This window comes from Hymenobacter sp. 15J16-1T3B, assembly GCF_020711235.1.
GTDB lineage: Bacteria > Bacteroidota > Bacteroidia > Cytophagales > Hymenobacteraceae > Solirubrum.
Map to the genome: position 1 here is coordinate 169567 of NZ_JAJFAV010000005.1, position 54969 is coordinate 224535.

Below are 54969 nucleotides of genomic sequence, written 5' to 3' on the forward strand. Positions count from 1 at the left end.
ATTATGCTCTGCCCAGCCACGTGTCATTGGCCCGAGGTAAGCTTCCATGTGTTCGTATAGCTTCATAAGGCCACTTGAGTAACCTAAGACTACAAAAGAAAACTGCTCAGCCAAAACTCCCGAGAGAGTTTCAGCTGAGCAGTTTTGCTTAGCGTTGCTGGGCGGTAGCGGACTACCAGCTAGCTTTCGTTACGCCGGGGATTTTACCGGCCGAAGCCATTTCCCGGAACGTTACGCGGCTGATGCCAAACTTGCGCATGTAGCCACGCGGACGGCCGGTCAGTTTGCAGCGGTTGTGCAGACGTACGGGCGAAGCGTTGCGGGGCAGCTTGTCCAGACCTTCGAAGTCGCCAGCCTCTTTCAGAGCCTTGCGCTTCTCAGCGTAACGGGCAACCATCGCCACACGCTTCCGCTCTCTTGCTTTGATTGATTCCTTAGCCATGATTAGCTGTTTTTCTTAGCGTTGGCAAACGGCATCCCGAAGGCGCGCAGCAGCTCGTAGCTCTGCTCGTCGTTTTCAGCCGTCGTCACGAAGGTGATATCCATCCCGCCAATCTCCTTGATCTTGTCAATGGAAATTTCCGGGAAGATGATTTGCTCCTTGATGCCGAGCGTGTAGTTGCCACGGCCGTCGAAGCCCTTGTCGCTGATGCCTTTGAAGTCGCGTACGCGGGGCAGCGCCACGGTCAGCAGGCGGTCAAGGAATTCGTACATCTGGTTGCCACGCAGCGTCACGCGGGCGCCAATCGGCATGCCCTCGCGCAGCTTGAAGTTCGAAACCGAACGCTTGGCAATGGTCGGAACAGCTTTCTGACCGGTGATGGTCGTCAGCTCATCCACGCCGTTGTCAACGAGCTTCTTGTCGGCTACGGCCTTACCAATACCGCGGTTGATGCAGATCTTGGTAATGCGCGGCACCTGCATGGTGCTCTTGAACTGGAACTTCTCCTGCAGCTGCTGGCGAATCTCCTTGTCGTAAATTTCTTTCAGTCGAGCCATTGTCGGATACTTGATTAGGCGTTAGCCGAGCTAACAAGCTTGACATTGCTGGCGTGGATCGGGGCCTCGATCTTCGAAATGCCGCCCTGGGGGCTCTTGGCGCTCGGCTTCGAGTGCTTCGTTACCAGGTTCAGGCCTTCGATGATGACGCGCTGCGTCTGGCGGTTCACCGATTTGATGACGCCAGTCTTGCCGCGCTCGTCACCGGCGATTACCTGGACGGTATCACCGGTTTTCACGTGCAGCTTCGCGGGCTTTGCTTCTTTGGTTTTCAGTGCCATTGCGGTTAGAGAACTTCAGGAGCCAGCGAAACGATCTTCATGAACTGCTTCTCGCGCAGTTCGCGGGCCACCGGGCCGAAGATACGCGTGCCGCGAGGCTCGTCGTTGTTGTTGAGCAGCACGGCGGCGTTGTCGTCGAAGCGGATGTACGAGCCGTCTTTGCGGCGTACTTCCTTTTTCGTGCGAACCACCACGGCTTTCGAAACGGCACCCTTCTTGGCGTTGCCCGAGGGGATGGCCGATTTGATTGCCACGACGATCTTGTCGCCTACCGTAGCGTACTTCTTGCCCGTGCCACCGAGGACGCGGATGCAGAGTACTTCTTTGGCGCCGCTGTTGTCGGCTACCGTCAGACGGGATTCTTGCTGGATCATCTTACTTGGCGCGTTCTACGATTTCTACCAAACGCCACCGCTTGCGCTTGCTCAGCGGGCGGGTCTCCATGATGCGCACCGTGTCGCCCTCGCCGCACTCGTTGTTCTCATCGTGAGCAACGAACTTGGTGGACTTGGTTACGAACTTGCCGTAAATCGGGTGCTTCATTTTGCTCTCGACCACGACAGTGATGGTTTTATCCATCTTGCTGCTCGTTACGCGGCCGATACGCTCTTTGCGCAGGTTACGCTCTACCGTAGCGGTGCCCTGCTGTTCTGCGTTGTTTTCCATTACTAGCGCGGGGACTACGATTGTTGCTCCTGCTCGCGACGCTTCAGCTCGGTGAGCAGGCGGGCGATGTTACGACGGCCGTGCTTGATGCGGGCCGGGTTTTCGAGCGGGGAAATAGCGTGAGCGAAACGCAAGGTTTGCGCGCCCGACTGTTCCTTGTTGATTTGCTCTTTCAGATCCTCGATCGAAAGGGCACGGATTTCAGCGTTTTTCATATTGCTTATGCCTCAACGAAGTCACGACGAACGACAAACTTGGTGCGCACCGGCAACTTCTGAGCCGCCAAACGCAGCGACTCTTGTGCGAGTTCCAGCGAAACCCCGTCCGATTCGAACAGGATGGTGCCGGGCTTCACGATGGCTACCCAGTACTCGGGCGAGCCTTTGCCCTTACCCATACGTACTTCAGCAGGCTTCTTGGTGATGGGCTTGTCCGGGAAGATGCGGATCCACACCTGACCTTCACGCTTCATAGCGCGGGTCATGGCGATACGGGCTGCTTCGATTTGACGCGCGGTGATCCAAGCGGCCTCCAGCGACTTAATGCCAAACGAACCGAAGTCCAGCGAGCTGCCGCGATAGGCCAGGCCGTGTACGCGGCCCTTCTGCATCTTCCGATACTTGGTTCTTTTCGGTTGTAACATGATCTAGTTCTCGAAAAAGAAGTGGAAGGAAGAAGGACTAGCGACGGGGGCCACGGCTTGCGCCGCCGCCTTGACCACCACGGTTACCGCCGCCGCCTTGGCCGCCACGGTTGCCGCCCTGGCCACCGCCAAAGCCGCCACGGTTGTCACCGCCGCCACGCGGGCCACGGTCGTTGCCACCACGGCCACCACGGTCGCCGCCACGGCCACCACGGTCACCACGCTCGCCACGCTCACCGCGGGGACCACGGTCGTTGCGGTCGTTGCCACCCTGGCCTTGTTGCTGGCTCAGCAGTTGGTTGGGCGACAGGTCGGGCTTGCCGAATACTTCACCGCGCATGATCCATACCTTGATGCCGATTTTGCCATACACCGTCTGGGCTTCAGACAGAGCGTAGTCGATATCAGCGCGGAGGGTGTGCAGCGGGGTGCGGCCTTCCTTGTATTGTTCCGAACGGGCAATTTCAGCACCGCCGAGGCGGCCGCCGCACTGCACCTTGATGCCTTCAGCGCCCACGCGGAGTGCGCCCTGAATGGCTTGCTTCATCGCGCGACGGAAGGAGATACGAGCCTGCAGCTGCTGGGCGATGCTTTCGCCTACCAGCTTGGCGTCGAGTTCCGGACGCTTGATTTCGAAGATGTTGATCTGAACGTCCTTGCTCGTGAGCTTTTTCAGTTCGTCCTTGATCTTATCAACTTCCTGACCACCCTTACCGATAACCACGCCCGGACGAGCGGTGTTGATGGTGATGGTGATGCGCTTGAGGGTACGCTCGATAATGATTTTCGAGATACCACCCTTCGGGATGCGCGCCAGGATGTACTTGCGGATTTTCTCGTCCTCTACCAGTTTGTCGGCAAAGTCTTTGCCGCCGTACCAGTTAGAGTCCCAGCCTTTAACGATACCCAGACGGAGGCCAACCGGATTAACTTTCTGTCCCATGGTACTTATTCGGTGGCGTCAGCCGCGGTTTGGGTGTCAGCTTTCTTGGTAGAACGACGGGCCGGCTTCTTGGCAGGAGCCTCTTCAGCAGCCGGAGCGGCGGCGGGAGCGGTTTCCAGTTTAGCGGCGGCGTCTTTCAGACCCTGGCGGCTGCCGATGGCTTCCACCTTCGAGTCGATAATAATCGTGACGTGGTTGCTGCGCTTGCGGATGCGGTGGCCACGGCCCTGGGGGGCGGGGCGCAGGCGCTTTAGCTGGCGGCCTTCGTCAACGAAGATTTCTTTGATGTACAGGTTGGCGTCTTCGATACGCTCGTCCTCGTTCTTCTGCTGCCAGTTGGCCAGGGCCGACAGGAGCAGTTTCTCGATTTTCTCAGCGCCCGAGTTGGCCTCGAACTTCAACAAGCCCAAGGCACGGGTAACGCTTTTGCCGCGTACTAGGCCGGCCACGAGGCGCATCTTGCGCGGCGAGGTCGGTACGTTACGGAGTTTGGCTACTGCTTCCATGTCTTAGCGCTTGCCTTTATCTTTCTTGGCTACGTGGCCGCGGAAGTTGCGCGTCGGCGCAAATTCCCCAAGCTTGTGACCAACCATGTTTTCGGTCACGTACACCGGGATGAACTTATTGCCGTTGTGCACGGCGAAGGTGTGCCCTACGAAGTCCGGCGAAATCATCGAGCGGCGCGACCAGGTCTTTACCACCGATTTCTTGTTGGACTCCTCCATCACCTGCACCTTCCGCTCCAGGCGGAAGTCGATGTACGGGCCTTTTTTAAGCGAACGTGCCATTACTTCTTGCCTTTACGCGAAACGATGAGTTGCTCAGAGTACTTGTTCTTGTTGCGGGTCTTGTAACCCTTCGCGAGCAGGCCTTTGCGGCTGCGCGGGTGACCACCGCTCGAGCGGCCTTCACCACCACCCATCGGGTGGTCAACGGGGTTCATTGCCACACCACGAACGCGCGGACGGTAGCCCAACCAACGGTGACGACCGGCTTTGCCGAGACGCACGTTCATGTGCTCACCGTTCGAAACGGTGCCAACCGTAGCCATGCAGGTTACCAGGACCATGCGCATCTCGCCGGAGGGCAGTTTCAGCGTCGCGTACTTTTCTTCGCGAGCCACCAGCTGGGCGTAGGTACCGGCCGAGCGGGCCAGCACTGCGCCGGCACCCGGCATCAGCTCGATGTTGTGAACAATTGTACCGAGCGGCATTTCGCGCAGCGGCAGGGCGTTGCCCAGTTCCGGTGCGGCGCCGGGGCCTGCTACCACGGTAGCGCCTACCTGCAGGCCATTCGGGGCGATGATGTAGGCCTTCTCGCCGTCAGCGTAGCTGATCAGGGCGATGCGGGCCGTACGGTTCGGATCGTATTCGATGGACTTCACGGTAGCCGGCACCGAGTGCTTGCTGCGCTTGAAGTCGATGATACGATACTGTTGCTTGTGACCACCACCGATGTAACGGTTGGTCATTTTCCCGGAATCATTCCGGCCACCGGATTTTTTCTTGGGTGCCAACAGCGACTTCTCCGGCGTCGACGTGGTAATCTCGTCGAAACCCGGGGCGATACGGAAGCGCTGACCCGGTGATGTTGGTCTTAGTTTTTTGAGTGCCATTTTATAGCGAAAATGCTCTAGCGAGGGGCCTCGGTCAGAAATTCAGCCGGCTTAGATGCCGCTGTAGAAGTCGATTACTTCGCCTTCCTTCACGGTTACGATGGCCTTCTTGCTCGAAGCACGACGGCCGGTAACTGCACCGGTCTTGGTGAAGCGCGACTTGAGTTTGCCCTGGCTGCGGATGGTGCTGATGCCCACCACGGTCACGCCGTAGAGCTTCTCAATTTCTTTTTTGATTTCAACCTTGTTAGCGGTGCGCTCCACTTCAAAGGCGTACTGGCCTTTCTCGTTCAGCGACGTTGCCTTCTCGGTCACGATGGGCTTCTTGATGATGCTCATTACTCAGCGGCCGTGTAAAGTTGGGTGAGCGTCTCCAGGCCAGCCTCCGACAGCAGCAGCGTGTCGGTGTTCAGCAGGTCGTGGGTGTTGAGAGCCGTGGGAACAGCCACCTTCACCTTTTGGATGTTGCGGGCCGACAGTACCACATTCTTGTCAACCGAACCGGTTACCAGCAGGGTCTTCTTGCCGGTGTTCAGGTTCAGGCCGCTCAGGATGTTCAGGAAATCCTTCGTCTTAGGGCCTTCCAGGGAGAAGTTCTCCACCAGGGCCAGACGGTTTTCGCGAGCAAGTACCGACAGGGCCGACAGGCGGGCCAGCTGCTTGGTCTTCTTGTTCACTTTGAAGCCGTAGTCACGGGGCTTGGGACCGAACACGCGGCCACCACCGATAAACACCGGCGACTTCATCGAACCAGCGCGGGCACCGCCGGTGCCTTTCTGCTTCTTCAGTTTCTTGGTCGTGCGGGCGATTTCAGCGCGCTCCTTCGACTTGTGCGTGCCCTGGCGCTGGTTGGCCAGGTACAGCTTCACGTCGAGGTACATGGCGTGCTCGTTCGGCTCCAGCCCGAAGATTGCGTCGGACAGCGTCACCTTACGGCCGGTGTCCTCGCCTTTGATCGTCAATACAGAGAGTTCCATCGCGCCTATTTCTCCAGAATCACGTAACCGTTTTTAGCACCGGGTACCGAGCCGCTCACCAGGATGAGGTTCTGCTCGTTCATCACGCGCAGCACTTTCAGGTTCTGGATCTTCACTCGGTCACCGCCCATGCGGCCAGCCATGCGCATGCCCTTGAACACGCGGGAGGGCCAGGAGCAAGCACCGATCGAACCGGGGTGACGGCCGCGGTTGTGCTGACCGTGGGTTTGGCCACCTACACCAGCAAAGTTGTGACGCTTTACAACGCCCTGGAAACCTTTGCCTTTGGAGGTACCAACCACGTCTACGAAGTCACCTTCGGCGAAGTAGTCAGCGCTGATTTCAGCACCCAGCGAGTAGGATGCTACGTCGTCGGTGCGGAACTCGACGAGTTTTTTGCGGGGGGTAACTCCCGCCTTAGCGAAGTGGCCAGCCAACGGTTTGTTGGTGTTCTTGGCCTTCTTGTCGCCGTAACCGAGCTGAACGGCCGTGTAGCCGTCAACTTCGAGCGTCTTCACCTGCGTCACTACGCACGGGCCGGCTTGGATGAGCGTGCAGGGCACGTTCCGACCATCGGCAGTGAAGAGGCTTGTCATACCGATTTTTTTACCGATAATGCCAGGCATTCGAATGGGGTTTTAGAAAAGACACAGTGAAAACGCCCGAATGACGTTTTCGGAAAGGGAGTGCAAAGCTAGGGAATTGTTAAGACAAAAGCATAACGCCATCTGAAAATATTTCAGATATGCCTATCCTTCCTTGCGGCTATCAATCAACCAGTTTGCTCCCCTCTTAAGCGGTCGACGTCCCCTCTCCCCTACCTATTTTGCGAAACTGGTCGGCAATTTGCTAAGCGCGGCGAAATCCTATTCGGCTACTTTATTCTTACGTTAGGCCGGACGCCACTGCCGCCCTTTGCGTACGCCGCGCTCGTGTCGGCACCCTGCCACGCTGCTCAACGGTAACAGCAAAAAGAACAGGGTAAACGTAAGCCCGGTTTGCCCTTCCATCGTGGGCTCGACCATAAAGGAGAGCGTGACGATGATGTACTGCGCCACGAGCATAGGTGCGTGCCGACGGCGGGCCCACCACAGCGGGTAATAGAACGCCGCTAGGAAAAAAGCCAGTCCCAAGGTGCCGAAAGCCACCAGGTAGAACAAGAACTGATTATGCGGCTGAATCTGGTGTTCCTCGTCGATCTGCGGGTAAAACTCCCGGTACCGCGCCGACATTTCATCCCGCAGATCAGCTTTCCCTACACCAAATAGCGGGTGGTCTTTCCATACCTGGAACGCCGTCTGGTACGAGTACACCCGGCCCACCAAGGAGTAGTTATTAGCCGAGTGCGTCTGCTCTACCCGGCTGGCGTCGTCCTTGGTGTTGTGGTACTTGTTGTAAAATGTTGGCAGGGTGAAGTAGCTGACCACTGGCAATACCACCATCATGGCTGCCACGGTGCCCGCTTTGCGCCATTCCCGTTTCTTGAGCAAGTAGCCAATTGCAACTACAGCTAGCACGTACAGGGCGACCAAACCGCTACGTACGGCCAGCAGGTGCAAAAAGCCCGCAAGGAATATCGTAGCGCTCAGGACGGCTACCCGGCGCCAACCGGTCAGAACCTTGCGGTTAAGCATTACAGCGCCGACCGCAATCGACAGCACGATGAGCAAACTAAACCGGATATGGTCCGGTACCGTGGGCATTATCTTGGAATGGGTGTACAACTCGTTGATGTACTCCGCATTCAGCAAGTAATAGATGGTGCTGCCGATAGCAGAAAACGTAGTCACCCCCAACAACAGCTTATAGAGTCGCTTTAAGTCGCTGATCGGAAGCGGAGGCAGGATCCAGAAAGCCAGCGGCAGCAGCAGAAAAGGCAATTGCAGTATCACGTCGCGCCAGAACTCCTTGACATTGGCCGTGCTGGTATTGAAGCCTGCAACCAAGTGCATCAGGAAGATTAGGGCGAAGCCCAAGTATACCGGCCACTTATTGCGTTGGGCCACCTCGCGAAACTGCACTAAGTACGCTAGCGCGCTTAACAGCAGGCAGCCCTGGCCAATGCTCGACAGCACGCGGAAGAACGGGAAGGTAAACAACCCGGTAATCACCATGCCGCAGCTGATGGTGGCGGCCGTCTGGATGCGGCCGACCGTTAGCCAGGAAGAAGTACTTGAAGCGGCAGAAATACTCACAGACGTTGAACGCATACCCACAGCTGCACGCGTGGGCGAAACGCAAGTTACCGATTTCGTGCCAGCCTTTCCAGCGGCACGGCGTTGCCCACCTTTTACGCAGAGCTGGGCATTAAGGAAATGGTTGCAAACAAAAAGCCCCACCGGCCGAGGCCAGCGGGGCTTTTTATTGCTAAGCGGTTAGGCTCAGACTTTGATTTCTACGTCCACGCCGCTCGGCAGTTCGAGCTTCATCAGGGCGTCTACCGTCTTCGACGAGGTCGAGAAGATGTCCACCAGGCGCTTGTAGGTGCAGAGCTGGAATTGCTCACGCGACTTCTTGTTCACGTGGGGCGAACGGAGTACGGTGAACTTTTCTTTTTCGGTCGGCAGCGGAATCGGGCCGCTCACGATGGCACCCGTTGCTTTCACTGCCTTTACGATCTTCTCCGACGACTTGTCGACGAGGTTATGATCGTAAGACTTCAGTTTGATACGAATTTTCTGGTTCATGAGGTCAGCTTGTGAAAGCAATGATTATTTACCGCCCTTTACTTTGGCGATGATGCCTTCGGCGAGGTTCTGCGGCACCTGCTCGTAGTGCGAGAAGGTCAGCGAAGCCGAAGCGCGGCCCGAGGAGATGGTGCGCAGGTCGGTTACGTAGCCGAACAGCTCAGACAGCGGAACGTCAGCCTTGATAACCTGGGCACCAGCCTTCGTGTCCATGCCTTTCATGATGCCACGACGACGGTTCAGGTCACCCGTTACCGGGCCCGTGTACTCGTCCGGCGACACCACTTCCACGGCCATGATGGGCTCGAGCAGCTTCGGAGCGCAGCGCGGAGCCGCTTCCTTGTAGCCGAGGCGAGCTGCCATTTCGAACGACAGGGCGTCCGAGTCAACGTCGTGGTACGAACCGTGGTAGATACGCACGCGCATCGAGTCCATCGGGAAGCCGGCGAGTACGCCGTTCTTCATAGCTTCTTCGAAGCCCTTTTGGATCGGAGCGATGAATTCCTTCGGGATAACGCCACCGGTGATGCCGTTGACGAACTCCAGACCGGGTTTCTCCGGATCGGTTTCTTTCGGACCGATTTCGAATTCGATGTGAGCGAATTTACCACGACCACCCGTCTGCTTCTTGTAGACTTCGCGGTGCTCGATTTTCTTGGTAATCATCTCCTTGTAGGCTACCTGCGGAGCACCCTGGTTGATTTCAACCTTGAACTCGCGACGCATCCGGTCGATGATGATTTCCAGGTGAAGCTCACCCATGCCGCGCAGTACCGTCTGGCCAGTTTCCTGGTCGGTGAATACCGTGAGGGTGGGGTCTTCCTCCACGAGCTTGGCAATAGCCATACCCATCTTGTCGACGTCAGCCTGAGTCTTGGGCTCGATGGCGTAGCCGATTACGGGCTCGGGGAACGACATGGACTCGAGAACCAGACGGTCTTTCTCTTCCGTCAGGGTGTCACCGGTCTTGATGTCTTTGAAACCCACGCCGGCGGCAATGTCACCAGCCTGGATTTTGTCGATGGGGTTCTGCTTGTTGGAGTGCATCTGCATCAGACGCGAGATGCGCTCTTTCTTGCCAGTACGGTTGTTGAACACGTACGAACCGGCGTCGAGCTGACCCGAGTAGCAGCGGAAGAAGCACAGACGGCCCACGAAGGGGTCGGTGGCAATCTTGAACGCCAGGGCGGTGAAAGGCTCGGAGTTGTCCGGGTGACGCTCTACTTCCTCGCCGGTGTCGGGGTTGGTACCGATGATGGCGGGCATGTCGAGCGGCGAGGGCAGGTAGGCCATCACGGCGTCAAGCATAGCCTGAACACCTTTGTTTTTGAACGCCGAGCCGCACATTACCGGCGAGAACTTCATGTCGATAACCGCTTTGCGGATCACGTCCATCATCTCCTCGCGGGTGATGCTGTCCGGATCTTCAAAGAATTTCTCCATGAGCGTGTCGTCGTATTCGGCAACGCTTTCCACGAGCTTCTCACGCCACTCGGCTACGGTGTCCACGAGGTCTTCGGGAACCGGTACTTCCTTGTAGGTTTTGCCCTGGGTGGCGTCGTCCCATACGATGGCCTTGCCGGTCAGCAGGTCCACTACGCCTTTGAAGGTGTCTTCAGCGCCGATCGGAATCTGCAGGGGCACGGGGTTAGCACCGAGCTTGTCTTTAATTTCGGTTACAGCTTTGAAGAAGTCAGCACCGGCGCGGTCCATCTTGTTGACGAAGCAGATGCGCGGCACTTTGTATTTATCAGCCTGACGCCATACGGTTTCCGACTGCGGCTCTACGCCCGATACGGCGCAGAACAGAGCAACGGCACCGTCGAGCACGCGCAGCGAACGTTCTACTTCAACGGTGAAGTCAACGTGGCCGGGGGTGTCAATCAGGTTGATTTTGTACTGCTTGGTGTCAGGCGTCGATTCGCCCTGCACCGTGGGGTAGTTCCAGAACGTGGTGGTAGCGGCCGAAGTGATGGTGATACCACGCTCCTGCTCCTGCTCCATCCAGTCCATCGTGGCCGCACCTTCGTGCACTTCCCCGATTTTGTGGGTTTTACCCGTGTAGTAAAGAATGCGCTCCGACGTCGTGGTCTTACCGGCGTCGATGTGCGCCATAATCCCAATGTTGCGGAGGTACTTCAGGTTTTCGTTGACGGCCATGTCAGTATGGGGTCTTAGGAACTTGGGGACTTAGTGGATTAGAACTGCAGCTGAACAGCAATTCTCGTCCAAAAGTCCCCAAGCACCCAAATTCCTTAATTAGAAGCGGAAGTGCGAGAAGGCCTTGTTGGCTTCAGCCATCCGGTGGGTGTCGTCCTTCTTCTTGACGGCGGCACCTTCACCCTTGGCGGCAGCGATAATCTCGCCGGCCAGCTTGTCTTTCATCGTCTTCTCACCGCGACGACGCGAGTACTGAATCAGCCACTTCGAGCCAACGGCGATACGACGGTCGGGGCGAACTTCGGTGGGCACCTGGAAGGTAGCACCGCCTACGCGACGGCTCTTTACTTCCACGGTCGGCATCACGTTGTTCAGGGCTTTGCGCCACTGCTCGAGGCCGTTTTCCTTGGTGCGAGCTTCTACCTGCTCCAGGGCATCGTAGAAGATGCCGTACGCCAGGCTCTTCTTGCCGTCGTACATCAGGTAGTTAACGAAACGGGTTACCAGCGTCTCGCCGAACTTGGGGTCCGGCAGGAGGATACGCTTCTTCGGTTTTGCTTTTCTCATGGTATATGAGGAGTCGTGGGGACTGGGGTAGTTCGTCGACCTAGCTTCACGCGCTCAGGGCGCATTACTCAGACCCGTGGTCAACGTTCAGGCCCCAACTACCTGATTACTATTTCTTCTTGCCTGCGGGTTTGCCACCTTTGCCGGCTGCTGCGGCAGCTTGGCCGGGCTTCGGACGCTTGGCACCGTACTTCGAACGACGCTGCAGACGGCCGTTTACGCCGGCGGTGTCCAGAGCACCACGGATGATGTGGTAACGCACGCCGGGAAGGTCTTTCACGCGGCCACCGCGGATCAGCACGATGCTGTGCTCCTGCAGGTTGTGGCCTTCGCCCGGGATGTAGGCGTTAACTTCTTTGCCGTTGGTCAGACGCACGCGAGCTACTTTACGCATGGCCGAGTTCGGCTTCTTGGGCGTGGTGGTGTACACGCGGGTGCACACACCACGGCGCTGCGGGCACGAATCGAGGGCGGGCGACTTGGATTTCGTCGTCAGCTTCTCGCGGCCTTTGCGCACTAATTGGTTGATGGTTGGCATCTATTGAGCGTTTTGTCCGGGAGGGTCTTCTCCCAAAAAATTAGGCTTGCAAAGGTAGAGAGTCTGATTTACAATAGCAAACGGGGATTGTAACTTAACACGGAAGGGGCCGGGTGCTCAGTATCAAGGGCTTTGCGGACCATGTAGTTGAACACGCCCAAGAATGACAAAAAGCCCGCACGAGCTCGTGCGGGCTTTTCCATATCTGTCCGAGTCGAAAAGCGAGCTAATCGGCGGCCTGCAGCGTCACCGGCCCGAGGTCGGCGCAACGGCTGAGCACGTAGCCCAGCACCTCCAAGCTGGTACGGCTGCGGCTGTAGTCGCAATAGTAAAGGCCGTATTCGGCGCGCTGCAATACGGCATCGGGCAAGCTGGCGAGGCTGCTAGGGCTGCGGTACTCGTGCAGGCCTAGTTCGTCGCAGTGGTCGAAGCTGGGCGCTTTGGCAAGGATACTATTGGCCTGTTCAATGGTCAAGGTGCAGATGATACGGTACTCAAAGCCGGTTTCTACCAAACACATTGACTATCCTGTAATACAGTTTACCAATTAAAAAACTTTGTAGGCAGGTTTACTACTTGCTGATTTTGCCAGCCCGTAGGAATATTGGAAAGCACACTTCCCGCTTCTCTTCCCCCCACAGCTCACGTAACGGTTGCTCAATCAGCCGCAACGGCTCCTCTCCCACTTCCTGCTGGTAGCGCTGCACGCTGCTCCAGGTTTGCAAATAACGCAGAAACCGTTCAGCATCCCAGTGTTGCCGCTCCTCGAAGCGGCGGTGTTCTACCTGGGCGAAAAGAAACGGAATACGGGCAAACTCATCGTCGATGTGCCGGCGGTTCTCGTCCCAGTAAGGCCCGACCACATTCGTATAGAAGTGCTGGATCAGTGGATCAATCTGCTCATTGACTTTGACCAAGCCATACCCCCACTCGGCTATGGTAGCACCTTGTCTGGCTACCCGCGTGGCTTCTTGGTGAAAAGCAGCGGCATCAAACCAATGCAGGGCCTGTGCCACGGCCACGAAGTCGAACGTGCTATTAGCAAACGGCGTTTGTTCGGCCCCACTGACCGTATAGCGGATATTCGGCCGCGGCGCAGCCTGCTCCAATTGCTTCTGGCTGATGTCAGTGGCTTCCACCCTTCCGAAATAGGGTGCTAGATCAGCTGCTACTTGTCCATTACCGGTGCCGCAGTCCCAGGCGGCTTCGCGGCCGGGTGTCACTGACAGCAAAAACTCATACAAAGCCGCGGGGTAGGTGATGCGAAACTGCGCGTACTGCGCGGCGTGGTTGGAAAAACGGTCGAGTGCCATTGGCTGAAAATAACAAGAGCTGCGTACAGCGCCGCAGCTCTCATAGAATGTACTCGAAAGCGACTTACGCCTCCCCCATCGTCCCGCTGAAGTTCATCGGGAAGCTGGTCATTTCGGTTTGCGTCTTTACCGGGCCGAAGCTGCGCTCGTAGCGGTCCAGGTTATCCTGCAGCGCCGACAGCAGCCGCTTGGCGTGCTCGGGAGTAATGACCACGCGAGCCTTCACCTTGGCCTTGGGCAGACCGGGCATCAGGCGGATAAAGTCAATAACAAATTCGCTGCTGGAGTGCGCAATCATCGCCAGGTTAGCGTATTCGCCCTCGGCTATTTCCTCCGACAGCTCAATGTTGATTTGTTGTTCCTCGGGTGCGGGAGCAGATGGTTGTTGGGCCATGTAGCAAGTATTCAATCGTGAGAAGTCAGTTCCTGCCAGTCACGCCAGCAGGAAACAAGGCCGGCGTAAGATGCCGGCCCGAAGATGGCCAGTATTACCAGGCTGAAAGGCCAAGTTGGGCCGCCCCGGAGTAGCCACAGCAAACCCCAGCCTGCGCAGACCATGACGGCCAAGGTCATCAGCAAGCGCACGGCAAGTTCGGCAACCGCTAGAACTTTCATACCCCAAGCTACAAAAGAAAAGCCCGCCGGAATTGCTTCCGGCGGGCTTCCTTAATCAATCAACCGATTACTCGGCCGATACTTCGCGCTTGCTGCGGCTGGCACGGGCCGGACGGGCGTCCGTGGCGGCCGGAGCGGCGGGTGCCGGTTCCGGATCCTCCGTCGAGCCGACCTGAATGCGCGTGTACTCGCGCAGACCGGTACCGGCCGGGATGAGGTGACCCACGATAACGTTTTCCTTCAGGCCGAGCAGTTCGTCGGCTTTGCCACGGATGGCAGCCTCCGACAGCACCTTCGTCGTCTCCTGGAACGAGGCAGCCGAGATAAACGACTGCGTGCCCAGCGAGGCCTGCGTGATGCCCTGCAGCGTCGGACGGGATACGGCCGGCGAAGCGTCGCGCACTTCCACCAGCTTCAGGTCGCGGCGGCGCAGCGAGGAATTCTCGTCGCGCAGCTTGCGGGCCGTCACGATCTGACCGCGCTTGAGCACCGTCGAATCGCCTTCGTCCGTTACCACCTTCATGTCGATGATTGAGTCGTTCTCTTCCATGAACGTCACCTTGTCGACCGACTGGTGCTCCAGGAACGAGGTGTCGCCCGGATCCATGATAATCACCTTCTGCATCATCTGGCGGACGACCACCTCGATGTGCTTGTCGTTGATTTTCACACCCTGCAAGCGGTACACTTCCTGAATCTCGTTCACGAGGTACTCCTGCACGGCACCGGGGCCCTGAATGTTCAGGATGTCGGTCGGCGTGATGGCACCATCCGAGAGCGGCGCACCGGCGCGGATGAAGTCGTTGTCCTGCACCAGGATGTGCTTGGACAGCGGCACCATGTACTTCTTCTTCACGCCGTCTTTCGACTCGACGAAGATTTCACGGTTACCACGCTTCACGGTGCCGTAGGTTACCACACCGTCGATTTCCGATACCACCGCCGGGTTCGACGGGTTACGGGCTTCAAACAGTTCGGTAACGCGGGGCAGACCACCGGTGATGTCGCGGGTTTTGCCCACGGCACGCGGAATCTTAGCCAGGATGTGACCGGCCTTGATTTTCTCGCCGTTCTCCACGTTGATGTGCGAGCCTACGGGGATGTTGTAAGCCTTCTGGCTTTCATCACCGCCCGAGCGGCCGGCTTTCACCACGATGGCCGGAGCCAGGGTTTTGTCCTTGGATTCGATAACCACCTTCTCACGGTAGCCGGTCTGTTCGTCCGACTCCTCGCGGTAGGTGACACCTTCCTTGATACCCTCGTACACGATGGTACCGTCGAATTCGGCCAGAATAACGGCGTTGTAGGGGTCCCAGTTGTTGAGCTCCTGGCCCTTCTCTACCTCCTGACCTTCTTCCACGAGCAGGAACGAGCCGTACGGTACGTGGTTCGAGATAAACACCTTGCCGGTGCCTTTCTCCACGATACGTACTTCGCCCGAACGACCCATCACCACTTTCACCGGCTCGCCTTCCGCATTCACCGAATCCACGGTGCGCACGTCTTCGAACTCGATGACACCGGCAAACTTGGCGCGGATGCTGGCTTCAACGGCGATGTTCGAGGCCGTACCACCCACGTGGAAGGTACGCAGCGTAAGCTGGGTGCCGGGTTCACCGATCGACTGAGCAGCAATAACGCCCACCGCTTCACCTTTCTGGACCATGCGGCCCGACGACAGGTTACGGCCGTAGCACTTGCCGCAGATACCACGCTTCGATTCGCAGGTCAGTACCGAGCGGATTTCCACCGATTCGATGCTGGTGTTGTCGATGCGACGCGTGATTTCCTCGGTGATTTCCTCACCGGCGGGGAGGATAACCTCGTCCGTCAGCGGGTCCACGATGTCGTGCACGGCTACGCGGCCCAGGATACGCTCAGCCAGCGGCTCCACGATGTCCTCGTTGTCCTTCAGAGCGAAGGTCTCGATGCCACGCAGCGTACCGCAGTCCACATCGTTCACGATGACGTCCTGCGACACGTCCACCAGACGGCGGGTCAGGTAGCCGGCGTCAGCCGTTTTCAGTGCGGTGTCGGCCAGACCCTTACGGGCACCGTGGGTCGAAATGAAGTACTCGATAACGTCCAGGCCTTCTTTGAAGTTGGACAGGATCGGGTTTTCGATAATCTCGCCTACCGAACCCTGCAGCGACTTCTGGGGCTTGGCCATCAGACCACGCATACCGCCGAGCTGACGGATCTGTTCGCGCGAACCACGGGCACCGGAGTGCATCATCATGTAGATGGAGTTGAAGCCTTGCTTCTCCTTCTCCAAACGGGACATGAGAGTCTCGGTAATCTGGTTGTTGATGCGCGTCCAGATGTCGATAACCTGGTTGTAACGCTCGTTGTCGGTAATCAGACCCATCTGGTAGTTCTGGGTTACCGCCTTCACGTCGTTTTGCGCCTGCAGAATCAGCTCATCCTTCTCTTTCGGGATGTTGATGTCGCCCAGACCCATCGACAGACCACCTTTGTAAGCCGACTGGAAGCCCAGCGTCTTGATGTCGTCGAGGAACTGCGCCGTGCGGGCCATGCCCGTACGCTTGAACACCAGCGAAATGATCTGCTGCAGCTTCTTCTTGGTCAACAGCTCGTCCACGAAGCCGACTTCTTCCGGCACGTGCAGGTTGAAGAGCACGCGGCCAGCCACGGTCTCAATCACCTTCGTTACCAAGTTGTCTTCCTCGTCGCGGACTTTCGTGCGCACCTTGATATAGGCGTGCTTCGACAGTTGACCTTCGTTGAGGGCAATAACTACCTCTTCCGCTGAGTAGAACACACGGCCTTCGCCCTGTACTACTTCCTCTTCGGTGGTGCGCTTGCCCTTGGTCACGTAGTACAAGCCCAGAACCATGTCCTGCGACGGTACCGCAATCGGAGCGCCGTTGGCCGGGTTCAGGATGTTGTGCGAGGCCAGCATGAGCATCGAGGCTTCCAGCACGGCGGCCGGCCCGAGGGGCACGTGCACAGCCATCTGGTCACCGTCAAAGTCAGCGTTGAAGGCGGTACACACCAGCGGGTGCAGCTGGATAGCTTTGCCCTCGATGAGGCGGGGCTGGAACGCCTGGATACCAAGACGGTGCAGCGTAGGAGCACGGTTCAGCAGTACGGGGTGGCCCTTGAGCACGTTCTCGAGGATGTCCCATACCACAGCGTCCTTACGGTCCACGATTTTCTTGGCCGACTTCACTGTCTTCACGATGCCGCGCTCGATGAGCTTGCGGATAATGAACGGCTTGAACAGCTCGGCCGCCATGTTCTTGGGCAGACCGCACTCGTGCAGCTTCAGCTCCGGACCTACCACGATAACCGAACGGCCCGAGTAGTCGACGCGCTTACCGAGCAGGTTCTGACGGAAGCGGCCCTGCTTGCCTTTCAGCATATCGGACAGCGACTTCAGCGCGCGGTTGCCTTCGGCGCGCACGGCATTCACCTTACGCGAGTTGTCGAACAGCGAGTCGACGGCTTCCTGCAGCATGCGCTTCTCGTTGCGCAGAATCACCTCCGGAGCCTTGATTTCGATCAGGCGCTTGAGGCGGTTGTTGCGGATGATAACGCGACGGTACAGGTCGTTCAAGTCGGAGGTAGCAAAACGGCCACCGTCCAGGGGCACGAGGGGGCGCAGTTCCGGCGGAATCACCGGCACCATGCGAATCACCATCCACTCGGGACGGTTCTCGATGCGGCCGTTGGCTTCGCGGAAAGCTTCCACCACGCGCAGACGCTTCAAGGCCTCAGCCTTACGCTGCTGCGAAGTCTCGTGGGCGGCGGAGTCGCGCAGGGAGTAGCTCAGCTCGTCCAGGTTCAGGCGCTCCAGCAGCATTTGCAGCGCTTCGGCACCCATCTTGGCGATGAACTTCTGCGGGTCCTCGTTGGGCAGCATCTGGTTCTCGCGGGGGAGCTTGTCGATGATGTCCAGGTATTCGTCTTCCGTCAGGAAGTCGTACTGCTGCACGCCATCAGCCTCCAGCAAGCCCGGCTGCACTACCACGTAACGCTCGTAGTAGATGATCTGGTCGAGCTTCTTGGTGGGCAGGCCCAGCAGGTAACCAATCTTGTTGGGCAGCGACTTGAAGTACCAGATGTGCGCAACGGGTACCACCAGTTCGATGTGGCCCATCCGCTCGCGGCGCACCTTCTTCTCGGTCACCTCCACGCCGCAACGGTCGCAGATGATGCCCTTGTAGCGAATGCGTTTGTATTTGCCGCAGTGGCACTCCCAGTCTTTTACCGGTCCGAAGATCCGCTCGCAGAACAAGCCGCCCATTTCGGGCTTGTACGTGCGGTAGTTGATCGTCTCGGGCTTCACCACTTCCCCGTTCGAGCGCTCCAGAATGGCTTCCGGAGAGGCGAGCGAGATGGTGACTTTCGAGAAGTCTTGAACCAGCTTTTTCGTTTTTGCAAACGCCATGTTGCTTGTGTTTAAGCTTTAGCTTGTTGCTTGTTTCACCGTTCGGTTTCTTCGGGCAGTGCCCAAACACTCAGAACAGCTCGACTCACGGAAAAGTGCTCTGCGGGTCGGATAGGTACGCCACGCAGTAGGTTTTCCGGGTCTGGGCGAAGCCTCGTCGGCTCCACTCGACCAGCTTGTTGATGACTTCTTGGCCTTGTAGTGTTGTCCTGACCATATCTCGGAACAACGGCCGAAAAGCATGTCGCAAAGCCGCTCGTACAATTGTTCTATTCTGCTCGGCCCCCCTCCTACTCGCCGACGAGTCAGCCTAGGGCAGGATGCGCAAAATGGTTGCCGGCACCGAGGCACCGACAACCATTCTGTTAGCAGCTTTTAAACTAGTCCAGCGTGATTTCCAGGGCCAGACCGCGCAGCTCGTGAATGAGCACGTTGAACGACTCCGGGATATTCGGCTTGGGCAGCACGTCGCCCTTCACGATGGCTTCGTAGGCTTTGGCCCGGCCAATCACGTCGTCGGACTTCACCGTCAGGATTTCCTGCAGGATGTTCGACGCGCCGAAGGCCTCCAGCGCCCACACTTCCATCTCGCCGAAACGCTGACCACCGAACTGCGCCTTACCACCCAGCGGCTGCTGCGTGATGAGCGAGTACGGCCCGATCGAACGGGCGTGCATCTTGTCGTCGACAAGGTGACCCAGCTTCAGCATGTAAATCACACCTACCGTCACGGGCTGGTCGAAACGGTCACCCGTCAGACCATCGTGCAGGTACGCGCGGCCCCAATCCGGCAGGCCGGCTTCGGTCAGCTCCTTGGCCACCTCCTCTTCGGTACCACCGTCGAAGATGGGGGTCGAGTACTTGCGGCCCAGCTTGAGGCCGGCCCAGCCCAGTACCGTTTCGTAGATCTGACCGATGTTCATGCGGCTCGGTACACCCAGCGGGTTGAGCACGATGTCCATTGGGGTGCCGTCGGGCAGGAAGGGCATGTCCTCATCGCGCACGATGCGGGCTACCACCCCCTTGTTACCGTGACGACCGGCCATCTTGTCACCCACCTTCAGCTTGCGCTTCTTGGCGATGTACACTTTGGCCAGCTGCACGATACCAGCCGGGAGTTCGTCGCCTACCTCCAGGGTAAACCGGTCACGCTTGAAGCGGGCCGTCACGATGTTGCGACGCTTGGTGTAGTTCTTCACCAGCTCCGCCACCATCGCGTTGGTCTTCTCGTCGGCAGTCCAGTTCTCCAGGATGAGGTCCTTGAACAGGTTCACCTCTTCCGGCACGGCGTAGTTGCTCTCGTCCTTGTAGGGGTTCTTCTCGGGGAAGAGGGCATCGGTGATGTTCTTCTTGCCGAATTTGGCCCCTTTGGTCAGCAGCTCGTCGCCAAACTTGTGCTTGATGCCTTGCGAGGTCTTGCCCTCCAGCAGCTGCACCAGCTTGTCGACCATCACTGCCTTCACCCCACGCAGCTCAGCAGCGTAGCGGTCCTTGAGCTCTTCTACTTCGCGCTTGGATTTGGCGCGCAGGTTCTTGTCCTTCTTCGGGCGCGAGAACAGCTTGGTCTCGATAACCACGCCGTTCAGGGAGGGCGGCGCCTTGAGGGAGGCATCCTTCACGTCGCCGGCCTTGTCGCCGAAGATGGCGCGCAGCAGCTTCTCTTCCGGGGTCGGGTCCGTCTCGCCCTTGGGCGTAATCTTACCGATCAGAATGTCGCCTTCGCGCACTTCCGCACCGATGCGGATGATGCCGTTTTCGTCGAGGTTGCGGACGGCTTCTTCGCTCACGTTCGGAATTTCCGAGGTCAGCTCTTCTTCGCCGCGCTTGGTCTCGCGTACTTCCAACTCAAACTCTTCGATGTGAATCGAGGTGAAGATGTCGTCGCGGACTACCTTCTCCGAAATGACGATGGCGTCCTCGAAGTTGTAGCCCTGCCACGGCATGAACGCTACCTGCATGTTGCGGCCCAGGGCCAGCTCACCGGCTTCGGTAGCGTAGCCTTCGCAGAGCGGCTGACCTTTGCTTACCCGCTCGCCCTTCTTCACGATGGGCGTCAGGTTCAAGCAGGTGTCCTGGTTGGTGCGGCGGAACTTGATCAGCTCGTAGGTTACGCGCTCGGCGTCGAAGCTCACAAGGATGTCTTCGGCGGTGAGGTCGTACTTAACGATGATCTTGTTAGCGTCCACGTAGTCGATGACACCGTCGCCTTCGGCTACCACCAGGGCGCGCGAGTCGATGGCCACGCGGCCTTCGAGGCCGGTACCCACGATGGGCGCCTGGGGCTTCAACAGCGGCACCGCCTGGCGCTGCATGTTCGAGCCCATCAGCGCACGGTTGGCGTCGTCGTGCTCCAGGAACGGAATCATCGAAGCAGCCACCGATACAATCTGGTTCGGCGCTACGTCCATGTAAGTGTATTCCGTCGGACCAACCACCGGGAAGTCACCTTCAAAACGACCCTTCACGAGTTCGTTGATGAAGTTACCCGAGTCATCGATGCGGGCGTTGGCCTGAGCGATGTGATGGGTGTCTTCCTCCTCGGCGGTCAGGTACTTCACGGTGTGCGTCACGTCCACCTTGCCGTTTTCCACGGTGCGGTAGGGCGTCTCGATGAAGCCCATCGAGTTAACGCGGGCGTGCACGCACAGCGACGAAATCAGACCGATGTTCGGACCTTCCGGCGTTTCGATGGTGCAGAGGCGGCCGTAGTGCGTGTAGTGAACGTCACGTACTTCGAAACCAGCCCGCTCGCGCGACAGACCACCCGGCCCGAGTGCCGATACGCGACGCTTGTGCGTCACCTCGGCCAGCGGGTTGGTTTGGTCCATGAACTGCGACAACTGGTTCGTGCCGAAGAACGAGTTGATAACCGACGACAGCGTACGGGCGTTGATCAGGTCAACGGGCTTGAAGTCCTCGTTGTCGCGCACGTTCATGCGCTCCTTGATGGTACGCGCCATACGGGCCAGGCCGACGCCGAACTGGGCGTACAGCTGCTCACCCACGGTGCGCACGCGACGGTTCGACAAGTGGTCGATGTCGTCGACGATGGCCTTCGAGTTGATCAGGCCGATCAGGTACTTCACGATGAGCACGATGTCCTCGTTCGTGAGTACGCGGGCGTCCCAACCCGTGTCGATGCCCAGCTTCTTGTTGATGCGGTAGCGGCCTACGTCACCGAGGTCGTAACGCTTATCCGAGAAGAACAGCTTCTGAATAATGTCACGGGCGGTTTCTTCGTCCGGCGCTTCCGTGTTACGGAGCTGGCGGTAAATCTGCTCTACAGCTTCCTTCTCCGAGTTGGAGTTGTCCTTCTGGAGGGTGTTGTAGATGATGGCGAAATCGGCGATGTTGACGTTTTCGCGGTGCAGGATAATGGACTTCACGCCCGAATCCACGATGGTGTCGATGTCCTCGTCCTCAACGGTCGAGTCACGCTCCAGCAGCACCTCGTTGCGGTCAATCGAAACCACCTCACCGGTGTCTTCGTCCACGAAGTCTTCCGTCCAGGTGCGCAGCACCCGAGCGGCCAGCTTGCGGCCAACTACCTTTTTGAGGGTTTTCTTATCGGCCTTCACCTCTTCCGACAGCCCGAACAGGTCCAGGATGTCTTTGTCGGTACCGTAGCCGATGGCGCGAAGCAGCGTCGTCACCGGGAATTTCTTCTTCCGGTCGATGTACGCGTACATCACGTTGTTCACGTCCGTGGCAAATTCAATCCACGAGCCTTTGAACGGGATGATACGGGCCGAGTACAGCTTCGTGCCGTTGGTGTGCTTGCTCTGGGCAAAGAACACGCCGGGCGAACGGTGCAGCTGCGATACGATAACGCGCTCAGCACCGTTGATTACGAAGGAACCCTTCTCCGTCATGTAAGGAATGTTCCCCAGGAACACCTCTTGCTCGATGGTTTCGAAGTCCTCGTTGTCCTCGTCGTTGCAGAGCAGGCGCAGCTTGGCTTTCAGCGGAACCGAGTACGTCAGGCCGCGGTCGATGCACTCGTCCACGGAGTACTTCGGCGGATCAACGTGGTAGTCGATAAACTCCAGGACGAAGTTCTCGCGCGAGTCGGAGATGGGAAAGTTCTCGGCAAACACCTTGAACAGACCCTCGTTCGAGCGGTTTTCGGCCGCCGTCTCCAACTGGAAGAAATCCCGGAACGACTGCAGCTGCACGTCCAGGAAGTCCGGGTACTCGATTACCTTCTTAATCTTGGCGAAATTGATCCGCTCCAGGGCCGTAGCCTTTGCTTTGGGTGTAGCCAATGTGTTAAGAATTAAAATGACACTGGGAGGGTGGAATCTTCAAACCATGCCAGTAGCGCGAGCCAACCACTCACGCATCGAAGAACAACCCCAGGGGCAAGAAAAACGTTCTTTGATGCAGTTAAGCCGTGGTAGGTTCGCGCTACTGTTTCGCCGCAAAAACGCTCCCAGAGCGTAGAAACAGCTTTTAGCAAAGTTTGCAGGCTACAAACAGGAAAAGACCTGACTTAGTTGCCAGGTCTAATCCATGCTTTGTCGGACTGGAAAAACAGGTGCGGCAAATGGAATCGACCGTTTCTGTTTTGGATTGGTCAGTCCGGTTAAAGCAGGTAGTGGAGAGAGGTAATTACTTAACCTCTACTTCAGCACCAGCTTCTTCCAGCTGCTTCTTCAGGCCTTCAGCCTCGTCCTTAGCAACACCTTCTTTCAGGGGCTTCGGAGCGCCGTCAACCAGTTCTTTGGCTTCCTTCAGGCCCAGGCCGGTCAGGTCTTTCACCAGCTTCACTACAGCCAGTTTCTGAGCGCCGGCCGACTTCAGGATTACGTCGAACGAAGTCTTCTCTTCGGGAGCCTCAGCAGCAGCGCCAGCGCCACCACCAGCCATCATTACCGGAGCAGCAGCTGCCGGCTCGATGCCGTACTCGTCCTTCAGAATCGTGGCCAGTTCGTTAACTTCTTTAACGGTCAGGCTAACAAGCTGCTCTGCAAATGCTTTCAGATCTGCCATTTTGCAAAAAATTTGGGGTGTTGTTGAAAACGATGAATTGAGAGAGAAAGAGAGCAGCGGTTAGCCTGCGGCCTCTTCTTTTTCCGAAAGGGTTTTGAGGATGCCAGCCAGCTTGTTGCCGCCGCTCTGCAGAGCGCCGATAACGTTTTTGGCGGGCGACTGGAGCAGACCGATGATTTCACCGATGAGTTCCTGCTTGCCTTTGATGGTGGCCAGCGTTTCGAGCTGGTTGGCACCAACAAAGATGTCGCTGTCGAGGTAAGCGCCTTTCAGGACCGGCTTGGGCTCAACGCCGCGGCCGTAGTTCTGCGACTTGTAGAAGTCTTTCAGCAGCTTAGCCGGAGCCGAACCGGACTCCTGCGAGAACAGGATGCCCGACTGGCCTTTCAGGGCGGCGTCCATTGCCGAGGTGTCACTCGACAAACGGTCCAGCGCCTTACGAATCAGCGAGTTTTTGTAGACCTTGTATTCCATGCCCCGGTTGAAGCAGAGGCGACGGAATTCGTTGATCTTAGCCACGGTCATGCCCGAAGCATCCGTGAGGTAGAAGAAGCTGTATTCGCCGAATTTGCCGGCCAGCTCATCTACGAGGGCGTATTTTTCTTCCTTCGTCATGATCAGGCGTGTAATTACTTGGCGGAATTCACAGCGGTGTCAACCGGTACGCCGGGGCTCATCGTGCTCGAGAGCGTGATGCTCTTGATGTACGTACCCTTAGCCGACGAAGGCTTCAGACGCTGCAGGGTCTGGATCAGCTCCAGTGCGTTTTCGGCCAGCTTCTGCTCGTCGAACGACACTTTGCCAACCGAGGTGTGAATGATACCGGTCTTGTCAACTTTGAAGTCGATTTTACCAGCCTTCACTTCCTGCACAGCCTTGGCAACGTCCGTGGTTACGGTGCCCGACTTGGGGTTCGGCATCAGGCCACGCGGACCCAGTACGCGGCCCAGACGGCCAACCTTGGCCATTACAGCCGGCATCGTGATGATAACGTCTACATCCGTCCAACCCTTCTCGATTTTCGAGATGTAGTCGTCCAGACCTACGAAGTCAGCACCAGCAGCGGTAGCTTCGGCTTCTTTGTCCGGGGTTACCAAAGCCAGCACACGTACGGTTTTACCCGTGCCGTGGGGCAGCGTTGCCACGCCGCGAACCATCTGGTCAGCTTTGCGCGGGTCAACACCCAGGCGTACGTCGATGTCTACCGAAGCGTCAAACTTGGTGAAGGTGATTTCCTTTACCACTTTGGCGGCGTCCTGCAGCGACCGTACTTCCGTCAGATCGAATTTGGCAAGGGCTTCCTTGCGCTTTTTGCTCACTTTAGCCATGGTCCTAGCCGATTACTTGGTGAGGGGGCTTTCGCCCGTAATGGTGAGGCCCATGCTGCGGGCGGTGCCAGCAACGAGTTTCATGGCCGACTCGATCTTGAAGGCGTTCAAGTCGGGCATCTTCGTTTCGGCAATTTGGCGGACTTGGTCCCAGGTCACCGAGCCAACCTTGTTACGGTTCGGCTCTTTCGACCCGCTCTGAATCTTCGCTGCTTCCATGAGCAGGATCGGCGCAGGCGGCGTCTTAATGACAAAGTCAAACGACTTGTCAGTGTACATGGTGATGAGAACAGGTAACACTTGGCCGGCTTTATCCTGGGTGCGAGCATTGAACTGCTTGCAGAACTCCATGATGTTCAAGCCTTTCGAACCAAGCGCAGGTCCAATCGGCGGGGCAGGGTTTGCCGCGCCTCCCTTTACCTGAAGCTTCAGGTAACCTCTGATTTCCTTGGCCATTTGGTTGATTACTTCGGCTGTGGGTGGCTCCCACCGCCGTTGTGAAAAATGCTCCTATGGAAGCGGCTACCAGTCCGGAGCGGACGACCAGTAGCCCAACTGTAACAGTTCTTAGACTTCTTTTTCGACCTGCGTGTAGCTCAGCTCCATTGGAGTGCTACGGCCGAAAATTTTCACGATTACGTTCAGCTTCTTGCGTTCCTCGAATACCTCAGATACGGTACCCGACATGCCCGCAAAGCCACCGTCGATAATCTTTACCAACTCGCCGGCTACAAAAGGCACTTCCAGCGCGGCCGGTTGCTCCTCCGTTTCATCAACGATGCCGAGGATGCGGTTCACTTCGCTCATGCGTAGCGGAATGGGCTTGGCGTTAGACGTCTTACCCTCTTTGTCGCTGAGGAAGCCCAACACGCCCGGCGTGGTGGTGATAATGTGGTCCACCTCCCCGTGCGTCAGATCGGCGTGGATGAGGATGTACCCGGGGAAGAAGCTACGCTCGCGCACTCGCTTCTTGCCATTACGCATCTCGTACACCTTTTCAGCCGGAATCAGCACCTGCGGCACCAACTCATCGAGCCCGTGGCGGTGGATTTCCGTTTCAAGGTATTGCTTGGCTTTCTTCTCTTGGCCGCTGACCGAGCGCACCACGTACCACTTCAGTTCTCCCATTTTCCTAGCTGGTTAGTGGTAAAGCTTAGCGGAACGAATTGTAAAACGCCTTCAGCAGCGACTCAAAGGTCACGTCCATCAGACCCACCACGATGGCAAACACCAGCGAACCGATGAGTACCAGGCCGGCACTCTTCTGCAGTTCCTCGAAAGAAGGCCACGTCACTTTGTAGCGCATCTCTTCGACGGTATCGCGGAAGTACTTCGACAGCTTATCCATGGTTGAAGGACCGATTGGCGGTAAGGCAAAAGCGGCCGCTTCAGCAGCGGCCGTCTTTAGGTTTAATCTGCACGGGCGGAGAGATTCGAACTCCCATCAAAGGTTTTGGAGACCTCTATTCTACCCTTGAACTACGCCCGTGTATGTTCCGCTTGAGGCAGGGATGCTTCAATTCGGAGTGCAAATGTACCGAAGGTTATGGATAAAACAAATTTGCCCGCAAAAATTTCACCCACGGATTTAGTTGACGCACCGATAATTACAGCTGGATTGAAGCCAAAGCCTGCCGTTTACGTGAGCATCCGCATTGATTAGGCACTGAGTATTTTTTAAATCTGTCTTCAACAGCGGTCCGTTCGTAGTCTGTTATCTACTGGGTGGAGAGTAACGTGAACTGCTTTACAGATGCTTAATCCCGGGTATTTGCCTCTTCGTATCCAATGATAATTAGTCAATGCAGCATGCTTCAGCAACTGCTAGAAAACACTACGGCCTCTACTGGTTTCCCAATAGAGGCCGTGTGCCTAATAAGACCTTGAGGTCGTAATTAGTCGAGGATTTCGGTTACCTGACCGGCACCTACCGTGCGGCCACCTTCGCGGATAGCGAAGCGCAGGCCTTTCTCCATAGCTACAGCGTTGATCAGCTCAACCGAGATGGTCACGTTGTCGCCAGGCATTACCATTTCTACGCCTTCAGCCAGCGAGATGATACCGGTAACGTCGGTGGTGCGGAAGTAGAACTGCGGACGGTAGTTGTTGAAGAACGGCGTGTGACGGCCACCTTCTTCCTTCGACAGAACGTAAACTTCAGCCTTGAACTTTTTGTGGGGGGTTACCGAGCCGGGCTTGCAGATAACCATGCCGCGACGGATGGCTTCTTTTTCAATACCACGGAGCAGCAGACCTACGTTGTCACCAGCTTCGCCACGGTCCAGGATTTTGCGGAACATCTCAACGCCCGTTACGGTCGACTTGAGGTTTTCAGCACCCATACCGAGGATTTCAACCGGCTCACCCGAGTTGATTACGCCGCGCTCGATACGACCAGTAGCTACGGTGCCACGGCCAGTAATCGAGAACACGTCTTCTACCGGCATCAGGAACGGCTGGTCCGTCAGACGCGGGGGAATCGGAATCCAGTTGTCAACCGAGTCCATCAGTTGCTCGATGGTGCCAACCCATTTAGCGTCGCCGTTCAGACCACCCAGGGCCGAACCTTGGACTACCGGGATGTTGTCACCGTCGAAGTCGTAGAACGACAGCAGCTCGCGGATTTCCATCTCAACGAGTTCGAGCAGTTCGGGGTCGTCGACCATGTCGACTTTGTTCATGAACACCACCAGCTGCGGTACACCTACCTGGCGAGCCAGCAGGATGTGCTCACGGGTTTGGGGCATCGGGCCGTCGGTAGCAGCTACCACGAGGATAGCGCCGTCCATCTGAGCAGCACCAGTTACCATGTTCTTCACGTAGTCAGCGTGACCGGGGCAGTCAACGTGAGCGTAGTGACGGTTGGCGGTGGAGTACTCTACGTGAGCGGTGTTGATGGTGATACCGCGCTCTTTTTCCTCCGGAGCGTTGTCGATCGAGGAGAAGTCACGCTTAGCGGCCAGACCTTTGTTAGCCAGCACGGTGGTGATGGCGGCGGTCAGAGTCGTTTTGCCGTGGTCCACGTGACCGATCGTGCCGATGTTTACGTGCGGCTTGGACCGGTCAAAAGTTTCTTTAGCCATTGTAAAGAGATTGGGAAGAAATTTTGAGGGAAAAGAGGGTGCTTACGCGCTGCTTGTATACTGCAAGAAAGCGATACGCAGACTTCTCCCTAGGAAAAAACTGCACGTCGCTTGCTGCAGGCCAGACGGCGGCAGGCGCGCTGCCCCGTTAGGTTCACTCTGGAGCCGTTGCGGGGATTTGAACCCCGGACCTCTTCCTTACCAAGGAAGTGCTCTACCCCTGAGCTACAACGGCTTGTATCTTGATTAATCAGGCTCGGTCGGCGGAAAAAGAGCGGGAGACGAGGTTCGAACCCGCGACCTGCAGCTTGGAAGGCTGCCGCTCTACCAACTGAGCTACTCCCGCGTGTGAGCTGATTAGCAAGAAGAAAATGAAGTGGGGGGAGAAGGATTCGAACCTTCGAAGTCGTAAGACAACGGATTTACAGTCCGTCCCATTTGGCCGCTCTGGAATCCCCCCGTGTCAGATCTTCGGCCGGATACCGAAGCGCTTTTTGTTTCAGTTCAGAACCCGCTGCGGTGAGTAGGTCGCTGAATTGGATTGCAAAATTAGGGGCTTTCTGATGCAAGTCAAGCACCCGCGCAAAAACCTGAACTATTTTTTTTCGTTGTTTTTCGCTAAAAAGGCCTAAACCGCGCTATTGCAGCAGGTTATAGATGCCGATCAGCCGCTCATCTTTTTCCTTGCTGCGGATATCAGCCAGGGTAGTTTTGAGTGCTGGCATGTTCGAAGACAAGGTTCGTAGGCCGTGGTAGGCACCAAGGCGTACTTCATAATGCGGGTTGGTACGAGCCATCTGCTCCATTTTCTTCAGGGCCTTATCACGTTCCACCGCCGGGATGCGTAACATATAGGTACCAAAGTCCTGCAGCAGCTGGTACAGCGTGGCCGCATCGGCGTCGTCGAGCTGGGCGAGGTACCACTGATACTGGTCGAGGTTACCGTTCAGGGTGAAGTACGTGGAGAGGGCTCCGACGATGACCGGGTTCTTTTCACCGCGAAGACCTTCGATGCGGGGCTGGGCGGCTACGGTTGGAGCCTTGGTCAGGGCGGTAATAGCGGCCCCCATCACCAAGTAGGAGCTATCGTTCAGCGCCTGGGTATAAACCCGGCCGTAGTCCTCGTTCTGGAAAGCCGAGAGGGTAGCAATGGTGGCGGCTCGCACGCGGCTGTCCTTATCAGTAGTAGCCACGCGTTCCAAATCCTTGCGCACAGCTCCTCCTTCGGGGCCACGGTACCGGCGCAATCCTTCGGCCGCCGCGACGCGCACCCCCCAGAACGAGTCATTAAGGGCATTGCGCATCATGCTGCTCACGCCTAGGTCGCCTACTTTGGGCTTCAGCTCGGCAATGGCCTGCGTTTTCGACTGAAAGTTGCGGGCGTGGTAGAACTGGTACACCAGCTCCTCCTGGCTTTTTTCTTCGGTCAGCTCGGCCAGTAGGGTCTTGTCCGAATCAAACTGCACGAGGGCCGGCTTCTGGCTCGCGGGCAGTTGGAACGTCTGGTTGGCCTTGGTGACCACGATGCGGTGGTCGGTAGGCTTGTCGTTGACCCAAGTGGTTACCGTAACGGGCAACCGGTACACTGGCTGGTAGAGCGTATCCTGCTTTTGTACCACGCGCAGCGTCACTTTGCCATCGGCGTAAGAGTGCGCCACCGCCACGGTGGGGTGGCCGCGTTGCAAAAACCATTGGTCGAAAAACCACATCAGGTCCTCGCCGGTCACCTCTTCAAAGGTCATCCGCAGTTCGGCTAGCTCCACTGCGGAGAACTTGTGCTCGGTCAGGTAGCGGTTCAGGGCCGTGAAGAAGGCGTCGTCGCCGACATAGCTGCGCAGCATGTGGAGCACTTGCCCGCCTTTCTGGTAGGAATGACGGTCAAACATATCCTCCTTGTCGGCGTAGCGGTAACGCACGAGCGGTTCGCGCTTGCTCTGGGCTTCTTCGAAGTAGAGCGCCGCCTGCTTCTGGCTCCAGAGGTCGGCGGCGTCGCGGCCGTACTTGAACTCGTTCCAGAGGTACTCGCCGTAGTTAGCAAAAGCCTCGTTAAGCGGCAGGTTGCTCCACGACTCGGCCGTGACTAAGTCGCCGAACCACTGGTGAATCAGCTCGTGGGCAATGACGTCGTCGCTGTTGCCGTCGAGCAGCTGCCGGCGCGTCTTCATCGTCATCTCGGTGCCGTGTACCGTGGCCGTGGTGTTTTCCATGGCCCCCGAGATGTAGTCGCGCACGACGACTTGGCTGTATTTCTCCCACGGAAACTCCATGCCCAGCTTCTTGCTGAAAAACTCCAGCATCTGCGGGGTGCGGCCGAACAGAGGTCGGGCGTCGGCGGCGTTCTGCGGCTCCACGTAGTAATCGACGGCCTTGCCGTGCCAGGAGTCGTTGACGACGGCAAAGTCGCCGACGGCCATCATGGCCAAGTAGGGCGCGTGGGCCAGGCTCTGCTTCCAGGTATCGGTGCGGGTGCCGTCGTTGTTTTTCTTCGACCCCACCAGCAAGCCGTTGGACAGCGTTTTAAACTGCTGCTCCACCGTCAGGCTGATTTCCTGCGTCATGCGCTGGTTGGGCCGGTCGATGGTCGGAAACCAGCAGGAGCTGCCCTCCGTCTCGCCCTGGGTCCAGAGCTGGCGGGGTTTGTTTTTCTCGGTGCCGAGCGGATTGATGAAGTACAGACCTTTGGAAGCCCGAATGGCCGCGCTGCCCCCGGTAGGCAGTTCGTTGGGCTTGGCCACGTACTGAATCCGCACTTGGTACGGCTCGGTGCGGGCGTAAGCGCGGTCCAGCGTTATGGCCAAGCGACGCTTGTCGTACTGAAAGTTCAGGGTCTTTTCCTTGCCGCCCATTACCAGCTTCACACTCTTTACATCAAAGCCCTTGGCGTCGAGCACCAGTTGGGTTTGGGGGTAAAAGTGCGGACGCACGGTGACGGTGGCCGTACCCAGCAGCCACTGCTTGGCCCAATCAAAGCGCACGTCGAGCTTAGTATCGACCAAGTCGTGCAGCAGGGTGGCGGCGGGCTGAATAGGATTGACCGGCGGCAGCCAGTTCGGCACAATCATGATGGACTGGGAAGCCGGCTGCTTGCTGTCAGTCGGCTCGGTGGCCGCGGCCTTGTGGGGAGTGGTCTTCTTGGCCGAACCCGGCTTCGAAGGCTGCCCCAGCAAGGTAAAAGGCAATGCAATAGCCAGCGTAAAAGCCCCGAGTGCCGGATATTTCATGAGGAGCTAGTTGGGGTAATCTGAGGGTTGAAGTTCCGAAATAATTTCAGATTCCCTCTATCTTTAAGCCCTTTTCCGCCGCATTCTCCCCCATCTTACCCCACCCGCATGCTACAGGTCAGCGCTGGCCCCGGACACTCGTGGAGTGTCGACATCAACGCCCACGGTATCACCGTCGATGAGCAACCGTTTGACTGGGACCTGATTGACTTGGGCGAGGGCCGCTACCACCTGCTGTACCAAGGGCGCTCATATGCCGCCGAACTCCTGGAAATCGACGCTGCAACGAAGACCGTGCAGCTCAAGCTCGACGGGCAGCGGTTTGAACTGCAGGCCAAGGACCGGTTCGACCTCTTGCTGGACAAGCTGGGCATGAGTCAAGCGGCCAGTAACAAGATCAACGAGGTGAAAGCGCCCATGCCGGGCCTCATCGTCGCCATCAGGGTGGAGCCGGGCCAGGCCGTGCAGAAGGGCGACCCGCTGCTGGTGCTGGAAGCCATGAAAATGGAGAACATCCTCAAGTCGCCCGGCGACGGGGTGGTGGGCGCCGTAAAAGTGGGCATGCGCGACAACGTTCAGAAAGGCCAGGTGCTGATTCAGTTTGCTTAAGCTGTTTCGGCTCCCCTCTCCTAGTACGGCGTCGCGTCCGTAGCGAAGTCATCAACCTAACTCCAGACCGTTGAAATACAACCGAATCCTGCTGAAGCTGAGCGGCGAAGCCCTAATGGGCAAGCAGCAGTACGGCATCGACGCCGACCGTCTGATGCAGTACGCCGAAGAAGTACGCGCCGTGGCCGAAGCGGGCGTGCAAGTAGCCGTGGTTATCGGCGGGGGCAACATTTTCCGCGGCGTGCAGGCCGAAGCATTCGGGCTCGACCGCGTGCAGGGCGACTACATGGGCATGCTGGCCACGGTAATTAATTCGATGGCCCTGCAGAGCGCCCTCGAAAAGCTGGGTACGCCCACCCGCCTGCTCTCAGGCCTGACCATTCAGCGCGTGTGTGAGCCGTACATCCGCCGCCGGGCCATGCGCCACCTCGAAAAAGGCCGCGTGGTCATCTTCGGCGCCGGCATCGGCTCGCCGTACTTCACTACCGACTCGGCCGCTTCGCTGCGCGCCATCGAAGTGGAGGCCGACGTGGTGCTGAAGGGCACCCGCGTCGACGGCATCTACACGGCCGACCCCGAGAAGGACCCCACGGCCACGCGCTACCCCCAGATTACCTTCGACGAGGTAATGGAAAAGAACCTGAACGTGATGGACATGACGGCTTTTACGCTCTGCAAGGAGAATAACCTGCCCATCATCGTGTTCGACATGAACAAGGAAGGCAACCTGCGCCGCCTCATCAACGGCGAGGAAGTGGGGACGCTCGTTACCATGAACGGCGCCCAGCACAACCTCGACCCCAAGCACGGGGGCCTGCAGCCCGACGTACACCACTCCTCGACGGCCTCGGCCGACCAACAGGCTTAATTCAATTAAAAACCAAAAATGAAGAGTTAGAAAGCCTCCGCGGCACTGCAATCGGGCCTGACCTTCGTTTCTGCTTTTTAATTCTCAATTTTTAATTCACCCCCTACACATGGACGAAGAAATTCAGCTGTACCTGAGCGACGCCGAAGAATCGATGGCGAAGGCTCTGCAGCACACCAACACGGAGCTGAGCCGCATCCGGGCCGGCAAAGCCACGCCTGCCATGCTGGACTCTTTGCGCGTCGATTACTACGGCACGCCCACGCCGGTCGGCCAAGTTGCCAACGTGTCGGCCCCCGATGCCCGCTCGCTGGTTATCCGCCCCTGGGAAAAGAACATGCTGGGCGAAATCTCCAAGGCCATCAAAAACAGCGACCTGGGCCTGAACCCGGTGATGGACGCTGATTCTGTACGTCTGAACCTGCCCCCCATGACCGAGGAGCGCCGCCGCGACTTGGTGAAGCAGGTGAAAAACGAAGCCGAGAGCGGCAAGGTCCGCATCCGCGGCATCCGCAAGGACGTGAACGAGTCGCTGCGCAAGCTGCAGAAGGAAGGCGCGTCGGAAGATGCTATCAAAGATGCCGAAGCCAAGGTGCAGAAGTACACCGACAGCTACATCGTCAAGATTGACGACGCGATGAGCAAGAAGGAAGCGGAGATTATGACTATCTAAGCTTTCAGCTCTTTGCTGAAACCAGAAGCGCCCCGGCTGACGTGTCAGCCGGGGCGCTTCTGGTTTGTGCTACTCGCAAATTAATCCTGCCAATACCGCTGCGCTTTAATTTCACGCTCCACCGATTCCGGCACGAGGTAGCGAATGGACTGTCCGGCGCGAATACTGCTGCGGATGAACGTGGCCGAAATATCTAGTAACGGTGCTTCCACCACGCGCACCTGCGCCGGCAGGGGCTCGGGTAGCGCGTAACCCGGTCGTGGGTACACGTACACCTTGAACTCCGTCAGCAGGCGGTCGGCGGACTTCCAACGGGGCAGGCCCGGCAGGTTGTCACCCCCCATAAGCAATATGAACTCGGTGCCCGGGTATTGCCGACTCAGCTCATCGAGGGTGTCGATGGTGTAACTGGGCTTAGGCAGGCCGAATTCCACGTCGAGCACGCGCAGCCGCTCGTTGCCGGCAATGGCCAACTGCACTAGGTGCAGGCGAGCCTGCTCGGCGAGCAGCTCCTCCCCTACCTTGAACGGGCTCTGCGGCGACACCACCAACCACACCGCATCCAGGTCGGTGCGGGTGGCGAGGTGGTTGGCCAGAATCAGGTGCCCGACGTGAATGGGGTTGAACGAGCCGAACAAGAGGCCCACGCGTTGCGGGCTGCTCATCAGACGATGGCCGGCTCGGCGGTTATAAAGTCGCGCACGAGCTTTTCGGCCTGGGCGGTGGCTTGATCGAGGTCATCGTTGACGATGACCGCGTCAAACCGGTCCTCAAAGGTCAACTCAAAGTTGGCCTTGTAGAGGCGGGCCGAGATGCTCGAAGCAGAATCGGTGGCGCGGGCGCGCAAGCGCTGCTCCAGCACTTCCAAAGACGGCGGCTTCACAAAAATGCAAAGGGCACGCTCTTTGTAAAAGTCTTTGATGCTGAGGCCGCCTTTCACGTCGATGTCGAGAATGGCGTGTTTGCCGCCTTCCCAGATGCGCTCGACTTCGGATTTCAGGGTGCCGTAGTAGGAGCCTTCGTAGACTTCCTCCCACTCCACGAACTCATCGTGGCGGATTTTCTCCTGAAACTCCTGAACCGTAATGAAATAGTAGTCCTTGCCGTTCTGCTCGGCCCGGCCGCGCCGGTCGCGCGTGCAGGCCGAGATAGAAAAGCTCAGCTCCGGAATGCGTTCCATGAGCCGGTGGACGATGGTGGTTTTGCCTGCCCCGGAAGGCGCCGAAAACGCGATGATTTTGCCCTGCATGGGGCAAAATTAGGCCTTTTCAGCCTGCACGCGTGCCATAATGTTGGCAGAAAGACCAGCGGGCACGCCTTTGCGGCCTACGTACTGGTTCACGAAATCAACGAAAACGCGCTGCTTATCAATGCTATCGAAGCAGGGCGAGCAGTCTTCCGCATGATTGACGAAGTACTCTTCGTCCTCCATAGTAGGGTCTTGGCCTACGATGATTTGGTCGAGGATGGTGTTCACACGCTCACAGTCGGCGCCGGCGGCGGGGGTAGCGGCCGGACCTTGTTGGTTTGGTGTAGACTTCAGGGCCATAGCGGAGGAGGTAAGTCGGTGGAGGAGTGTTAAATGTACTTAGTCTTCGTCTTCGTCGTACGCTGGGGCAACATCACCTTCCTCAGAATCGTTGCCGTAACCCATTTTTTTTGCGTAGCGCTCCAGTTTGTCTTTCAAGAAATTACGGGCGCGGTGCAGCCGGGAACGGACCGTTCCGATGGGGATATCCAGCACCTTGGCCATTTCCTCGTAGGTAAACCCTTCCAGGTCGCAGAGGATAATCACGGTGCGGAAATCGACCGGCAGCGAGTTCAGCGCGCTGGCTACTTCGTCACCGATCAGGTCGCGGGTGGCTTGCTGACGCAGGTCGGGTGAGGAGGCACCCGTGTCGGCGTCGGCATCTACGTCCTCGGTGTTGTAGTAGCCCTCAATTTCGCTGTAGTCAACTTTGGCGGGCTGCTTGCTCTTTTTCCGAAAATCGTTGATGAACGAATTTTTCAGGATGCGAAACAGCCAGGCTTTGGCGTTGGTTCCGGGCTCGAAGTATTCGAAGAAGCGGTAAGCCTTCAGGTAGGTTTCCTGGACGAGGTCGTTGGCGTCGTCTTCGTCGAGGGTTAGGCGGAAGGCAAAGTTGTAGAGGGAATCCAGCACGGGCAGCAGCTCGGCTTGGAAACGACGGTCTTTTTCCTCCTTGCTCAGTTTCGGAACCCGTTCGGGAGTGTCGCTCATAGAGGTGGGTGGTTCAGGCAGGTGAGTATTGCCTCGGCTAAATGTAACGAAAGGTTGCCTTCAACGGGTTACACGCTGGGTTGTCGGTGCCGGTCGGCTGCGACGACCAGAAAGCCATAGAGGAAGACGAACAGGTTGAAGCCGATCTGCATTTCCAGCAGCGAATCGGCCAGGGCCGCCGCCGCGAAAATGAGCAGGTAGGCTCTCACGTACGGATTTTGGCGCAAGCCGGGTTGCACTAGGGGCGTAATCAGTACCCAAAGCCACAGCAGCAGCCCCGCTACGCCGGCCCCGACGAGGTAGTGGACGTACTGATTATGAATCATCACGCGGTTTTCCTGCGTCAGGCCGTAGGTCTGCCAGGAAAATTGCTCGTCCATGGCTTGGCGTACGTCGGCGGGCGCCACACCCAGCCAGGGGTGCTCGGCCACCAACACCTGCGCGTTGTGCAGGGCCGCCAGCCGCCGGCTGATGGAAAGCTGGTTGATGTCACGGCCCGCGTTGTACTCGTTGATGTCGTAGAGCGTGGCGCCGATGCGTTTCTGCACCGACGGCAGGCTCACGTAAGCCGTGGTGGCCAAGGCAATGCCCACTGCCAGCAACGCCAGCGCCAGCACCGGCCGCCGAAACAGCAGCAGCAGGCCCGACACAAACAACGCGGCGTAGAAGGCCAGCAACCCGGTGCGGTACACCAATACGTGCAGGCTCAAGGTGGCCGCGGCGGCGGCGCCCAACAGCAACCATCGGCTTAACCGGCCCGCCCGCGCCTCACGGCTGAGCGACACGGCCCAAAAAGCCGACAGGGCCAGCATGATGCCAAAGTAAATGTGGAAAATGCCGGTGACGGAAGGCACGTTCTGCCCCGTACCAATCAGCTCCTGCGCCCAAGCCGGGTCGGCGAGGTAACGGCCCAAGGTGGCCAGTCCCAGCAGCGCCGTACTGCCCACAAACCCTACCCCGAGGCCAAACCGCTGCCGCCCGGAAAGCGGCACGGCCACGGCAAACGCCAGCGGCACGCCGATTAGCGGCAGCTGGCGGTACACCTCGTGGCGCCACACCGACCAGTCGGAGGTGTACCACCACGTGAGCGGGATGAGCAGGTAGAGTGCGGCCGCCCGCTGGGCGGCACCATTGCGTAGCCATTGCGTGGCGGTTTGGCGCAGCTGGGGGTTAAGCAAGGCCGCCGCCACGCCTGCCACCGGCGCCAGCGCCACCAGCGCCCGGGCCGTGGTCAGCAGCCCGATGGCGCCGGCCACGCACGCGATGAGTAGTAGGTATTGCGACAGGTAGCCACGCCGGTACCACGCCGCAAATGCACTAGGGGAAGCTTCCACACGAAAACAATAAAAGCCGCTAAAGCTACGACGCGGCCAGCGGCTGCCAAACCGCTATGCGGCTCAGCAACTCGGCCGCCGCAATGGCCTTGATGCAGGTGCACGCCGCGGGTGCTTGGCGGCAATCGGCACAATCCGGCTTGTCGAACACCACGAACTCGGCGTGCGGGCCCAGCGGAGCCCAGCGGCCCGGGTGAATGGGGCGCATCGGCGGAAACACCCCCAGCGCGTGCCGGCCGAGCGCAGCCGCCAAGTGCAACGGCCCGGTACCGGAAGCCACTAGGCCATCGGCGGCGGCAATGAAAGCCAGGAATTGTGGCAGGGACAGTTGCCCGGTCAGGTCGGTGAGCACGGCAGCGTGTTCGCGCAGCCACTCGCGCATGGAGTCGCCCTCGGCTTGCGTACCGCTGACGAAGACGCGGTGGCCCTGCTGGTGCAGTGCCCGGGCCAGCGCCCCGTAGTGCTCCAGTCCCCACTCGCGGCCGTGGCCACGGGAGCGGGGGTGCAGGATGAGGTTCAGCTGCTGGGGGCGTTGCCGCGCCAGCTGCGCGGCGTGGAGCGGCGCCAGCGGTTCGGTGGCCCGCAGCCGGCCCAGCGGTACCAGTTCGGCCAGCGTGGGTAGGTCAGTTAGCCCCAGGGGCCGCAGCAACTCCAGGTTAAGCTGGGCCTCGTGCAGGGGCGAGTTGCGCCGGCTTAGGGCCACCAGTCGGTTGCAGGTCAACCAGTGAAACCAGCGGTTGCGCGTGCCGATACGCAGCGGAATGCGGGCCTGTCGGCACAGCCCGGCCAGGCGGCGGTTCGGGAATACGTGCAGTACGGCGTCGGCCCCAATGGCGCGCAGCGCGGCTACCTGCTCGGCGGCAGGCAGCTTTTGCAGGTCGTCGTCGCTGATGAAGGCATCAATAGCGGGACAGGCAGCGGCTACGGCGCGGGTGTAGTCGCGCCCGAGCAGGACCACGCGGCAAGCGGGGTAGCGCTGCTTCAGCCAGCCGCAGACGGGCAACGTCAGCACCAAGTCCCCAATAGCGTCGGTGCGGCTTACGAGAAAGGTCTTCATGCGGCAGCCGGCTTACGGGTGAGCACGCGCAGCTTCGCATACTTCAAAAACACGCCCCAGGCCGACAGCGCGGCAATGCTCAGGCCGGCAAACCCATCGAGCCAGCCGCCGCGCAGCAAGTACAAGTGCCAGAACTTCCACGTGGGTTTTAGCCACAGGTGCAGCACGCCGGCGCGCCGGCCCCGCTCCGCCAGCTCCTCGGCGCCGATAGTCGTGAACTTGTTGAGCTGCTGCACGTGGCTTTCGATGGTGGGGTAAGAGTAATGCAGCAGATCGGCCGTGAGCTGCCCAACGGTCTGGCCCGGTTGTACTTCGTACCGTTCGTGCAGCAGCTGGCCCTGCCAGCTGCCCAGGCGTCGGTCGTACAGGCGCAGCTTCCGGTCGGGGTACCAGCCGCCGTGGCGTACCCAATGGCCGCAGTAGTTGGTGAGGCGTGGCAGGGCGTAGCCGGCGTGCTGCCAGTCGGCCAGCACGCGCCGAATTTCCGCGCGCAAAGCGTCGGTCAGCACTTCGTCGGCGTCGAGCTGCAGCACGTGGTCGTGGCGGGCTTGCGCAGTGGCAACGTTTTTCTGCGCAACGTACCCGGCAAACGGGTGCGTGACCACGCGGGCGCCGTGCTCCTGGCAGATGGCCACGGTGCGGTCGGTGGAACCGGAGTCAACTACCACTACGTCGTCGGCCATGCCGGCCAGGGCGGCAAGGCAGCGGCCGATGTTGGCTTCTTCGTTGAACGTGATGATGACGACCGAAAGCGGATGCGTGGGCATAACGGCAAATATCGGCAGCCGCAGCCGTTGCTGGCGAGGCCGCGGTTCTGCGTCGCCAAGTTTGGGCCGGTCCTACCCTACTGGGCACGCGCAACAGCGCGCTGATTAGGACATGGCAATAGGCAGCAGCCCCGTGCGTTAGCTATGCGTTCATCATTATCCTTCATACCACATGACACAGTTCTCCTTACCGGCCTGGGCGGTGGCAACGGCCGTGCTGCTGGCCGGCTGCACCAACGACAGTCCGGCCCCGCCGCAGCCCGACTCCTTCCCTTCTTATCTGCCGCTACAAACGGGCAACTACTGGGTGTACCAGCGCTACGCTATCGACGGCGCTACCGGCCAAGCCACAGCTACTGCCGTGTTCGACAGCTGCTTCATCAGCAAAGACACGCTTATTCACGGCCAGAAGTACTACAAATTCGTGCGCCCTACCTTGTACGGCGTCGTAAAGGGCACCCGGTACGTACGCGACTCAGCCCATTACGTGGTCGACCATCATGGGCAGCGGCTGTTCAGCTCGCAGGACGTAAACATTCTCACTACGCACTATATCACGACGGGCGCGTTCAACGGACGAGTTGATACAGTTGGCCGCATCGTCGCGCAGATGCTGCCCCAAGACACCCTCGTTAGTACTGCAGCGGGCAGCTTCAGGGCGAAGAAATACCGGGAGAAGCACGAATTCTACCCCAACCTGTTTCCTGGTTACCAGCCCCGCCTGCTGTACACCCGCTACGCCGAGCAAGTGGGTATCGTCACGGAAATGCTCCCCTTCTTCGCCTCCGATCCAAACTACACCGAGCGTCGCCTGCTGCGGTACCGGGTGCACTAGCGGCTCAATGACATAAAAAAAGCCCCGCCGGAATGGTCCGGCGGGGCTTTTTTGGCATTAGGTAGATCCTAGTAGCGGTACAGATCCGACTTGAACGGGCCTTCCACCGGCACTTTGATGTAGTCAGCCTGCTTGGGCGTCAGCTCGTCCAGCTCCACGCCGATTTTCTCGAGGTGCAGGCGGGCTACCATCTCGTCGAGGTGCTTGGGCAGGGTGTACACCTTGTTTTCGTAGTTGTCGTGGTTCTGCCACAGCTCCAACTGGGCCAGCGTCTGGTTGGTGAACGAGTTGGACATCACGAACGAGGGGTGGCCGGTGGCGCAGCCCAGGTTCACCAGGCGGCCTTCAGCGAGGATAATCACCTCTTTGCCGTCGATGGTGTAGAGGTCGACCTGGGGCTTGATGGTGTCCTTGGTGTGGCCGTAGTTCTTGTTCAGCCAGGCCATGTCGATTTCATCGTCGAAGTGGCCAATGTTGCAGACGATGGCCTTGTCCTTCAGCGCGCGGAAGTGCTCCTCACGCACGATGTCGCAGTTGCCAGTGGTGGTGATGACGATGTCGGCCTCCTTGATGGCGTTTTCCATCTTCTTAACCGCGTAGCCGTCCATGGCCGCTTGCAGGGCGCAGATCGGGTCGATTTCCGTCACGATGACGCGGGCGCCGGCGCCGCGCAGCGAAGCGGCGGTGCCTTTTCCTACGTCGCCGTAACCGGCTACTACGGCAATCTTGCCGGCCATCATCACGTCGGTAGCGCGGCGGATGGCGTCCACGGCCGACTCTTTGCAGCCGTACTTGTTGTCGAACTTCGACTTGGTTACCGAGTCGTTGATGTTGATGGCGGGCAGGGGCAGCTTGCCGGCTTTCATACGCTCCACGAGGCGCAGTACGCCGGTGGTCGTTTCTTCGGAGATGCCGCGGATGCCGGCTACCAGCTCGGGGAACTGGTCCAGCACCATGTTGGTCAGGTCGCCGCCGTCGTCCAGAATCATGTTCAGCGGCTGGCGCTCCTCGCCGAAGAACAGCGTCTGCTCGATGCACCAGTTGAACTCCTCCTCGTTCATGCCCTTCCAGGCGTACACGGCGGTACCAGCGGCGGCAATGGCGGCCGCGGCGTGGTCCTGGGTCGAGAAGATGTTGCACGACGACCAGGTCACCTCGGCGCCCAGGGCCTGCAGCGTCTCGATGAGCACGGCCGTTTGGATGGTCATGTGCAGGCAGCCGGCGATGCGGGCGCCCTGCAGGGGCTTGCTCGCCCCGTACTGCGCGCGCAGAGCCATCAGACCGGGCATTTCAGCTTCGGCCAGGCGGATTTCCTTGCGGCCCCACTCGGCCAGCGAAATGTCTTTTACCTTGTACGGTACGTAGGTCTTGGTCTCAATCATGGTCGTTCTCGGAATTGTCGCAATACAAGTACAAAGGTACCCAAATTGTTCGGCGTAAGCCAATATAGAAAAAGCCCGAGCGAGTGCCCGGGCTTTTGAACTTATCGACGGTAAACGTAACCGCTTTAGTTGTGCGTGACGAGGTCCAGCTCAAAGCGTTCCGTCGTGGAAAGCGGCGTAGCAGACCCACGCAGGTACAGCGTGTAGATCTTGCCAGCCGCGAAATTGGTGGTCAGTTTATCGGAACCAGCCAAGGGCACCACGGGCAAGTTCGTGGTGGTGTTGACCAAGTAGTAGGTGGCAGTACCCGGCGCAATTTCCACGAAGGAAGAGGCCGCCCCCAGAGCAGTACCGGGAATCACGGCGGTGGTGGTAGTGCTGTTTTCCGTGCGCATCAGCCCAACCGGAGACGGCGTGCCCTGCCCAACGTTGACCAACCGAATCTTGGCTTTGCCGCTGCTCGGCGCGGTCAGATCATCTTCAACCCATAGCCCGGTAGCCGTATTGCTGGCTTGCCCGGTGGCGGTGTAGGCAAACAAGGAGTAAGATTTGTCCTTGCTTACGGTTTGCGTGCTGCTCAGCAGCGTGGCCCCACCGGTAGCTGCTACGGCTATTTTAAAGGTGTGCGACCCGGCATTGACTTCTTGGTAGCCGCTTTGCTCTTTGTAAGCCAGCTGCTTCAATTCGGTGTCGTCCGACAAAAACTTCACGGCTACCGAGGGGCTGGTGACGGCGTGAACAGCCATTACTTTGCCTTTGTCGACCACTGGCACTGGGTCCGGATCATCGTCGCCGCCGCAGCTGGTGAAGATGGCAGCCGGCACGGCGGCTAGTAGCAGCAGGTGCCCAAAACGTTTCAGAGGGTGATTCATGAAGGAAGGAATTAAGTGAACACCACATGCGTTGGGCCTGAGAACGTAACGTTCGTCGGTTTTGTTGGGCTGTTCATCGAAACTTGCACGTTTCGGAGTCCCTGAATATTAAATTTGTAGCATGACGTCTACCGCCCTGCTGAAACCCCTGCGCAACAGCGCTGCTGCTTTTTTCTTGCTGTTTGGCGCTGCGGCACCGGCCATGGCTCAGCAGACTCCGGTTAATCCTGGCACCAGCATCCGCCTGAGCCCCGAAGACCAAGACCGCGGCCTGAACGGCGTGCAGAAAAACTTCTGGTTTACCACTGGCAGCGGCGAGCAGTACAAAAACGCGGGCTTCTTCGGCCAACGCTTGCGCCCTTACCTCACCGACGAGCAGGCCGTGGCTAGCCTCGACCGGTACCGCCGGCAGCGCTGGCTGCATTTGGCCGAGCGCGCCGTATTCGTTGGCTCGGCCGGGCTGTACGCCCAGCAGGCGTTCAGCGCCGATAAGCCCCAGTACTTCAATACCACGCAGAAGGCCGCCATTGGCGTGGCCGTGGTCAGCCTGATTTCCAACGCGTTTATTACGCGTAACACCAATCAGCATTTTCTTCGCGCGGTGGAAGCCCAAAATGCGACTTCGCCGGCCGCGCGCCGTATGGGAATGGAGCGAGCCATGCCTGACCTGCTCGGTGTGACGGCCCCCACGGGCCGGCCGCAACTGCTGGTGGGCTGGACGCTGCGCTAGTCCCACCCTACCTTTGCGCCTTTTAGGCGCTACCTTACCGTTGTGATGGACGTTTCTTTGTCGGCAGAGGCGCGGCAATATGTAGCCGAGCACCTGCACGACGACCCCGCCAAGCTGGCCCTGCAGGCCCGCCGCTATCCTCATCTGCCCGTGCCCGAGTTGGTGCGTCAGATTCAGGCCCGTCAGAAGGCCAAAACCAAACTGCCCACCTGGGCGGCCAACCCCGACCTGATTTTTCCGCCCGCGCTGTCGGTGGAGCAGGCGTCGTCGGCGCGCACGGCGGCGTTTAAGGCTGCGTTGGTTGGCGGCACCCGCTTGGCCGACCTCACCGGCGGTTTCGGCGTCGATAGCAGCCATTTCGCCCGCAGCGTGCAGGAAGTGCACTACGTGGAGCGCAACGCGCAGCTGGTGCAAGTGGTGCGCCATAACCTTGAGGTGCTCGGCGTGACTAACGTGCACCTGCACGTGGGCGACGCCGCCGCGTGGCTGCGCGAGCAGCCCGATGGGCATTTTGACTGGCTCTACCTCGACCCGGCCCGCCGCGACTCGGCCGATAAGAAAATCTACCGGCTGGCCGACTGCGAACCGGACGTGGTGCGCCTGCTGCCTTTGCTGCTACGCAAGGCCGAGCGCGTGCTGCTGAAGACCTCGCCCATGCTCGACGTGGAGCAGGCCATTCAGGAGCTGGGCCACGTGCGCCGCCTCTGGGTGGTGGCCGTCGACAACGAGTGCAAGGAAGTGCTCTACGAACTGGGCAAAGAAGCTGCCGTGGATCCGGAGCGCCTGACGGTGAACCTATTGCGCGACGGGCGCGAACAAGCCTTCCGCTCGAACCGCACCCGGGAGACGAAAGCGGTGCCGCGCTACGCCGAACCGCAGGATTACGTCTACGAACCAAACGTGGCCGTGCTCAAAGCCGGCAGCTTCAAGAGCGTGGGCACCAGCTTTGGCTTGCTGAAACTGCACCAGCACAGCCACCTCTACACCTCGAATCAGCTGCGCGAAGACTTTCCTGGCCGCATCTTCCGCTGCCGGGCCGTGTGCCGCTACGACAAGAAAGAGCTGCTGAGCCACCTCGGCCCCGAGCAACGCGCCCACGTCACCACCCGCAACTTCCCCGATTCGGTAGCTGATTTCCGCCACCGCACCGGTATTCGCGAGGGCGGCACCACCTACCTCATGGCCACCACCGACCTGACCGGCCGCCTCATTGTGCTGGTGTGCGACCGGCTGGCGCCTTGAGGCCGGGAGGACTTGGTGAGGCGAAGTAATGCTGCCCGCTAAAAATCGACGGCCCGAATAGCAGAAACTATTCGGGCCGTCGATTTTTAGCGGGCAGCATCCAGGGCAGTACGCCAAGGCCTATCACACCCAAATTCAAAACTTCGCCTTTCACAAGTCCCCTTGTCTATTTCGCCGGACTTGTCCAGGGGCTGCCTTGCAGGCGGAAACGCCAGGGCAGGGCGGCATCGGTGCCGGCGTAATCGATGCCGACGCGGGGGCTGGCAACGATATCAGCGGCGGCTATGGGTTCCTGCTGGTCTTCGAGCCAGATGAGGTTGCCGGTGAGGTCGGTGCCGTAGTGCTGCACCCCGATGCCGAGGGCTTGGGTGAGCAGGCCGGGACCGGCGGTGAGGTTGCGCGCCGGCCGGGCGAGGCCGCGGCGCAGCTGCATTTCGGCCAGTCCTTCGGTGGGCTCCAGGCCGCGGATGAGCACGGCATCGGCCTTGCCGGCCACGTTGGTGATGATGTTGAACAAGGCGTAGCGGCCGTAAATCAGGTACACGTAGGCCACGCCACCGGCTTCGTACATCACGCGGGTGCGCTTGGTGAAACGGCCCAGATGGGAGTGGCAGGCCTGGTCGTCGATGTGGGCGTAGGCTTCGGTTTCGACGATGCGGCCGCCGGTCAGCACCCCGTCGATGCGGCTGAAGAGGTATTTGCCCACCAAGTCGCGGGCCAGGGCTACCACGTCGGGCTGCTGGTAATAAGCAAGCGGAAGTTTCATGGGCCTTGTACGGCCCCTGCCGCGCATTCAGGTTCGATTTCGACCTCGGCTAATCCGAAACGCTGCCCCGCCAAAACAAGCCGGTGCGGCAATTCCGCGAAATCCGTGCTTATCTTTGCGGCACGCATGGGTGGCCAGACCCCAATCGGGGGGCGCGGCTGAAAAGGGAATGCCGTGAAATTCGGCAGCTGTCCCCGCAACTGTAAGCTTCCATCATGCGCCGGGCCCACCTCGCCACTGTTCCGCTGATGCCGGTCGACCTGACCGGCGGAGGAATGGGAAGGCTGCCCGGCGCGAAGCAAGTCAGGAGACCTGCCCGTGCGCATCTTAGTGTTCGGCGCCTGCGGAGGACGGGCGGAGAATGAATCATTATTGGGCAACGTCGCTGGTTGGCGGCGGGCCCGGCTTCCCTGATTCTGCCTCAGCCCGGCAACCGGCCCCTACCGGCCGCGCGCTTGGTTCTGAACCGAATTTTTCGGCTTCGAAAACTTTGGTTCGGTTGTACGCTCGTTTCTTCTGCTCCGCGCGCCGCCGCGGCGGGCTGGTGCTGCTGCTCAGCGGCGGCCTCGCACCGGCGTGGGCGCAGTCGGGCCCGCCGGCCCCGGCCGATACGGCGCGGCACGTGCTGGCCACGGTGCAAGTGCAGGCCCTGCGCCCCGCGCGCTACGCCGCCGGCAGCCGCTTCACCTCCCTCGACTCGGCCGCGCTGGCGCCCTACCAGGGCGGCACGGTGGCCGATGCGCTGTCGGGGCGTACGCCGCTGTACGTGCGCACCTACGGGCCGGGGCAGCTGGCGTCGCTGTCGATTCGGGGCACCTCGGCGCGGCACACGGCGGTGCTCTGGCACGGCTTCAACCTAAACTTCCCCACGCTGGGCGAGGCCGATTTTTCGCTGCTGCCGGTGGCTGGCCTGGGCCGCGTGGACGTGCAGCACGGCCCCGCCGCGGCGCAGTACGGCACCGGGGCCATGGGCGGGGCCGTGGTGCTCGGCGCCGCCGGGGCGCCAGTGGGCACGCAGGTCAGCACCGCGGCCGAGGCCGGCAGCTTCGGAACCCGGGCCCTGAGCTTCAGCGGCAGCCAGCGCGACGCGCGCGTGGCGGTGCGCACCAGCTTTCTGGTACGGCAGGCCGACAACGACTTTTGCTACTACGGCCGGGAGTTGCAGGGCGAAGTGCGCCGCCGCCAGGAAAACGCCGCCCTCACCCAGAGCAGCCTGCAGCAGGACGTGACGGTGCAAGCCGGCCGGCGCGGCGAAGTCACGGCCGCGCTCTGGCTCACCGACGCCAACCGGCAGATTCAGCCGGCCATCGGCTCGAGCAATACCCACGCCCGCGAACGGGACCAGAGCGCCCGCGCGGTGCTGGGCTACCGCCTGCGCACCGAAAGCAGCGAAACCAGCGTGCGCGCGGCCTGGTTCGGCGACCTAATTGAGTACCAAAACGACCAGCTCAGCACCAGCCACTCGCGCAGCAGCGTGCGGCAGGCGCAGCTGGAGCACACCCGGCAGTGGCGCCCCAACCTGAGCTTGCGCCTGGGAGCCGAAGCCCAGCACTTCGTGGCCCACGTGGACGGCTACGGCCGCCCGGTGCAGGAGCAGCGCTACGCCGGCTTCGCCCTGCTGCGCTACGACCCCTCGGCCCGGCTGCGCCTCACGCTGAATGCCCGGCAAGCCGTGCTGCCCGGCCGCCGGCCGCCGCTGGCGCCCACGGCCGGCGTGGAGTGGCAGGCCTGGCGCGCGGCCCGGCAGCAGCTGTGGCTAAAGGCCAGCGCCGCCCGCAGCTACCGCGCCCCCACCCTCAACGAACGGTACTGGCGCCCCGGCGGCAACCCCGACCTGCTGCCCGAAACCAGCCGCGGCGGCGAAGCCGGGCTGCACTACGAAGCGCTGGCCGGTAATCAGCTCAGCCTGCAGGCCGACCTGACCGCCTACCGTCTGCTGGTGGACAACTGGGTGCAGTGGCTGCCCGACGCGGGCGGCACCTGGACGCCGCAAAACCTGCGGCAGGTGCGCAGCCAAGGCGTGGAAGCCAGCACCCAGGCCCAGTGGCGCCGGGAAGCTTACCAGCTGCGCGCCACGGCGGGCTACGCTTTCACCCAAAGCCAGAAGCGCCGCGGCTACGCCCAAGACACCGACCCGGTGGGCGTGCAGCTCGCCTACGTGCCGCAGCACAGCGCCTCGTTGAGCACCGACCACGACTGGCGCGGCTGGCTGCTGACCACGGCCGCCACCTTCACCGACCGGCGCTACACCACGGCCTCGGGCTCCGACTTCCTGCCGGCGTACGGCCTGCTGCACGGCAGCGTGGGCCGGCGTTTTCGCTGCGGCCGCTGGCAGCTGACGGCCCTCGTGCAAGGCCACAACCTCAGCAACGCCCGCTACCAGAACTACGCCTTCCGGGCCATGCCGCCGCGGGCGGGCACGCTGAGCCTGCGCGCTGCTTGGCACTAACTGACACTCACTTTTCCATCATACTCCATGCACTTCTCTCCCCTCGCTTCCCGGCTCCGGCCCCTGTTGACGCTGCCCCTGGCGGCGGCGCTGCTCAGCAGCTGCGGCAAAGACGAAACCGAAAAAAAGACCCTCGACGCCAACGTGTACGTGCTGAACCAAGGGCAATACGGCACGCCGAACGGCTCGGTGAGCGGCTACCGCCGCGACACCAAGGAATCGGAAAAAGACCAGTTTGAGCGCGCCAACGGCCGCACCGTGGGCGACGTGGTGCAGTCGATGACGGTGGTGGGCGACAAGGGCTACGTGGTGGTCAACAACAGCAGCAAGGTGGAAGTGGTGGCGCTGCCCAAGTTCAACGCCGTGGCCACCATTAGCGGCCGTTCGCAGCCGCGCTACCTCGCCGTCAACGGCAGCACGGGCTACCTCACCGAGTGGCAGGGGCCGTTCACGGGCTACCTTCCCGGCCGCGTGTCGGTTATCGACTTGGCCACCAACACCGTGGCGAGCACCGTGACCGTGGGGCGTAACCCGGAAAAAGCCCTGGTGGCCGGCACCAAGCTGTTCGTGCCGAACTCCGACGAAAACACCGTCAGCGTGGTTGACTTGGCGACCAAGCAAGTAGAAGCTACCCTGACGGTGGCGGCGGGCCCCAACTCCCTGGTGCAAGACGCCAGCGGCAACGTGTGGCTGGCCTGCGGCGGCATTACCCGCTACAGCGGCGGCGTAGTCAGCTCGCGGGAGCCTGGGGCGCTGATTCGCTTCTCGGCCACGACGCCGTACACCAGCCAAGCCACCTGGGCTTTTGCCTCCGGCGGGCCGTCTAATCTGCAGGCTTCGTCGGACCGGACGGCGCTTTACTACAGCTATGGCGGGGCCGTCTACCGCATGGCTACCACGGCCACGGCCCTGCCCACGGCGCCGGTGCTGCGCCGCAGCTTCAACGGGTTCGGCATCGACCCGACCAACAACGAGCTGTACATAGCCACCGGCTCGTTCTCGGCCGATGGCCGCGCCGTGCGCTACAGCAGCACCTTCGCCCCCGTCGATTCCTTTGCGGTCGGCATCGGGGCCAGCGCCTTCTCGTTCCGCTAAGCGCCGCGAGCTAGCCGATTCTCCGACACAAAAAACCGGCCCCGTCAGCTGTTTGCTGGCGGGGCCGGTGGCGTTACACGGCGGCGCGACTGTTAGTCGGCTTTGCCGTCGTTGTCGTGGTCTTTTCGGTCGCGGGCGTTGTCGTAGAGGCGTTCCTGGGCGCTGACGGCGGTGTCGCGCTGCACGCGGGCGCTGTCGATGCCGCCGGTGGGGTGCTCCGCGCCGGGGTCGAGGGCTTTTTTCTCGGTGCCGCGTTCCACGTTGGTGTCGCCCGAGTCGGTGCCGGTGCTGCAGGCGCTGAGGCCAGCAGCCAGCAGCAAAGCCGCGCCCAGGGTGCGCAGCGGGTGGAGGAAGGTGTTCATGGAAGTTGAGGGAGTAAGTATGGTCGGCAGGCAATATACACAGCCGCCGCAGCCGGCGGAAGCCTTGCCTGCTAGCACAAACGCGGCCGCCGGGGTTTGGTTATGTCGCTGACCGTCCGCACTTACAGGCGCAAACTTCGCCGTACCCGGCCCCGCTTTCCGCTGCGCGGAGGCGGTTTGCCGCGCGCTTGCCGCCGCCGGGCGGTGGGCGCGGCAGCCGGCGCACGGAGCGTTGCTGCGGCCTATCTTTGCGCCATGGCTGCTCCCCGTCGTCGCGCTTCTTCCTCCCGAACTTCCCCGTGGCTGGCTCATCCGCTGGTGCGGCGGGCCGGCATCCTGCTGGCCGTCAGCGTGGGCCTGTCGCTGCTGCTGGTCACCTACCTGTTCGGGTTCGACGGCTTCTTCGGGCGGCTGGTGGGCGCCACGTTCGTGTGGTTTGTGCTGCTGAGTGTCACTTTTTTGGCGGTGGTGCCGTTTGTCAACTGGGCCGCCGATAACTGGTTTGGCCGCAGCTGGGCCGAGCACCCCACGCCCCAGCCCGCCCGCAAGCCCCGGGCCAGCAACACGCCCAAGGCTACGGCCGCGCCCAAGCCCACTCGCTACGCGCCCCGCACCCCGACCAACTCCGACTAGCCGCGCCATGACCACCGAGCTGCACATCAAAAACATGGTTTGCCCGCGCTGCATCAGCAGCGTGCAGCAAATTCTGACCGAGGCCGGCCTGCAGCCCGTGGCCGTAACGCTTGGCCACGCGGTGCTCGACGAGGCCACGCCCGCCGACCCCGCCCAGCTGCGCCCGCGGCTGGAAGCGGCGGGCTTCGAGCTGCTGCAAAGCCGCGACGAGCAACTGGCGGAACAAATCAAAGTGGCGCTGGCCGAGTACCTGGAGCACCTGCGCACGGCCCGCGTGCCGCTCACGACCTCGGCTTTCCTGGAAGAGCGGTTTCAGGCTTCGTATGCCCACCTGAGCAAGCTGTTTTCGCGCCAGGTAGGCCTGACGCTGGAGAAGTACCTCATCCGGCTGAAAATCGAGCGGGTCAAGGAGCTGCTCAGCTACGGGCAGCTTACCCTGGCTGAAATTGCCGACGACCTGCGCTATAGCTCGTCCCAGCACTTGAGCACGCAGTTTCGCCAAGTGACGGGCCAAACGGTAACCGAGTACAAAGCTCAGCCCCACCGCACCTCGCTCGACCAGATAGCCGGCTAATGCGCTATCTGGCCGGATGCAATACCATCCGGCAGCAGCGGCTGCGGTGGGACGAGGCCGAAAGTCGCACGGCTGAGCCCTTAATCTTGCACCAACTTCGGGGCGGGCAATCGGGTATGTATCATACCTCAATGCCCCATCCATGAAGCATCTGTTTTCCCTTGTGGCACTGGTGTTGCCCCTAGCCGCCGCCGCCCAGCACCACCACCAGCCGAGCCCGCCGCCTGCCCGCCCGGCCGCCGCCGATACCACCCACCACGGCCACCACCCGGCCACGCCGACGTCAGCAACCGATCCGCACGCCGGCCACCATATGCCCGCCGCGTCCCCTGATACCACCCATCAGCAGCACGCCGGCCACGACATGGCGGGCATGGAAGGCATGGGCGGGATGCAGGGCATGTCGCACGCGTACTCGCGCAACCTGCCCATGTCGCGCAACGGCTCGGGCACGGCCTGGCAGCCCGACGCCACGCCCATGTATATGTGGATGAGCCACCACGGCAAATGGATGGTGATGAACCACGGCGCCGTCTTCGGCCGCTACACCAACCAAAACATAGGCCGCAGCGGCACGCAGCGCGGCGGAAACACGTTCGACGCGCCCAACTGGCTGATGACCATGGCCCAGCGCAACATCGGCGCCAAAGGCTTGCTGAACCTGACGGCCATGATTTCCCTGGACCCGCTGACCGAGGGCCTGAACGGCTACCCGCTGCTGTTTCAGTCGGGTGAGGCCTACCGCGGCCGGCCGCTGGTGGACCGGCAGCACCCGCACGATTTGTTTTCGGCCCTGAGCATCGGCTACACCCACGCCGTGTCGGAGGACGTGGACCTGAGCCTGTATTTGGGCTACCCCGGCGAGCCGGCCGTGGGCCCGACGGCCTTTATGCACCGCATTTCGGCCATGCCCAACCCCGACGCGCCCCTCTCCCACCACTGGGTCGACGCCACGCACATCACCTTCGGGCTGGCCACGCTCGGGGTGCGCTACAAACAGTTTAAGCTGGAAGGCTCGAACTTCACCGGCCGGGAACCCGACGAGCACCGCTACGGCTTCGACCGGCCCCGTGCCGATTCCTGGGCGGGCCGCCTGCAGTGGGCCCCGTCGAAGGAACTGGTGCTCGAAGCCGGGCAGGCCTACATCAAAAGCCCCGAGGAGCTGCACCCCGAGGACAACGTGACGCGCACCACGGCCGCCGTGCTCCACTCGCGGCAATGGGCCGATTACCGCTTCGTGGCCTCCTCGCTGATCTGGGGCATGAATAAGTCGGACCACGGCCGGGAGCATTCGGCCCTGGCCGAAACCAACCTCACGCTGGGCCGGCCCACGTTCTACGGCCGCTACGAGTTTGTGCAGAAAGACCCCGACGAGTTGGCTGTGCCCCACAGCGAGGAAAGCGAAACTGTCTTTAACATCCACGCCCTCACACTTGGCACCAGCTACCGCCTCGCCCAGCTCGGCGCCAAGGGCCCGGAGCTGCATGTGGGCGCGCAGGGCACGGTGTACCGGCCTGACGCGGAAGTTCGCAGCTACTACGGCAAGACACCGGTATCGGCCGAGGTGTACCTGCGCCTGAACGCGCCGCTGATGCGCATGGGCGGGATGGGCAGCATGAAGATGTAAATGCATGCGCCTGTCGGTCAGTCGCATGCGTTGCCAGCTACGCAGTTGGTTTGGGGCCGGGCGCTACCGCCACAACAGCGGGCTTGGATGCCACCAGCACCACGTAGGCCAGGTCGTTCCAGTCGGTTGCATATACAGCATCCTCCACGTCTTTCTGGGCCGCGGCCACCAGTTCAGCTTCCGAGGCATCGGCACTTTCTTTCTGGTAGGCAGTCGGCACCTCGTCTATTACCCGCCAGTCTCGTTGCTCCATCTCACGAACAAATACGCCGCCTAGTGAGGTGTCTTGGTTGGTGTCATTGATGACGATAAGTACGTTCATGGCAGTTCGGGATTGATGTAATTATCGTCGGGCAACCGCTGCCGAACGATAAGCCCCGAAAATCGACGTGTTTTCCGTCCTGCAAATCAGTGCCAGTACTGAATTACGGCACCCCGTCACGTCGCTGGCGCGCCATACGCTCCCGACGATGCCGCCTGCATCAGTGGCATCCGTGGTCTACCTTTGCGGGCACCTTTGCCGCGCCTTCGCGGTTGTTGCCCCGTGCCGACGACGTCTACCCCCCTGCGCATTCTGCTCATCACCCCGCCGCTCACGCAGCTGAACACCCCGTACCCGGCCACGGCCTACCTCACGGGCTTCTTGCGCGGCCGCGGCTACCACGCCGCCCAGGCCGATATCGGCATTGAGCTGGTGCTGCGGTTGTTTTCAGCGGCGGGGCTGCGCCGGGTGTTCGACGCCATCGAGCACGGAGGTTTCGAGCTGACGGACAACGCCCGCCGTATGCTGCGCCTGCGCCGCCGCTACGAAAGCACCGTCGAGCCGGTCATCCGCTTTCTGCAGAACAAGGACCTGACGCTGGCCCCGCGCATCTGCCACGGCCGCTTCTTGCCCGAAGCCGCGCGCTTCGACAACGTGGCTGACTTGGAAACCGCCTTCGGCACCATGGGCCTCACCGACCAAGCCCGCCACTTGGCCACGCTCTACCTCGAAGACCTGGCCGATCTGCTCAAAGAAACCGTCGGGCCGCAGTTCGGCTTTTCGCGCTACGCCGAGCACCTGGGCCTCACCGCCACCTCCTTCGATGAGCTGCACGACGCGCTGCAAGTCGCGCCCAACCTCGTGGACGAAATGATGCTGGAGTGCTTTGCCGAGGTGCTGCAGCGCGAGCAGCCCGACGTCATCGGCTTCACCGTGCCCTTCCCCGGCAACCTCTACGGCGCGCTGCGCCTCGCACAGTTTGCCAAGCAGCAACGGCCCGACATTCGCACCCTGATGGGCGGCGGTTACCCCAACACCGAGCTGCGCGGCATTAAGGAACCCCGTTTTTTCGACTACATCGACTACCTCACTCTGGACGACGGCGAGGGGCCCTGGCTAAAGCTGCTGGAGTATTTCGCGGCCGAAAAGGCGCGTAAGGCCGACTTCGCAGAATGTCATGCCGGGCCCCGAGAGGCATCCCGCGTGCTTGACCAGAACGACCGGAGCCGGCCGGTCATGTCGAGCGAAGTCGAGACATCTCGCCGGCTGATTCCAAGTACTGCTGCGCTGACTGCGGAAGCCACTACCGAGCGAGCTGGTTCGGCTGTGCCTCAGCATGACGTTTTAGCACAACCGGCCTTGCAGCGCACCTTCCTGCGCAACGCCGCCGGCCAAGTGGAATACCGCAACGACTGCCCCGACGCGGACATTCCCCACACCGAAATCGGCACGCCGGACTACGACGGCTTGCCGCTGCGCGACTACCTCTCGGTGATTGAGGTGCTGAACCCCATGCACCGCCTCTGGAGCGACGGGCGCTGGAACAAGCTCACCGTGGCCCACGGCTGCTACTGGAAGCGCTGCTCCTTCTGCGACGTGACGCTGGACTACATCCGCCGCTACGACACCGCCCCGAGCGCACTGCTGGTCGACCGCATCGAGCAAATCGTGCGGCAAACCGGGCAAACCGGCTTTCACTTCGTCGACGAGGCGGCCCCGCCCCTGGCCCTGCGCGACTTGGCCATCGAGCTGCTTAAGCGCCGCGTGAGCATCACGTGGTGGGGCAACATTCGCTTCGAGAAAACCTTCTCGCCCGACCTGTGCCGCCTGCTGGCCGCCGCGGGCTGCATTGCCGTGTCGGGCGGGCTGGAAGTGGCTTCCGACCGCCTGCTGGCGCTGATGGAAAAGGGCGTCACCATTGCCCAAGTGGCGCGCGTGACGGAGGGCTTCACCCAGGCCGGCATCATGGTGCACGCCTACTTGATGTACGGCTTCCCCACCGAAACTGCCCAGGAAACCGTGGATTCGCTGGAAGTAGTGCGGCAGCTGTTTCAGGCCGGTATCGTGCAGTCGGGCTACTGGCACCGCTTCGCCATGACGGCCCACTCGCCCGTGGGCAAGAACCCGGCGAAGTACAAGGTGACGCAGATCGGCCCCGAGCCCGGCGCTTTCGCCTGGAACGACCTCTGGCACGACGACCCCACCGGCGCCGACCACGAGCAGTTCGGCCCCGGCCTGGCCAAAGCCCTGTACAACTACATGCACGGCGTGGCCCTGCACGAGCCGCTGCAGTTTTGGTTTGACTTCCGGGTGCCGCGCCCCACCGTGCCGCGCCAGCTCGTCGAGGCGGCGCTGACCGAACCCGGCAAGCCGGATCTGGCCAAGCAGAACCTGCGCTTGTTCTGGCTGGGCAACGCGCCCGAACTGCGCTTGGAAACCCGCCAGAAAAAGGGCCGCTTCACCGAGCAGGCCGTGCTAACCTTCTACGAGCAGGCCGAAGACTTCGAGCTGAAAACCACGCCCGCCATCGGCCAGTGGCTGCAGGGCCTGCTCACCCAGCTCTCCGCCGACTACGATACCAAATTACTCTTGAAAGAAGCCGCTGCCACGTTCCCAGCTGCCGAGGCGGGCCTGTCGTTTGAGTCTTTCCTGGTGTCGCCGGCGTGGCTGCTGCTGCGCGAGAAGGGGCTGCTGCTGGTGTAGCGCCACCCGGCGGCAATGGCCAGCAGCAATAGCGCCGCGTGAATGGACGACGGCACAGGCGCAACCTAGACTGCGCTAGGTGCTAGTGCAAGCCTCGTAGCCACTGCTGCAGGCTGGGCGCCAGGTCGGGCGGGGGCTGCGGCCAGCGCCGCGCCGAATCGGCCCGCGCGGGCAAGAGCAAGGCGCCGTTGGCCTGCTGGTACACCTTCACGCCCGAGCCCCGCCTACGCCCCACGGCATTGCGGAGCTGCTGGCTGCTTATGGCTACGTTCAAACTGGTATCGAGGGCGCCGTACAGCCCCAGCACGGCCACCGGCTGCCGACTTAGCTGCCGCAGCCACGCCCGGTCGGCCCGCCCGAAAGCGGCGCCCTGCACCAGCAGAAAGCGCGGCCGCGCCGCTTCGGCCGATAGAACGGCCGCCCGGCCGCCCGGCCCAGTTGCCCACACGCCCACTTTGCCGGAATCAACCCGGGGTTCGGCCCGCAGCCGCCGCAGCGCAGCCGCTATTTGCTGGGCCGCTACCGAATCAGATAGGGCGACAGTGGGGCTGGCTAGGGCCACCTGCACGCCCTGGCCAGCCAGCCAGTCGGCCCAGCCGTAGGCAGCGCCCGCAGCGCCGGGCATCGGCCAATATAACAAGGCCGGTCGGTGCTGCGCGGTGTCGAGGGGCAAGTAGCGCAGCACGGCGGGAGCTGCGCCGGCCGCCGGTTGGCGCGTCACGGTATAAGCAGGTAAATCGGCTGCGCCCCGGCGCACGGCTACCAGTTCGGCCCGCAGCGTATCGTGCAACCACACGGCGCCGGTGAGGAAATTCGGCTCTTCGCGCAGGGCCAAGCGGCTGCCCCCG

The 54969-nt window shown here is 60.4% G+C and carries 58 protein-coding genes, 4 tRNA genes and 1 riboswitch (2 of these 63 cut by a window edge); of the genes, 12 read left to right on the plus strand and 50 right to left on the minus strand.

Annotation, left to right across the window (positions count from 1 at the left end; genetic code table 11):
- The 37 genes from LJ737_RS10800 to LJ737_RS10980 form a co-directional block, all read right to left on the minus strand.
- Positions 1-48 carry the 5' portion of a suppressor of fused domain protein gene (locus LJ737_RS10800; RefSeq protein WP_227765540.1) on the minus strand. The gene continues 492 nt to the left of window position 1, outside the view, so the window shows 48 of its 540 coding nt (coding positions 1-48); it begins with the start codon at positions 46-48; the stop codon falls past the left edge of the window.
- A 124-nt stretch (positions 49-172) separates the two neighbouring features.
- The gene (gene rpsN / locus LJ737_RS10805) at positions 173-442 is read right to left on the minus strand and encodes a 30S ribosomal protein S14 (protein ID WP_078013185.1); all 270 of its coding nucleotides are present in this window, start codon (positions 440-442) and stop codon (positions 173-175) included.
- A 2-nt stretch (positions 443-444) separates the two neighbouring features.
- On the minus strand, positions 445-999 hold the full coding sequence (rplE, locus tag LJ737_RS10810; RefSeq protein WP_227765541.1) for a 50S ribosomal protein L5: 555 nt from the start codon (positions 997-999) through the stop codon (positions 445-447).
- Between the two features lie 14 nt (positions 1000-1013).
- The gene (gene rplX / locus LJ737_RS10815; RefSeq protein WP_227765543.1) at positions 1014-1280 is read right to left on the minus strand and encodes a 50S ribosomal protein L24; all 267 of its coding nucleotides are present in this window, start codon (positions 1278-1280) and stop codon (positions 1014-1016) included.
- A 5-nt stretch (positions 1281-1285) separates the two neighbouring features.
- Entirely contained in the window at positions 1286-1654 is a 369-nt protein-coding gene (gene rplN, locus LJ737_RS10820) for a 50S ribosomal protein L14 (protein WP_059072177.1), read from the minus strand.
- 1 nt (position 1655) lies between these two features.
- Positions 1656-1946, minus strand: a complete 291-nt coding sequence (gene rpsQ / locus LJ737_RS10825) for a 30S ribosomal protein S17 (protein WP_227765546.1) — start codon at positions 1944-1946, stop codon at positions 1656-1658.
- 14 nt (positions 1947-1960) lie between these two features.
- Positions 1961-2161, minus strand: a complete 201-nt coding sequence (gene rpmC, locus LJ737_RS10830) for a 50S ribosomal protein L29 (RefSeq protein WP_126691133.1) — start codon at positions 2159-2161, stop codon at positions 1961-1963.
- Between the two features lie 5 nt (positions 2162-2166).
- Entirely contained in the window at positions 2167-2589 is a 423-nt protein-coding gene (gene rplP, locus LJ737_RS10835) for a 50S ribosomal protein L16 (RefSeq protein ID WP_126691134.1), read from the minus strand.
- Between the two features lie 37 nt (positions 2590-2626).
- Positions 2627-3532 (minus strand): 30S ribosomal protein S3, encoded by a 906-nt coding sequence (rpsC, locus tag LJ737_RS10840; protein ID WP_227765547.1) that lies wholly within the window; start codon positions 3530-3532, stop codon positions 2627-2629.
- Between the two features lie 5 nt (positions 3533-3537).
- Complete coding sequence (gene rplV, locus LJ737_RS27115) at positions 3538-4038, minus strand: 50S ribosomal protein L22 (protein ID WP_126691136.1); 501 nt, start codon at positions 4036-4038, stop codon at positions 3538-3540.
- A 3-nt stretch (positions 4039-4041) separates the two neighbouring features.
- Positions 4042-4320 carry a 30S ribosomal protein S19 gene (gene rpsS, locus LJ737_RS10850; RefSeq protein WP_078013193.1) on the minus strand — a complete coding sequence of 93 codons (279 nt, stop codon included), beginning with the start codon at positions 4318-4320 and terminating at the stop codon, positions 4042-4044.
- Complete coding sequence (rplB, locus tag LJ737_RS10855) at positions 4320-5147, minus strand: 50S ribosomal protein L2 (protein WP_078013194.1); 828 nt, start codon at positions 5145-5147, stop codon at positions 4320-4322. The genes rpsS and rplB overlap by 1 nt, the downstream gene beginning before the upstream one ends.
- A gap of 51 nt (positions 5148-5198) precedes the next feature.
- On the minus strand, positions 5199-5486 hold the full coding sequence (gene rplW, locus LJ737_RS10860) for a 50S ribosomal protein L23 (protein WP_078013195.1): 288 nt from the start codon (positions 5484-5486) through the stop codon (positions 5199-5201).
- Positions 5486-6124, minus strand: a complete 639-nt coding sequence (gene rplD, locus LJ737_RS10865; protein WP_126691139.1) for a 50S ribosomal protein L4 — start codon at positions 6122-6124, stop codon at positions 5486-5488. Before rplD ends, rplW begins: the two co-directional genes overlap by 1 nt.
- Positions 6125-6129: 5 nt before the next feature.
- Positions 6130-6750: a 50S ribosomal protein L3 gene (gene rplC, locus LJ737_RS10870; protein ID WP_078013197.1), complete on the minus strand. Its 621-nt coding sequence runs from the start codon at positions 6748-6750 to the stop codon at positions 6130-6132.
- A 264-nt stretch (positions 6751-7014) separates the two neighbouring features.
- Complete coding sequence (locus LJ737_RS10875) at positions 7015-8334, minus strand: O-antigen ligase family protein (protein WP_227765550.1); 1320 nt, start codon at positions 8332-8334, stop codon at positions 7015-7017.
- 171 nt (positions 8335-8505) lie between these two features.
- Entirely contained in the window at positions 8506-8811 is a 306-nt protein-coding gene (gene rpsJ / locus LJ737_RS10880; protein WP_078013199.1) for a 30S ribosomal protein S10, read from the minus strand.
- Positions 8812-8835: 24 nt separating this feature from the next.
- Positions 8836-10971 carry an elongation factor G gene (gene fusA, locus LJ737_RS10885; protein WP_227765552.1) on the minus strand — a complete coding sequence of 712 codons (2136 nt, stop codon included), beginning with the start codon at positions 10969-10971 and terminating at the stop codon, positions 8836-8838.
- 99 nt (positions 10972-11070) lie between these two features.
- Entirely contained in the window at positions 11071-11538 is a 468-nt protein-coding gene (rpsG, locus tag LJ737_RS10890; RefSeq protein ID WP_126691142.1) for a 30S ribosomal protein S7, read from the minus strand.
- 109 nt (positions 11539-11647) lie between these two features.
- Positions 11648-12076, minus strand: a complete 429-nt coding sequence (rpsL, locus tag LJ737_RS10895; protein ID WP_227765553.1) for a 30S ribosomal protein S12 — start codon at positions 12074-12076, stop codon at positions 11648-11650.
- A gap of 226 nt (positions 12077-12302) precedes the next feature.
- Positions 12303-12551, minus strand: a complete 249-nt coding sequence (locus tag LJ737_RS10900) for a hypothetical protein (protein WP_227765555.1) — start codon at positions 12549-12551, stop codon at positions 12303-12305.
- 97 nt (positions 12552-12648) lie between these two features.
- On the minus strand, positions 12649-13389 hold the full coding sequence (locus tag LJ737_RS10905) for a class I SAM-dependent methyltransferase (RefSeq protein WP_227765557.1): 741 nt from the start codon (positions 13387-13389) through the stop codon (positions 12649-12651).
- 64 nt (positions 13390-13453) lie between these two features.
- Positions 13454-13783 (minus strand): DUF3467 domain-containing protein, encoded by a 330-nt coding sequence (locus LJ737_RS10910; RefSeq protein ID WP_227765559.1) that lies wholly within the window; start codon positions 13781-13783, stop codon positions 13454-13456.
- 288 nt (positions 13784-14071) lie between these two features.
- Positions 14072-18418 carry a DNA-directed RNA polymerase subunit beta' gene (gene rpoC / locus LJ737_RS10915; RefSeq protein WP_227765561.1) on the minus strand — a complete coding sequence of 1449 codons (4347 nt, stop codon included), beginning with the start codon at positions 18416-18418 and terminating at the stop codon, positions 14072-14074.
- 380 nt (positions 18419-18798) lie between these two features.
- Positions 18799-22683: a DNA-directed RNA polymerase subunit beta gene (gene rpoB, locus LJ737_RS10920; RefSeq protein WP_227765563.1), complete on the minus strand. Its 3885-nt coding sequence runs from the start codon at positions 22681-22683 to the stop codon at positions 18799-18801.
- Positions 22684-23029: 346 nt separating this feature from the next.
- Positions 23030-23410, minus strand: coding sequence for a 50S ribosomal protein L7/L12 (gene rplL / locus LJ737_RS10925; protein WP_227765564.1), 381 nt, complete (start codon positions 23408-23410; stop codon positions 23030-23032).
- A gap of 60 nt (positions 23411-23470) precedes the next feature.
- The gene (gene rplJ / locus LJ737_RS10930; RefSeq protein ID WP_227765565.1) at positions 23471-24025 is read right to left on the minus strand and encodes a 50S ribosomal protein L10; all 555 of its coding nucleotides are present in this window, start codon (positions 24023-24025) and stop codon (positions 23471-23473) included.
- 14 nt (positions 24026-24039) lie between these two features.
- Positions 24040-24738 carry a 50S ribosomal protein L1 gene (gene rplA / locus LJ737_RS10935; protein ID WP_126691156.1) on the minus strand — a complete coding sequence of 233 codons (699 nt, stop codon included), beginning with the start codon at positions 24736-24738 and terminating at the stop codon, positions 24040-24042.
- Positions 24739-24750: 12 nt separating this feature from the next.
- Positions 24751-25194, minus strand: a complete 444-nt coding sequence (rplK, locus tag LJ737_RS10940) for a 50S ribosomal protein L11 (protein WP_078013211.1) — start codon at positions 25192-25194, stop codon at positions 24751-24753.
- A 111-nt stretch (positions 25195-25305) separates the two neighbouring features.
- Positions 25306-25866, minus strand: a complete 561-nt coding sequence (gene nusG, locus LJ737_RS10945) for a transcription termination/antitermination protein NusG (protein WP_111478182.1) — start codon at positions 25864-25866, stop codon at positions 25306-25308.
- Positions 25867-25891: 25 nt separating this feature from the next.
- Positions 25892-26086: a preprotein translocase subunit SecE gene (gene secE / locus LJ737_RS10950; RefSeq protein ID WP_111478181.1), complete on the minus strand. Its 195-nt coding sequence runs from the start codon at positions 26084-26086 to the stop codon at positions 25892-25894.
- Between the two features lie 70 nt (positions 26087-26156).
- Positions 26157-26227, minus strand: a tRNA-Trp gene (locus tag LJ737_RS10955).
- 406 nt (positions 26228-26633) lie between these two features.
- Positions 26634-27821: an elongation factor Tu gene (tuf, locus tag LJ737_RS10960; RefSeq protein ID WP_227765567.1), complete on the minus strand. Its 1188-nt coding sequence runs from the start codon at positions 27819-27821 to the stop codon at positions 26634-26636.
- Positions 27822-27981: 160 nt separating this feature from the next.
- Positions 27982-28056: transfer RNA gene (locus tag LJ737_RS10965), tRNA-Thr, on the minus strand.
- A gap of 38 nt (positions 28057-28094) precedes the next feature.
- Positions 28095-28167 (minus strand) — tRNA-Gly (locus tag LJ737_RS10970).
- Between the two features lie 31 nt (positions 28168-28198).
- Positions 28199-28281 (minus strand) — tRNA-Tyr (locus LJ737_RS10975).
- A gap of 178 nt (positions 28282-28459) precedes the next feature.
- Entirely contained in the window at positions 28460-31042 is a 2583-nt protein-coding gene (locus tag LJ737_RS10980) for a M1 family metallopeptidase (RefSeq protein ID WP_227765571.1), read from the minus strand.
- A gap of 108 nt (positions 31043-31150) precedes the next feature.
- On the opposite strand from LJ737_RS10980, the gene LJ737_RS10985 reads away from it, so the two are divergent.
- The 3 genes from LJ737_RS10985 to frr all read left to right on the plus strand — a co-directional run bounded on the left by LJ737_RS10985 (position 31151) and on the right by frr (position 33192).
- Positions 31151-31651, plus strand: coding sequence for an acyl-CoA carboxylase biotin carboxyl carrier protein subunit (locus tag LJ737_RS10985; protein ID WP_227765573.1), 501 nt, complete (start codon positions 31151-31153; stop codon positions 31649-31651).
- Positions 31652-31721: 70 nt separating this feature from the next.
- Positions 31722-32519 carry a UMP kinase gene (gene pyrH, locus LJ737_RS10990; RefSeq protein WP_227765575.1) on the plus strand — a complete coding sequence of 266 codons (798 nt, stop codon included), beginning with the start codon at positions 31722-31724 and terminating at the stop codon, positions 32517-32519.
- A gap of 109 nt (positions 32520-32628) precedes the next feature.
- On the plus strand, positions 32629-33192 hold the full coding sequence (gene frr / locus LJ737_RS10995; protein ID WP_227765577.1) for a ribosome recycling factor: 564 nt from the start codon (positions 32629-32631) through the stop codon (positions 33190-33192).
- Positions 33193-33272: 80 nt separating this feature from the next.
- Here the strand turns inward: frr and nadD are convergent, their stop codons facing one another.
- The 7 genes from nadD to LJ737_RS11030 form a co-directional block, all read right to left on the minus strand.
- Positions 33273-33857: a nicotinate (nicotinamide) nucleotide adenylyltransferase gene (gene nadD / locus LJ737_RS11000; protein WP_227765579.1), complete on the minus strand. Its 585-nt coding sequence runs from the start codon at positions 33855-33857 to the stop codon at positions 33273-33275.
- On the minus strand, positions 33857-34441 hold the full coding sequence (gmk, locus tag LJ737_RS11005; RefSeq protein WP_227765581.1) for a guanylate kinase: 585 nt from the start codon (positions 34439-34441) through the stop codon (positions 33857-33859). Before gmk ends, nadD begins: the two co-directional genes overlap by 1 nt.
- Positions 34442-34450: 9 nt before the next feature.
- Entirely contained in the window at positions 34451-34741 is a 291-nt protein-coding gene (locus LJ737_RS11010; RefSeq protein ID WP_227765583.1) for a hypothetical protein, read from the minus strand.
- A 39-nt stretch (positions 34742-34780) separates the two neighbouring features.
- Entirely contained in the window at positions 34781-35431 is a 651-nt protein-coding gene (locus LJ737_RS11015) for a sigma-70 family RNA polymerase sigma factor (RefSeq protein ID WP_227765585.1), read from the minus strand.
- A 68-nt stretch (positions 35432-35499) separates the two neighbouring features.
- A complete protein-coding gene (locus LJ737_RS27120; protein WP_227765586.1) occupies positions 35500-36765 on the minus strand; it encodes an O-antigen ligase family protein in 1266 nt (421 codons plus the stop codon).
- A gap of 25 nt (positions 36766-36790) precedes the next feature.
- Entirely contained in the window at positions 36791-37822 is a 1032-nt protein-coding gene (locus tag LJ737_RS11025) for a glycosyltransferase family 9 protein (protein ID WP_227765588.1), read from the minus strand.
- Positions 37819-38589 (minus strand): glycosyltransferase family 2 protein, encoded by a 771-nt coding sequence (locus LJ737_RS11030; protein ID WP_227765590.1) that lies wholly within the window; start codon positions 38587-38589, stop codon positions 37819-37821. Before LJ737_RS11030 ends, LJ737_RS11025 begins: the two co-directional genes overlap by 4 nt.
- Before the next feature lie 172 nt (positions 38590-38761).
- Here LJ737_RS11030 and LJ737_RS11035 point away from each other — a divergent pair, with 172 nt between their 5' ends.
- Positions 38762-39424 carry a hypothetical protein gene (locus tag LJ737_RS11035; RefSeq protein WP_227765592.1) on the plus strand — a complete coding sequence of 221 codons (663 nt, stop codon included), beginning with the start codon at positions 38762-38764 and terminating at the stop codon, positions 39422-39424.
- A 68-nt stretch (positions 39425-39492) separates the two neighbouring features.
- Here the strand turns inward: LJ737_RS11035 and ahcY are convergent, their stop codons facing one another.
- Positions 39493-40806 carry an adenosylhomocysteinase gene (gene ahcY / locus LJ737_RS11040; protein WP_227765594.1) on the minus strand — a complete coding sequence of 438 codons (1314 nt, stop codon included), beginning with the start codon at positions 40804-40806 and terminating at the stop codon, positions 39493-39495.
- Between the two features lie 125 nt (positions 40807-40931).
- A complete protein-coding gene (locus LJ737_RS11045) occupies positions 40932-41678 on the minus strand; it encodes a DUF4397 domain-containing protein (RefSeq protein WP_227765596.1) in 747 nt (248 codons plus the stop codon).
- Positions 41679-41799: 121 nt separating this feature from the next.
- On the opposite strand from LJ737_RS11045, the gene LJ737_RS11050 reads away from it, so the two are divergent.
- On the plus strand, positions 41800-42408 hold the full coding sequence (locus tag LJ737_RS11050; protein WP_227765597.1) for a hypothetical protein: 609 nt from the start codon (positions 41800-41802) through the stop codon (positions 42406-42408).
- 45 nt (positions 42409-42453) lie between these two features.
- On the plus strand, positions 42454-43650 hold the full coding sequence (locus tag LJ737_RS11055) for a class I SAM-dependent methyltransferase (RefSeq protein ID WP_227765600.1): 1197 nt from the start codon (positions 42454-42456) through the stop codon (positions 43648-43650).
- 166 nt (positions 43651-43816) lie between these two features.
- Here LJ737_RS11055 and LJ737_RS11060 read toward each other — a convergent pair whose 3' ends face one another.
- Positions 43817-44416 carry a DNA-3-methyladenine glycosylase gene (locus LJ737_RS11060; protein WP_227765601.1) on the minus strand — a complete coding sequence of 200 codons (600 nt, stop codon included), beginning with the start codon at positions 44414-44416 and terminating at the stop codon, positions 43817-43819.
- A 111-nt stretch (positions 44417-44527) separates the two neighbouring features.
- Positions 44528-44750: riboswitch (cobalamin riboswitch) on the plus strand.
- Positions 44751-44915: 165 nt separating this feature from the next.
- Here LJ737_RS11060 and LJ737_RS11065 point away from each other — a divergent pair.
- A complete protein-coding gene (locus LJ737_RS11065; protein WP_227765603.1) occupies positions 44916-46865 on the plus strand; it encodes a TonB-dependent receptor in 1950 nt (649 codons plus the stop codon).
- 27 nt (positions 46866-46892) lie between these two features.
- Complete coding sequence (locus tag LJ737_RS11070) at positions 46893-47960, plus strand: YncE family protein (protein WP_227765606.1); 1068 nt, start codon at positions 46893-46895, stop codon at positions 47958-47960.
- A 92-nt stretch (positions 47961-48052) separates the two neighbouring features.
- Here the strand turns inward: LJ737_RS11070 and LJ737_RS11075 are convergent, their stop codons facing one another.
- Complete coding sequence (locus tag LJ737_RS11075; RefSeq protein ID WP_227765607.1) at positions 48053-48322, minus strand: hypothetical protein; 270 nt, start codon at positions 48320-48322, stop codon at positions 48053-48055.
- A 255-nt stretch (positions 48323-48577) separates the two neighbouring features.
- Here LJ737_RS11075 and LJ737_RS11080 point away from each other — a divergent pair, with 255 nt between their 5' ends.
- The 3 genes from LJ737_RS11080 (at position 48578) to LJ737_RS11090 (ending at position 51156) form a co-directional block, all read left to right on the plus strand.
- Entirely contained in the window at positions 48578-48955 is a 378-nt protein-coding gene (locus LJ737_RS11080) for a hypothetical protein (RefSeq protein ID WP_227765608.1), read from the plus strand.
- Positions 48956-48962: 7 nt separating this feature from the next.
- Complete coding sequence (locus LJ737_RS11085) at positions 48963-49529, plus strand: helix-turn-helix domain-containing protein (protein WP_227765611.1); 567 nt, start codon at positions 48963-48965, stop codon at positions 49527-49529.
- A gap of 142 nt (positions 49530-49671) precedes the next feature.
- Positions 49672-51156, plus strand: a complete 1485-nt coding sequence (locus tag LJ737_RS11090) for a hypothetical protein (protein ID WP_227765613.1) — start codon at positions 49672-49674, stop codon at positions 51154-51156.
- Between the two features lie 37 nt (positions 51157-51193).
- Here the strand turns inward: LJ737_RS11090 and LJ737_RS11095 are convergent, their stop codons facing one another.
- On the minus strand, positions 51194-51478 hold the full coding sequence (locus LJ737_RS11095; protein WP_227765615.1) for a hypothetical protein: 285 nt from the start codon (positions 51476-51478) through the stop codon (positions 51194-51196).
- Between the two features lie 222 nt (positions 51479-51700).
- On the opposite strand from LJ737_RS11095, the gene LJ737_RS11100 reads away from it, so the two are divergent.
- Positions 51701-54121 carry a B12-binding domain-containing radical SAM protein gene (locus tag LJ737_RS11100; RefSeq protein WP_227765616.1) on the plus strand — a complete coding sequence of 807 codons (2421 nt, stop codon included), beginning with the start codon at positions 51701-51703 and terminating at the stop codon, positions 54119-54121.
- An 82-nt stretch (positions 54122-54203) separates the two neighbouring features.
- Here LJ737_RS11100 and LJ737_RS11105 read toward each other — a convergent pair whose 3' ends face one another.
- Positions 54204-54969, minus strand: partial view of a dienelactone hydrolase family protein gene (locus tag LJ737_RS11105; RefSeq protein ID WP_227765618.1) — the 3' portion only. Its footprint extends 290 nt past the window's final position; only the last 766 of its 1056 coding nucleotides appear in the window; its start codon lies off the right edge, out of view; the stop codon is at positions 54204-54206.

Excerpts from the sequence above, each read along its gene's own strand:
- rpsG (WP_126691142.1), bottom strand. The coding sequence starts at position 11,538 with ATGAGAAAAGCAAAACCGAAGAAGCGTATCCTCCTGCCGGACCCCAAG.
- LJ737_RS11030 (WP_227765590.1), bottom strand. The coding sequence starts at position 38,589 with ATGCCCACGCATCCGCTTTCGGTCGTCATCATCACGTTCAACGAAGAA.
- LJ737_RS11060 (WP_227765601.1), bottom strand. The coding sequence starts at position 44,416 with ATGAAACTTCCGCTTGCTTATTACCAGCAGCCCGACGTGGTAGCCCTG.
- LJ737_RS11085 (WP_227765611.1), top strand. The coding sequence starts at position 48,963 with ATGACCACCGAGCTGCACATCAAAAACATGGTTTGCCCGCGCTGCATC.
- LJ737_RS11010 (WP_227765583.1), bottom strand. The coding sequence starts at position 34,741 with ATGGCCCTGAAGTCTACACCAAACCAACAAGGTCCGGCCGCTACCCCC.
- LJ737_RS10905 (WP_227765557.1), bottom strand. The coding sequence starts at position 13,389 with ATGGCACTCGACCGTTTTTCCAACCACGCCGCGCAGTACGCGCAGTTT.
- ahcY (WP_227765594.1), bottom strand. The coding sequence starts at position 40,806 with ATGATTGAGACCAAGACCTACGTACCGTACAAGGTAAAAGACATTTCG.
- rpsN (WP_078013185.1), bottom strand. The coding sequence starts at position 442 with ATGGCTAAGGAATCAATCAAAGCAAGAGAGCGGAAGCGTGTGGCGATG.
- rpmC (WP_126691133.1), bottom strand. The coding sequence starts at position 2,161 with ATGAAAAACGCTGAAATCCGTGCCCTTTCGATCGAGGATCTGAAAGAG.
- LJ737_RS10910 (WP_227765559.1), bottom strand. The coding sequence starts at position 13,783 with ATGGCCCAACAACCATCTGCTCCCGCACCCGAGGAACAACAAATCAAC.
- rplJ (WP_227765565.1), bottom strand. The coding sequence starts at position 24,025 with ATGACGAAGGAAGAAAAATACGCCCTCGTAGATGAGCTGGCCGGCAAA.
- LJ737_RS11070 (WP_227765606.1), top strand. The coding sequence starts at position 46,893 with ATGCACTTCTCTCCCCTCGCTTCCCGGCTCCGGCCCCTGTTGACGCTG.
- secE (WP_111478181.1), bottom strand. The coding sequence starts at position 26,086 with ATGGATAAGCTGTCGAAGTACTTCCGCGATACCGTCGAAGAGATGCGC.
- rplN (WP_059072177.1), bottom strand. The coding sequence starts at position 1,654 with ATGATCCAGCAAGAATCCCGTCTGACGGTAGCCGACAACAGCGGCGCC.
- LJ737_RS11080 (WP_227765608.1), top strand. The coding sequence starts at position 48,578 with ATGGCTGCTCCCCGTCGTCGCGCTTCTTCCTCCCGAACTTCCCCGTGG.
- rpsL (WP_227765553.1), bottom strand. The coding sequence starts at position 12,076 with ATGCCAACCATCAACCAATTAGTGCGCAAAGGCCGCGAGAAGCTGACG.
- LJ737_RS11015 (WP_227765585.1), bottom strand. The coding sequence starts at position 35,431 with ATGAGCGACACTCCCGAACGGGTTCCGAAACTGAGCAAGGAGGAAAAA.
- rplK (WP_078013211.1), bottom strand. The coding sequence starts at position 25,194 with ATGGCCAAGGAAATCAGAGGTTACCTGAAGCTTCAGGTAAAGGGAGGC.
- LJ737_RS10875 (WP_227765550.1), bottom strand. The coding sequence starts at position 8,334 with ATGCGTTCAACGTCTGTGAGTATTTCTGCCGCTTCAAGTACTTCTTCC.
- LJ737_RS11075 (WP_227765607.1), bottom strand. The coding sequence starts at position 48,322 with ATGAACACCTTCCTCCACCCGCTGCGCACCCTGGGCGCGGCTTTGCTG.
- nusG (WP_111478182.1), bottom strand. The coding sequence starts at position 25,866 with ATGGGAGAACTGAAGTGGTACGTGGTGCGCTCGGTCAGCGGCCAAGAG.
- LJ737_RS11095 (WP_227765615.1), bottom strand. The coding sequence starts at position 51,478 with ATGAACGTACTTATCGTCATCAATGACACCAACCAAGACACCTCACTA.
- LJ737_RS11050 (WP_227765597.1), top strand. The coding sequence starts at position 41,800 with ATGACGTCTACCGCCCTGCTGAAACCCCTGCGCAACAGCGCTGCTGCT.
- LJ737_RS11045 (WP_227765596.1), bottom strand. The coding sequence starts at position 41,678 with ATGAATCACCCTCTGAAACGTTTTGGGCACCTGCTGCTACTAGCCGCC.
- LJ737_RS11035 (WP_227765592.1), top strand. The coding sequence starts at position 38,762 with ATGACACAGTTCTCCTTACCGGCCTGGGCGGTGGCAACGGCCGTGCTG.
- rpoC (WP_227765561.1), bottom strand. The coding sequence starts at position 18,418 with ATGGCGTTTGCAAAAACGAAAAAGCTGGTTCAAGACTTCTCGAAAGTC.
- LJ737_RS11090 (WP_227765613.1), top strand. The coding sequence starts at position 49,672 with ATGAAGCATCTGTTTTCCCTTGTGGCACTGGTGTTGCCCCTAGCCGCC.
- rpsQ (WP_227765546.1), bottom strand. The coding sequence starts at position 1,946 with ATGGAAAACAACGCAGAACAGCAGGGCACCGCTACGGTAGAGCGTAAC.
- tuf (WP_227765567.1), bottom strand. The coding sequence starts at position 27,821 with ATGGCTAAAGAAACTTTTGACCGGTCCAAGCCGCACGTAAACATCGGC.
- rplW (WP_078013195.1), bottom strand. The coding sequence starts at position 5,486 with ATGAGCATCATCAAGAAGCCCATCGTGACCGAGAAGGCAACGTCGCTG.
- fusA (WP_227765552.1), bottom strand. The coding sequence starts at position 10,971 with ATGGCCGTCAACGAAAACCTGAAGTACCTCCGCAACATTGGGATTATG.
- rplD (WP_126691139.1), bottom strand. The coding sequence starts at position 6,124 with ATGGAACTCTCTGTATTGACGATCAAAGGCGAGGACACCGGCCGTAAG.
- LJ737_RS11025 (WP_227765588.1), bottom strand. The coding sequence starts at position 37,822 with ATGAAGACCTTTCTCGTAAGCCGCACCGACGCTATTGGGGACTTGGTG.
- rpsC (WP_227765547.1), bottom strand. The coding sequence starts at position 3,532 with ATGGGACAGAAAGTTAATCCGGTTGGCCTCCGTCTGGGTATCGTTAAA.
- gmk (WP_227765581.1), bottom strand. The coding sequence starts at position 34,441 with ATGCAGGGCAAAATCATCGCGTTTTCGGCGCCTTCCGGGGCAGGCAAA.
- LJ737_RS11055 (WP_227765600.1), top strand. The coding sequence starts at position 42,454 with ATGGACGTTTCTTTGTCGGCAGAGGCGCGGCAATATGTAGCCGAGCAC.
- frr (WP_227765577.1), top strand. The coding sequence starts at position 32,629 with ATGGACGAAGAAATTCAGCTGTACCTGAGCGACGCCGAAGAATCGATG.
- rplE (WP_227765541.1), bottom strand. The coding sequence starts at position 999 with ATGGCTCGACTGAAAGAAATTTACGACAAGGAGATTCGCCAGCAGCTG.
- rplA (WP_126691156.1), bottom strand. The coding sequence starts at position 24,738 with ATGGCTAAAGTGAGCAAAAAGCGCAAGGAAGCCCTTGCCAAATTCGAT.
- LJ737_RS10985 (WP_227765573.1), top strand. The coding sequence starts at position 31,151 with ATGCTACAGGTCAGCGCTGGCCCCGGACACTCGTGGAGTGTCGACATC.
- rplV (WP_126691136.1), bottom strand. The coding sequence starts at position 4,038 with ATGGAAGCAGTAGCCAAACTCCGTAACGTACCGACCTCGCCGCGCAAG.
- rplL (WP_227765564.1), bottom strand. The coding sequence starts at position 23,410 with ATGGCAGATCTGAAAGCATTTGCAGAGCAGCTTGTTAGCCTGACCGTT.
- nadD (WP_227765579.1), bottom strand. The coding sequence starts at position 33,857 with ATGAGCAGCCCGCAACGCGTGGGCCTCTTGTTCGGCTCGTTCAACCCC.
- rplP (WP_126691134.1), bottom strand. The coding sequence starts at position 2,589 with ATGTTACAACCGAAAAGAACCAAGTATCGGAAGATGCAGAAGGGCCGC.
- rpsS (WP_078013193.1), bottom strand. The coding sequence starts at position 4,320 with ATGGCACGTTCGCTTAAAAAAGGCCCGTACATCGACTTCCGCCTGGAG.
- rpsJ (WP_078013199.1), bottom strand. The coding sequence starts at position 8,811 with ATGAACCAGAAAATTCGTATCAAACTGAAGTCTTACGATCATAACCTC.
- rplB (WP_078013194.1), bottom strand. The coding sequence starts at position 5,147 with ATGGCACTCAAAAAACTAAGACCAACATCACCGGGTCAGCGCTTCCGT.
- LJ737_RS10980 (WP_227765571.1), bottom strand. The coding sequence starts at position 31,042 with ATGAAATATCCGGCACTCGGGGCTTTTACGCTGGCTATTGCATTGCCT.
- rplX (WP_227765543.1), bottom strand. The coding sequence starts at position 1,280 with ATGGCACTGAAAACCAAAGAAGCAAAGCCCGCGAAGCTGCACGTGAAA.
- rplC (WP_078013197.1), bottom strand. The coding sequence starts at position 6,750 with ATGCCTGGCATTATCGGTAAAAAAATCGGTATGACAAGCCTCTTCACT.